This window comes from Saccharopolyspora sp. 6M, assembly GCF_020176775.1.
In the GTDB taxonomy this organism is placed as follows: domain Bacteria; phylum Actinomycetota; class Actinomycetes; order Mycobacteriales; family Pseudonocardiaceae; genus Saccharopolyspora_C; species Saccharopolyspora_C gregorii.
On the sequence record NZ_JAIUJZ010000011.1, the window covers coordinates 26,728 to 75,835 of the forward strand.

Consider the following 49,108-nt stretch of genomic DNA (forward strand, 5'->3'; position numbering starts at 1 on the left):
CCCCCCCCCGCGCCCCCGGGGGCGGCGCCCGCCCCCCGCCCCCCCCCCCCCCCCCCCCCCCCCCCCCCCCCCCCCCCCCCCCCCCCCCCCCCCCCCCGCGGCTCCGCGCCCGGCGCCGAGGACGTCGGTCCCACCGGACCGCGATCGCGCGGACCGTGCGACCACCGGCGGAGCGAGTGCACTGTGGACGGTCAGGTGTAGTCGACTTCCGCCCCGCGCAGGACCGGGCCCACCAGCAGCGAACCCCACTGCGGCATCGTGCTCGCCCGGACGCCCATCGAGGGCGCCAGCACCAGCGCCACCGCGTCCCGCTCCTGCGGCGAGTTGATCAGCCCGAGGCCGTGCGACCCCGAACCCGCGGATCCGGCGGCCGGCGGGTCTCCCGCGGCGGGTGGGGCGGAACCGTCCTGGATCGGCCCGTCCGGCGGGTACTGCGGCCGCGTGCCGTCCGGGTAGTCGTAGCAGCGCGGGCCGCGCTCGTCGGCGTAGACCGGTTCGTCCCGGCCCGCCACGTATTCGCCGCGCGGTGCCACCACTTCGAGGGTGATGTGCGCGCCCGGCTCGTCGGTGCCCACGCCGAAGACGTCGTCCACCCGCGGGACCGTGTCGGCGAGGGTGCGCAGCAGGCAGGGGTACTCCGGCGAGTACTTCGCGAGCACGTCGGCGGTGGGCCGCGCCGACTCGCCGAGCCGGATCAGGTCGTCGCCGTTGGCTTCGAGGAACCCGGTGGCGTCGTTCGACGTGGTCGTCAGCTGGGAGGTGAGTCTGCGCAGGTTCTCCTGCTGGTCCACCAACGTCCGCGAGGTCTGCGACAGATCACCCAGCGCCGCCAGCACGTCCGGCGCCGCCTGCTCGTAGGTCTCCGCCACCCCGACCAGCTGCCGCAGGTTCTCCTGCAACTGCGGCACCGACGGGTTCAACCCCGCCACGTACTCGTTCAACCGCGAGATCGTGTCCCCGATCGACTCACCACGACCGTCCAACGCCTGGCTCAACGAATTCAACGTCACCGCCAGATCATCCGGATGGATCGCCTCCAGCACCGGCATCGTGTCCGCCAGCACCGTCTCCAACTCCACCGACGCCCGCGTCCGATCCTGCGAGATCACATCACCCGAAGCCAACCGCACCGACGACGCCCGCTCCGGCACGTCCAACGACACGTACCGCTCCCCGAACAACGTCCGCGGCAACAACCGCGCCGACACGTTCGACGGCAACAACCGCGCCTTGTCCGGTTCGAGCGCCAGGTGCAGCTCGGCGCCGTCGTCGACGGGCCGCACCTCGGAGACCCGGCCGATGATCATGCCGCGGACCTTCACCTCGGAGTCGGGCCCCAGCTGGTTGCCGGTGGACGCGGCGATCAGCACCACGTCCACGCTCGGGCGGAAGACCCCCTGGTACGTCGCCACCGTCGTGCTGAGGAACAACGCGGCGCACAGCAGCAGCGCCAGCCCCAGCAACCTGCGCCGCACCGTCGCATTGGTGCTGTTTTCGCTCATCGGACCGCCGTTGACTCGAACCCGGAACAATTCGACGTGGCCCGCAGCGGTCGGGCGCGCGGGGCGCGCCGGTTCCGCGGGGCCCTCGTCGTGGCGCTCCTCTGGACGGAAGACGACCGGAGGCGCCGGACAGGGCAAGAGACTAGAGCGCGAGGGTGACGTGGGTCATGAGAACCCCGGCCATCCGATTGACCATTCCGGACAGATCATTCCGCCGGGCGGCGGTCGCGGCCCCGGAGATCACCGCGGGCAGGATCTCGACGGGGCCCTGGCAAGTTCGGCGCGGCGCACCCGGCCTGGTCGGGGCCCACCGGCGGGAGTGCGGGCGGGCTGCGCCACCGACGTCAGTCGGCGGAGTCCTCCAGCTGCCGGGACCCGACGGGTATCGAGGCGACGCAGGAGACGCAGGGCATGCAGCCGCCGGCGGGGACGTCGGCGATGGCATCCCGCCGCAACCCCAACCCGCAGGCGGTGCGGGCGACACCGGCGTCCCAGTCGACCGAGACGATCGCGTGCGCCTGCCGAAGCGACACGCGCGGGTGCCTGCGCAACACCCACACCCGCTGCTCCGCTGCAGCGTCGGGGTCGCGCCGGAGGTGTGCGGAGCTGTTGGCAACGCTGGGCATCATTGCTCCCTCCTGTGCTTGAGATTAATCCTACTCAAGGATTAATCTCGTTGTCGAGCTGAACTGAACAGTGCGGAGGGAGCGCCCAGTGCAAGCACCGGACCCGAACCTGATGACCTCGTATTTCCCCCAGCACGGCTGGACGGCCGCGCACCGCTGCGGACCCAACGGCGGCAACTGCGTCGAGGTCAACCACCCCGTGGCGGGCGGCCCCGTCGGAGTCCGCGACAGCAAGAACATCGACGACGGAGTCCTGGTCTTCGACGCGGCGCGCTGGCGCTCGTTCCTGACCAGGACCCGCACCGGTGCGTTCGACCTGCCATGATCACCATCGGTACGATCGGTGGTGTCGATTATTCCCCTTAAGGGTGAAATCATCGGTCGGTCCGGTCACCACCGGGCAGCACGCCATCGGGTGCCCGCTCGGCTAGGATGATCTGCTTGTCGAGACCCCGAACGAAGAGCGGAGATTCCGAGTGCCGAGCACGGTGACGTCGCGGCGCAGACAGCTCGGCAACGAGATCCGCCGAGCGCGGACGGCGGTCGGGATGACCCAGCAGGAGGTCGCCGATCTGCTGGGCTGCAGGCAGGGCAAGGTCAACAAGATCGAGTCCGGCGCGGTGGCGGTCAAGCAGGCCGAGCTCAAGCAGATGCTGGAGGCTTTCCAGTGCAGCGACGCCCAGGCGGAGCTGATGCTGGACCTGGCCCGATCGAGCACCGGGCAGCGCGGCCAGTGGTCCGGGTACCGGTCCGCGGTGCCGCACTGGTTCCGCACCTTCACCGACCTGGAGCCCGCGGCGGGCGAGATCCTCAGCTGGCACGGCGAGCGGATCCCCGGCCCGTTGCAGTCCGAGCACTACATGCTCACCCAGTTCAGCGAGGATCGCGCCACGGACGTGACCTCGCTGGTGCGCAACCGCCAGGACCGCAAGCAGGTCTTCGACCTGGACCGGCCGCCCTACTACCGGTTCGTGATCGGTGAGGCCGCGTTCCGCCGGATGCCCGGCGGGCCGAACCCGTCGGTGGCGCTGGACCAGGTGGAGCACCTCCTGGCGCTGGGCGAGCGCTACTCGCGGGTGTTCGTGCACGTGCTGCCGTTCGACGTGCGGCTGGCCTTCACGCCGAACGACTTCACGATCATGCGCTTTCCCGACGCCACCAAGGACTTCGTGTTCATCGAACACGCCGCCGGTGGGGTTTACCTCGACGACGAAGGGGACTTCGAGCTGTTCGTGGATGCGTGGGACCGCATCCGCGGTGCCGCGCTGGAACTGAACGAGTCGGTGGACTTCCTGCAGGAATTGGCCGCCGAATTCCGTTCCAAGCTGACCTTCTGACCCTTTTCCGACCGAACCGGATCGGGGGGGGGGGGCCCCCCCCCCCCCCCCCCCGGGGGGGCCGGGGGGGCCCCCCCCCCCCCCCCCGCTTCGTGCTGCCGTGCGAACCGAACCGCGGACCGCCCGGCCGATTCCGCGCGTCCACGTGCCCGCAGGCCGCTGACCACGGACATCGGCCGGCTTTTCACCCGATGGCCCCCGCTCACGCCGAGCGGTCGAGGGGTTACTATTCGTCGCAAGATCACCCGGTTGTGACAAAGGACCATGCGAATGAGCGATCTTGATGAGGACCCGTTCCCCCCGCAGCACGCGGATTTGACCAAGCCGAGCGTCGCCCGGGTGTACGACTGGTACCTCGGCGGTAACGCGAACTGGGCCATCGACCGGGAATTCGGCCAGCACGTCGTCGACCAATACCCGTTGTTACGCCCGATCGCGATCAGCAATCGGCTCTTCCTGCACCGAGCGGTCCGGCACCTGGTGGCCCGCGGGGTGCACCAGTTCATCGACATCGGTTCCGGCGTGCCCACGATGGGCAACACGCACTCGGTCGCCGACGAGGTCGAGCCGGGCTCCAAGGTCGTCTACGTCGACCACGAGCCGGTCGCGGTGGCGCACTCCCAGGTGCTGCTGGAGAAGCACGGCGACGGGGAGCGGCACGCCGCGATCAACGCGGACTTCCGCAACCCGGACCGGTTGTGGCAGAAGGCCATCGAGACCGGGGTGCTCGACCTGGAGCAGCCGGTCGCGGTGCTGCTGATCGCGGTGCTGCACGTCCAGCAGCCGGGTCCGGACGGCGAGGACATCTCGCCGCAGGTCATGAAGCGCTACCGGGAGCTGCTGCCGCCCGGCTCGTACCTGGCGCTGTCGCACCTCACCGACGACGGGGTCCCCGCCGAGCTGGACGACCAGCTGGTCGGCATCAAGCAGATGTACGACAACTCCTCCAGCCCGGTGATCTGGCGCAGCCAGGAGGAGATCCGCGAGCTGTTCGGCGACTTCGAGATGCTGGAGCCGGGCATGGCGTGGACGACCGACTGGCACCCGGAGGACAGCAGCCCCAACCACTCGCCGAAGCTGGACTTCAGCCAGTCCGGCGAGTCGGCGATCTGGGCCGGGGTCGGGCGCAAGCCCCTCTGATCCGGCGGACCACCTCGGCGTCGATCAGGGACGCTCGATGCCGAGGTGGTCGCGCAGGGTGCGCCCCTTGTACTCCGTGCGGAATAATCCTCTGCGCTGCAGTTCCGGCACCACCTGCTCGAAGAAGTCCGTGACCCCGCCCGGCACGTACGGCGGCATCAGCACGAACCCGTCGCAGGCGCCTGCCTCGAACCAGCGCTGGAACTCGTCGGCGATCGTGGCGGGAGATCCGGCGACCAGCGGGAACGACAGCGTCGCCGCGTACTCGGCACCCAGCTCCCCCAGCATGATCCCGCGGTCGATCGCATCGGCGATCACGTGCTGGAAGCGGCCCTTGCTGCCGCGGATCTCGTCCCGGACGTCGGGCACCGGCCCGTCGACCGGGAAGCGGGACAGGTCGAGGTTCATGCTCGCCGCCATGAAGGTGAGGCCCGCGATGGGCAGCACCAGCGCACGCAGCTCCCGCTCGACCTCCCGCGCCTGCTCGTCGGTCTCCCCGACCACGGGCATGATCCCGGGCAGCACCCGCACCTCGTGCTCGCCGCGGCCCGCCTCCCGCACCTGCCGCTTGAAGCCGCGGTAGAACTCCACCCCGCGCTCCAGCGTCGGCGCCACCGCGAAGACCAGGTCGGCGTTCGCGGCGGCGAGCCGCTGGAACACCCCCGACGCCCCGGCCTGCACGATCACCGGCCGCCCCTGCGGCACCCGGGGCACGGGGAGCGGCCCGCGGACCTGGAACCAGTCCCCCGCGTGGTCGGCGTAGCGGACCTTGCTCGCGTCGGCGAACCGGCCCGCGGCCTGGTCGGCGAGCACCGCGCCCTCGTCCCAGGTATCCCACAAGGCCCGCACCGCGGTGAGGAACTCGGCGGCCCGCTCGTAGCGTTCCTGGTGGCCGAGGTGCTCGGCGCGGCCGAAGTTGCGCGCCTCCCCGTCGCTGACCGAGGTCACCGCGTTCCACCCGGCCCGGCCACCGCTGAGGTGGTCGATGCTGGCGAACATCCGGGCCACGTGGAACGGCTCCGAGTACGTGGTGGACGCGGTCGCGGCCAGGCCGATCCGCTCGGTCACCGAGGACAGCGCCGACAGCAGCACGATCGGGTCGAGATGGGTGTTCGGCCGGTGTTCGAGGACCGCGCCGAAGTCCCCGCCGTAGATGTCGTCGACCGCGAGCTTGTCCGCGATGAACAGCAGGTCCAGCTTGGCGCGCTCGGCGGACTCGGCGAGCCGCCGATAGAGCGCCAGGCCGTGCTCGCCGGGCGGCGCCGCCCGCGGGTGGCGCCAGCCGCCGGCGTGGATGCCGTGGTCGTCGAGGTAGAGCGCGAGGTGCAGCCGCCGGGTCATCGCCACCGCCCGCTCAGTACAGGCCGCGGTCGACGTGCTCGCCGATCGCCAGGTGTTCGCGCAGCACGCCGAACTCCAGGTAGTTGTCGGCGACCTCCTGCAGCTGGGCGGTCACCTGGTCGTCGACCGGACCACCGGTGCGCTGCGAGCGGTCCGAGACGAGCCGGGCGATGTTCGGCGGCCGGTGGCTGAGGTCGCCGTAGATCCGCGCGTTCTCCTCCGGGTTGGCCCGCGCCCACTCCAGCGCCTTGTTGTAGCGGCCGATGAAGTCGCGGATGGCGGCGCGGCGGCCCGGGTCGTCGAGCGCTTCCTGGTAGGCGTTGATGAAGCTGAGCCCGTGGGCGAGGCCGTTCGCGTCGCGCAGCACGGTCGCGCCCTGGTCGAGCTGGGCGGCGGCGGTGTACGGGTCCCAGGTGGACCAGGCGTCGATGGCGCCGGAGCTGAGCGCGGCGCTCGCGTTGACCGGTTCGAGGAAGCTGATCCGCACGTCGTCCGCGGACAACCCGGCTTCGCGCAGCGCGCTCAGCAGGAGGTAGTGCCCGACGCTGCCGGGCGTGGTCGGCGAGACGGTCTTGCCGCGCAGGTCGGCGACCGTGCGGATCGGCGAGCCCTTCGGCACCACGATGGCCAGTCCGTACTGCCGCACCGCCCGGGTCGCCGAGACGATCTTGATGTCGGCGCCGGAGCCGAGCGCGTTGAGCGTCGGCGCGTCCCCGGCGAGCCCGATGTCGACGGCTCCGCTGCGGAGGGCTTCCAGCAACGGCGCGGCGGCGGCGAACTGGGACCAGTGCACCTGGTACTGCTTGCCGTCGAGCACGCCGGCGGCCTCGACCAGGGCCTGCTGGATGCCCGCCTGGTCGCCGATGGTGAGCGTGACCTTGGTGAGGTCGACGCTGCCGTCCTCGCGGACCGCGGGATTCCCGCCGCAGGCGGCCGCGGCGAGCGGGCTCAGGACGAGCGGGGCGGCGGCCAGCTTGGCCAGGAAGGAACGCCGCGTGGAGCGGGTCGGCATGGGACCTCCAGCGAGGGGCGCGGCCGCCGGGCGGCCGGGCACGAGGTGAGGGCGTCCGTCCGCGCGGGACGGGAGGACCGGTGGGACCGGTGCGGGGGAACGAGCCGGGTCAGCGCGGACAGAGCGCCGAGGCCACCCGCGACAGGTCCACGTGACCCCGGGTGGTGAGCATCGGCCGCTGCGGCATGCCCGAACGCTAGCCAGGGCGCCGCGGCGGTGTAAACCCAATCCAACAGGTTGGGAATGCGATCACCGTCACCGCGGGCGACGCCCGGCGGACGACCGATCTGCGCGGACGAACGGGCCGATCACCCCGTGCGGCCACCGGGTTCGCGGACCACCACCACGGGGCACGCCGCGTGCTGCACGCAGTGCTGACCCACCGAACCGAGCAGCGCTCCGGTGAACCCGCCGTGGCCGCGGCTGCCGACGACCAGCAGGTCCGCGTCGGCGGCCGCGTCGATGAGCGCCTTCGCCGGACCGCCCTGCACGACGACGCGCTCCACGGGTACGCGGGACTCACCGGCCACCTCGTGCACCACGTCCTGCAGCGTCCGCGCGGTGCGGTGCCCGGCGTCGTCCGGCGCCCAGCCGTAGATCGGTGAGAGGTCCCAGGCCATCAGCGCGGTGATAGCGCCCCCGGCGAGGTCGGCGTGCCACAGCGCCCAGCGCAGCGCGGCGCGCGACGACGCTGAGCCGTCCACTCCGGTCACGATCCGGTAGGTCTCGGTCATGCGCGCCCTCCCCTGCCGAGCCACCACCGTCCCGCAGCCGCGGAGTGGTCGCATCGCGGCGCGGCAGCCCGGCGACTCGGTGGCGCGGCCCGTCGGTGCGACCTGGAGGCGCGGCGGACGTTCGGCGTGGCGCGGCTCGGCAGCCCGTCGGCGCGGGACGGGCGACCCGCCGGCGCGGCTCGGCAGCCCGGCGGCTCGGGGTGGCCCGTCGGCGCGAGCGGGGGGCGCGAACAGGGCGGCGCGGGCTATCGGCCGGTGTCGAAGTCCGGGGTCTCCTTGGCGAAGAACGCCCGGACCCCTTCGCGCGCCTCGGCGGAGGTGAACGCCTCGTCGCTGGCGGCCAGCGAGCGCCGCAGCACCTCCTCGTCCGGTTCGTCCGCGGTGGCGTCGATGAGGGATTTCACCAGCCGCAGCGAGGTCCGCGGCCGCCGCAGCAGAACGTCCGCGCGCTCCCGGGCCGCGGCGAGCGCGCCGCCGCGCTCCACCACCTCGTCGAGCAGCCCCCAGGACAGCGCGGTGCTCGCGTCGACCGGGTCGCCGAAGAACATCAGCTGCTTCGCGCGCCCCCGCCCGATCCGCCGCGTCACCCGGTAGGTGCCACCGCTGCCGGGGAACAGGCCGAGCTTGATCTCCGGCAGTCCCACCCGCACCTGCGGTTCGGCGATGATCAGGTCGCAGCACGCCGCCAGTTCCAGGCCACCGCCGTAGGCGAGGCCGCCGAGCGCGGCGATCGTCGGCACCGGCAGCCGCTCCAGCCGGGTGAACACCTCGTTCTGCCTGCGCAGCTTCCGCTCCACGACCGCGCCGGGGTGCATCAGGCCGGGGAACTCGCCGATGTCGGAACCGGCGCAGAACGCCCGCTCACCCGCCCCGGTGAGGATCACGACGCGCGCGCCGTCGCGCTCCACCGCGTCCAGCGCGGCGTCGAGCGCGCGGGTCAGCTCCAGGGTCACCAGGTTCATCGGCGGGTCGTCCAAGGTCAGCAGGGCGATCCCGGAGTCGGGTTCGTACCGGAGCGGTCCAGGTGCCACCACGCGTCGTCCTCCCGTTCGGCTGCGCTGCCCGCCCATCGTGGATCATCGCGGGCGGCCACCGCCCGCCGGTTCCCCCACGAGTGCCTAGGGTGGGGGCATGGCTGAGGAGATCTCCGGGGAGTTCGTAGCGGTCGGCCGGTCCCGCGCCTACTTGGCGCGGCCGGAGGTGGACGCGGGCGGCGCGATGCTGCTGCTGCCGATGCTCACCGGCATCGGCGAGCAGGTGCGGGAGTTCGCCGCCGACCTGGCCGCCGCCGGGGTCACCGCGCTGTCCTGGGACCCGTGGGACGGGCCGAGCGCCGACGACACCGAGCGCGACGAGCTGGTGCGGCTGATGGGCGAGCTCGACGACGAGGCGGCGCTCGCCGAGCAGCAGCGGCTGCTCTCGCACCTGTTCAACGAGCTCGGCGTGCAGCGGGCCGGGGTGATCGGCTGGTGCCTCGGCGGCCGGTTCGCGCTGCTGCTGGGCGGACGGGACAAGCGGCTGGCGAACGTGATCGCCTACCACCCGACGGTGCCGATTCCGCCCGCGCCGAACCACGCGCTGGACGCCGCCGAGCACGCCGCGCGGATCGAGGCGCCGGTGATGATGCACTACCCGGGCGCCGACGACCTGGTGCCGCGGGAGAGCTTCGACGCGCTGAACGCGGCGCTCACCGGCCGCGAGCGCGGCGCCAGCATCGTGCACACCTACCCCGGCGCCGAGCACGGGTTCAGCGCCCGCGCCCGCCAGGAGAACCCGGTGAACGCCGAGGCATACCTGCACTCCTGGCCGCAGACCCTGAGCTTCGTGCGGACTACCACTTTGCGGTGATCTTCCCCCTTCTGTTGCTTCGGGGGCGGGTGGCGGAACCTCAGCGGTTCCCTCGCTGCGGGATCTTTTTCCCAAGTGGCTCCGCCACGAGGGAAAAGCTGTCCTCGCGAGGGAACCGCTGAGAACCCGCTGGTGGTCGGTCTGCGTGCCTGGTCGGCAGCTCATCGGCTTCGCCGCTGACAGGAAGACGTTGAAGAGCCACTGGGAAAGCGGGCAGCGAGGAAGCTGCTGAGGTTCCGCCACCCGACCCACCTCGCAACCGAAGTGAAAATGAAGGGGCAGTCAGCCGAGCAGCACCGCGATGAACCCGATGGCGGGTGCGGCGAGGATGGTGGACAGCAGCACGGATTCGCGGGCCAGCACCACCGAGGTCTCGTAGCGGGCCGCGTAGGTGAACAGGTTCTGCGCGGCGGGCAGCGCCGAGGTGACGACGACGGCGAACAGCTGCGGGTCGGGCAGGTCGAAGACGAACCGGCCCAACGCCCAGGCGACCAGCGGCTGCACCACGGACTTGAGGGCCACGGAGAAGAACACCACCTTCTTCTCCGGGCTCCGGCCGGGCAGGCTGGCGCCGCGCAGCGAGATCCCGAACGCCAGCAGCACGCCCGGCACCGCCATCCCGCCGAGCAGGTTGATCGGGTCGAACACGGCGTCCGGCACGTGCAGCCCGGTCGCGGCGACCGCGACGCCGCTGAGCGAACCGAGCACCACGGGGTTGCGGAACGGCGTGGTCAGCCGCGCCGTCCAGGAGGTGTGCGCTCCGGGCCGCGACAGGTCGAGCACGGCCAGCGCGATCGGGGTGACGACGAGCTGCTGCAGCAGCAGCACGGGCGCGACCAGCGACGCGTCGCCGAGCACGTACACCGCGATCGGGATGCCGAGGTTGCCGGAGTTGACGTAGCTGGAGCACAACGCGCCGATGGTGGTGCGCCCGACGTCCCAGCCGCGGACCACCCCGGCGGCGACGAACAGGCCGGCGGCGGCGAAGGTGCTCAGCGCGGTGATCAGCAGCGGCAGCGAGACGATGACGGACAGGTCGGCGCGGGCGAGCGTGGTGAACAGCAGCGCCGGGGTGCCCACCGAGAACGCGAGCCTGCTCAGCACCTCCTGGCCGTGGTCGCCGAGTGAGCCGCGCAGCGCCACCAGGTAGCCGACGGCGATGATGGCGCCGATCACGGCGAACCCGGTGAGCACTCCGGTCACGTCGGCTCCGATCGGCGGGCGGGGGCGGTTCCCCGCCGCCAGGCGCGGTGCGCGCGGCTCATCGGTGCCCACTCCGATCTTCGGCAGGACGCGTCCGGCCGCGTGCGGAAGGGGCGGGGACGCCGGTCAGGGCGCCCGCCGGTATAGCTCGCGGGCGCCGCCATGCGGATCAGACGATAGCCGACCCGACCGCGAGCGACCACGAGCGCGGGCAATGACATATGTCATGCCGCGGGACGGGGACGGCCGAAGATGACCACATGATGGGAAATCGGCGTTCCGCGATGCTCCACAGAGGACTGATCCGCACCCTCCGGCAACTGCCCGGGACCCGTCCTCGCACGCGCGCGGCGGGTCGTCGCGGGCGATCAGCGGAGTTCGGCCACGCCGCACCAGGTTTCGGACTCCTCCGGCGCCGGGGCGCCGGGCGCGGGCGGCGACCCGTGCCACTGCGGGGTCCACACCACGCCGGGCTCCACCAGCCGCCAGCCGTCGAACAGGGCGCGCACCGCCGCGCGGTCGCGGTGCGTGACCTCGGTGCCCGAGGCGGCCAGCAGCTCGCGCAGCTCCCGGGAGGCGTCGGGCTGGTTGTCCTGGGTGGTGTGCGAGATGACGAGGAAGCTGCCCCGGGTGCACTGCTCCCGGTAGGTCCGCAGCATCTCGACGATGCCGTCCGCGTCGCTGACGTAGTGCAGCACCGCGACCATGAGCACGGCCACCGGCCGGTCGAGGTCGAGCAACCGCCGGGTGGGCTCCGCGGCCAGCACGTCGCCCGGGTCGCGCACGTCGGCTTGCACCATCGCCGCGTTCTCGTTGCCGCGCAGCAGCTGGCGGGTGTGCGCGGCGGCGACGGGTTCGTCATCGACGTACACCACGCGGGCCTCGGGGTTGCGGGCCTGCGCGATCTCGTGGGTGTTGCCGCGGGTGGGGATGCCGGAGCCGAGGTCGAGGAACTGGTCGATGCCCTCGTCCACGCAGAACTCCACGGCGCGGCGCAGGAAGGCGCGGTTGGCGCGGGCGACGGCGGGGCCGCTGGGCATCACCGCGAACACCTGGTCGGCGACCTCGCGGTCGATCTTGAAGTTGTGGTCGCCGTTGAGGGCGTAGTCGTACATGCGGGCCGCGTTGGCGTGCTTCACGTCCACTCCGGGGATCGATTCGAGCGAGAATCCGGGGTCGGTCCGCGGCGCCCTGGCGGCGGGTACGCCGGGGGCGTGCGGCGGAGCAGCGGTCCAGGAAGCGCCCGGTGCGGCCTGCTGGGGCGCGGCCGGGCCCGGGTCGGTTCCGATCCGTTCCGCGTCGTGCCGCCGTCCGTCCCGCCCCATCGAACGCTCCCCTCGACGAGCCCGGTCCCCTGGTCGAGCTCCGGCTTCGAGCGTGGCGAGGGGCCCGCGGGCGCGCAAGGGCCGCCCGGCCGAACCCGGTGCGGTCCTTCGGTGGAAGCGGCGCGTGTCAGTCCACTTCGGACATCAGCGCCAGGAGACCTGGGAGGTGGGCCAGCGCAGCGCGGCGCGTTCGATCTCGTCGCGAGCGCGCAACATCCGCCGCACGGCGCGCCGCTCGAACTCCGGGGTGACCCGCGCGGTGGGCACCGAGCAGCTGATCGCGTCCTGCACCGGGTTGTCGTAGCGCAACGCGACGCCGATGCAGTGCACGCCGACGTTGCTCTCCTCCAGCTCCACGGCGTAGCCGCGATCGCGGGTGGCGGCCAGGTCCGCGTGCAGCCCGGCGCGGTCCAGGGTCGACCCGGTGAACCTCGGCAGCGGGTCCGGCAGCAGCGCCGCCACGTCGGCGTCCGCCCGTTCGGCCAGCAGCGCCTTGCCCAGCGCGGTGGCGCTGGCGGGCAACCGGCGGCCGACCCGGCTGAACGGGCGCAGGTGGTGCTTGGACTCGCGGGTCAGCAGGTACACCACGTCGGCGCCGTCGAGCCGGGCGAAGTGCACCGTCTCGCCGAGGTCGGCGACCAGTTCGTCCAGGTGCGGCCCGATCTCGGCGACGCGCAGGTCGCCGTCGATGTAGGAGGTGCCGACCAGCAGCGCCCGCACCCCGATCCCGTACAGCGAGCCGGTGACGTCGGTGCGCACCCAGCCGCGGGCGACGAGCGTCTGCAGCAGGGCGTAGAGGCTGCTGCGCGGCACCTGGGTGCGTTCGGCCAGTTCGCGGAGGTTCACCGGTTCACCGTCGAGGCCGCCCAGCACCTCCAGGACCTCCACCGTGCGGGCCGCCGACTTGACGTCCCGCACGCCCTTCTGCCCGTCCGCCATGCCGCTCATCCCGCGCTCCCCGCGACCGGAAAACCCCCGGCCACCGTGCCTTTTCCGCAAAGCAACACCGTACACACCGGGCGGTCGGCGGGCCGTCGAAGGCTCCGCGGCCCCGGGCGTCCGGCGCGGGAGCGCCCGGGGTCCGGGGTCAGCGGGCGGCGGCGGACCGGCGCCTGCCGATCAGGGTGGCGAGCCCGGCGGCGAGCAACGAGGCCGCCGACAGCCCGTAGAGCCCGTAGGTGGTGGATCCGGTGGTCTCCTCCAGGAGGCCGATCGCGGTGGGCGCCACGAAACCGCCGAGGTTGCCCAGCGAGTTCACCAGCGCGATGCCCGGCGCGACGATCTTGCCGTCCAGCCCCTGCTGCGCGATCGGCCAGAAGATCGACGCGGAGCACTTGAACCCGACCGCGGCCACGCACATCGCCCCCACTCCGAACCACGGCGAGCCGAGCGTCGCCAGGAAGGTGCCGACCGCGGCGACGACCAGCGCCACCGTGACGTACGGGCGGCGGACGCCGGTGCGGTCGGTGAACCGGCCCATCAGGTACATCGCGGCGATCGCGCACGCCCACGGCACCGCGCTCACCACTCCGACGCCGAAGTCCGGCAGCCCTGCGATGCCGGACACCAGGCTCGGCAGCCAGAACGTGATCGCGTACCCGGTCAGCGAGATGGCGAAGAAGATGAAGCACAGCAGCAGGACCTGCGGGTGCAGCAGCAGCCGGGTCTTCGACACCCGCTCCTCCGCGTCCGCCCGGTGCGCGTCGTCGGCGGCCACCGCCGCGGCCAGCGCGGCCCCCTCCTCGGCGGTGAGCCACTTCGCGTCCCCGATCCGGGAGACGAGCAGGAAGGCCGCCACGACGCCGATCAGCACCGAGATCACGCCCTGCGCCAGGAACATCCACTTCCAGCCGGCGAGCCCGGCCACCCCGTCCAGCTCCAGCAGCGCGCCGGTGACCGGCCCGGTCACCACGTAGGCGCCCGCGGAACCGCCGAGGAAGATCGCGACGGCGCGGCCCCGGTACCGGTCCGGCAGCCAACGGGTGAAGTAGTACATGACGCCGGGGAAGAACCCGGCCTCCGCGACGCCCAGCAGGAACCGCATCGCGTAGAAGGTGGTGGTGTCGGTGATGAACGCCATCGCGAACACCACCACGCCCCAGCTGATCATGATGCGGGTGAGCCAGACGCGGGCGCCGAAGCGCTCCATCAGCACGTTGCTCGGTACTTCGAACAGCGCGTAGGCCACGAAGAACAGCCCGGCCCCGAGCCCGTAGGCCGCGGCGCCGATGCCGAGGTCGGCTTCCAGGTCGTGGCGCACGAACCCGATGTTCGTGCGGTCCATCTGGTTGACGATCAGCATGACCACCAGCAGCGGGACCATGCGCCGGAAGAACTTGCCCACCGCACCGCGCAGCGCGGCATCGTCCGAAGTGGACTCCGTCGGTACCGTCGTCATCGACGCCTCCGGGAGGGGAAGGAGCGGTTCACCAGACGGGGAACGAGGGTGCCTGCCACTCCGGGCGCACCCTGCGCATCGCGGCCGCGTCGTCCCGGTCGCGCACGTCGCTGTCGAGCCAGCGCCGGTGCAACCGGGCCAGCGAGTCCCGGTCGAGCTCGATGCCCAGCCCGGGCGCGTCGGTGACCTCGACGCAGCCGTCGCGGAAGGTGTGCGGCGCGGTGATCACGTCCTCGGTCTGCCACGGCCGGTGCGTGTCGCAGGCGTGGTCGAGGTCGGGGATGGTGGCGGCCACGTGCGTCATCGCGGCGAGGCTGATGCCCAGGTGCGTGTTGGAGTGCATGGACAGCTGCTTGCCGTGGGTGCGGCAGATCGCGGCGAGGTCCTGGGTGGCGCGCAGCCCGCCCCAATAGTGGTGGTCGGAGAGCACGACCTGCACGGCGTCGGCGGCGAACGCGGCGGGCACCTCGTCGAGCGCGGTGACGCACATGTTGGTGGCCAGCGGGAGGCTGGTGCGGGCGGCGACCCGCGCCATCTGCTCGGTGCCCGCGGTGGGGTCCTCCAGGTACTCGGCGACGCCTTCGAGCTCGGCGGCGACCCGCAGGCTGGTCTCGACCGACCACGCGCCGTTGGGGTCGAGCCGCAGCGGGGCGTCCGGGAACGCCTCGTGCAGCGCGTGGACCGCGGCGACCTCCTGCTCCGGTGCGAACGCGCCGCCCTTGAGCTTGAAGGAGCGGAACCCGTACCGGTCGGCGAACCGCCGCGCCTGCGCGACGACGCCTGCCGGATCGAGCGCGGCGCCCCAGTCGTCCTCCGGCTCGCCGGGCAGCGGGTGCGCGGCCCACCGGTAGAACAGGTAGCCGCTGTACTCGACGCGGTCGCGGACCTTCCCGCCGAGCAGCGCGTGCACCGGCAACCCGGTCTCGTGGCCGAGCGCGTCGAGCAGCGCCACCTCGAACGCGGACACGACGCTGTGCACCAGCTTCACCTCGGTGCGGGCGCCGCGGAGCCCTTCGGCGACGACGGTGTTGTCGATCCGGGCGATGTCCACTTCGGCGGCCGCGGCGGCGACCCGGGCGAACAGGTCGTTGCGGGCCGTCAGCGGGCGTCCGACGAGCTCCGGACCGAAGGCCTGGGCGATCGTGAGGTAGTCGGTGTCGCCGTAGGTCTCCCCGATGCCGCTCACCCCGTTCTCGGTGACGACCTCGACGATGGTGCGCGGCGTGTACGGCTGGTGCACGCCCTGGACGTTCAGCAGCGGCGGATCGCTGATCAGGATGGGGGTGACGCGGACTTCGGCGATGCGGGTGCTCTCGGGCATGGGATCTCCCTGCTCAGTCCTGGTCGACGAGCGCCAGGCCCGTCTCGATCAGCTTCTGGAGGTCGGCGAGGTCGGCGGGCCCCGGATCGACCAGCGGGGCGCGCACCGGCCCGACGGGCAGGCCGCGCAGCCGGGCGCCCGCCTTGACCAGCGCCACGGCGTAACCGGCCCGGCGGTCGCGGAGTTCGACGAGCGGGAAGTAGAACTCGCGCAGCAGCCCTTCGACTCGCTCCCGGTCCCCGCCGCGCAGCGCGGTGAAGAAGGTCCGCGCGATCTCGGGGGCGAACGCGTGCACCGCGGAGGAGTAGGCGGGGACGCCGATCGCGGAGTAGGCGCGGGCCTGCATCTCGGCGGTGGCCGCGCCGTTGAAGAACAGGAAGTCCGCGGGGGTGCTGAGCGTGAGGCGCTGCAGCGCGTCGAGGTCGCCGTGGCCGTCCTTGAGGCCGATGACGGTGGGGAGCTCGGCGATCCGGGCGGCGGCGCCGGGGCCGAAGCGGACGTGGTCGCGCTGGTAGGCGATCAGCGGCAGCCGGGTGTGCTCGGCGACGCGGCGCACCTGCTCGACCACGCCGTCCTGCGGTGCCTTGACGAGGTAGTGCGGGAGCAGCAGTCCGGCGTCGGCGCCCGCGTCCACGGCGCGTTCGGCGAACTGCCGCGCCTGCGCCCAGCCGTAGCCGAGCCCGGCGAGCACCGGGATCCGCCCGTCCGCGACCTCGACGGCGGTCCGCACGACGGCGGCGTGCTCGTCCTGGGTGAGGGAGAAGAACTCGCCGGTGCCGCAGGCGACGAAGAACGCGGCGGGGTCGGCGTCGACCTGTCCCCGGAGGTAGGTCCGGAACGCGGCGAGGTCGAGCTCGCCGGCGGCGGTGAACGAGGTGAGGGGGAACGACAGCACGCCGGCGGCCATGCGTTCGCGGAGGTGGGCGGCGAACCTACCGGGGTCGGGTGGCGAGGTACCGAGCGGAGCCGAAGCCATGCGCATCTCGTCTTCATATGTAGACTGCGATTCCTCTTGTAGACGAGACTAGGAATCGGCCCCACCGCTGTCAACGCCCCCGGTGGACCACCGGTGAACTGTTCCCGAACGGTCGCCGCACCCGGACCCGGCCGCACCGGCCGCCCCTAGCTTCGGCCTCGGAAGCGCACTTCCCCGCGCGACGGGAGCCGACATGCCCGACTTCGACTGGTCCTGGGAGACCGCGCTGGCCGCGCTCGGCCTCGTGGTGCCGATCGTGCTCGCGCTCTACGAATTCGCCTTCGTCGGCCGCAAACGGCTCGGCTACCGGGTGCAGCTGGACACCACCGCCACCGACGCCGCGCACCCCGACCGCGGCCGGCTCGACCCCGGCGCGTTCCAAGCCCTGCAGCTGTCCACCGAAGGCGCCGCGCTCACCGCGCCCTCGTTCGTGCTGCTGCGCATCGAGAACGACGGGGCCACCAACATCGACCCCGCCGACTACGCGGTGCTCGACGGCGACAAGGTCGGCATCCGGGTGCGGTTCCCCGGCCGCACCATCGCGGGCATGGTGATCACCGAGCTCAGCAGCGAATTCCTGCGCCCGTCCTTCGGGCCGGATTCCGGGCTGCGCGTCGACCGGGACGTCATCGAACTGCCCAAGGTGCCGCTCAACCGCGGCGCGCACTACAAGGTGCTGGCGGTGCTGGACCGCGCGGCGGGATCGGACCGCGCGGCAGGATCGGACGCCGCGCCGGAGGTCGTCGGCGGCATCAAGGGCGGCGTTGGCACCGGCGCCATCCGCGAGACCCGCAGCCACAACCGGCCACCGCGGCGGATCATGGCGCTGGTGCTGTTCCTGGTGCTGGTCAGCCTCGGGCAGCTCGCGGTCTCGTTGACCCGGCCCGATCCGGTGGCGCTGGAGTGCGCGGCGGGCCGCATCACGCTCACCGGTTCCTCGGCGTTCGAGCACGCGGCCCGCGCCGCGGCCGACGCCTACCAGCGGCGCTGCCCCGGCTCGCTGATCGTCTCCGACTTCAGCGACAGCGACACCGGCCTCGCCGAGCTCGGCGAGCCCGGGCGCGCCGCCCGGGACGGAGCACCGGACCTGCTCGCGTTCTCCGACGGTGCCAAGGGGAACCGCGAGCCGAAGCTGCTGGCGCGCCCCGTGTCGCTGTCGGTGTTCAGCCTCGTCGTCAGCGAGCAGGCGCAGGTGCGGGACCTGTCGCTGGACCAGGTCCGGCGCCTGTACCGGGGCGAGATCACCGACTGGCGGCAGCTGGACGGCGCCGAGCTGCCGGTGCGGCTGGTGAGCCGCGACCGGCAGTCCGGCACCCGGAAGGTCTTCGAACGCCGCCTGCTCGGCGCGGGCGGCGAACGGGCGCCGTGGAACTCCGCCGACTGCGCGGAAGTCCGACCCGAGGAGGCGCCGGGCGTGGTGCACTGCGAACGCGGCGACACCGGCCAGGTGCTGGACGCGGTGCGCCGCACACCCGGCGCTCTCGGCTACGCGGAGGCGGGCCGGATCGAGGGCGACGACCGGGTGCTGCCGGTCCGCATCGACGGCGTGCCCGCCACCCGGGAGACCGTCGTCGACGGCGCCTATCCCTTCTGGGAGACCGAATTCGCCTACACCTACGACGAACCGCGGCCCGGCTCGCTCGTGTCGAGCTTCCTGGAGTTCCTGCGTTCTCCGGCGGGCGGCGCGATCCTGCGGCACGAGGGCGACGTCCCCTGCGCCGACCTGGACCGGCCGTCCCGCTGCACCCCCGAGCAGTGATCAGTCCATTGTGGATCGCTACCGGCGGCGGATCCGGGCCAGGTGCGCGGCGGAATCGACCACCGCGCCGTCGGCGACGTCCAGGCGGCGGGCGTTGTCCCCGGAGGCGATGCCGCGGTACGACACCCGGCGCACCTCCTCGACGTCCCAGCCGTCGGTGAACGCGGCGGCGAAGTCGTCTTGGTGCACCGTCGGCCCGATGCTCTCCGCCACGTCGGCCAGCGCCAGCACGTGCACCACCGAACCCGGTTCGGTCACCGCGCGCAGCGACCGGGCGTAGGCGCTGCGGTCCGCCGGGCCGAACACGTGGAACAGGGCGCTGTCCAGCACCACGTCGAACCGCCGGTTCTCCGGGAGCCGCAACGCGTCCGCGAGCTCGAAGCGCGCGTCCACCCCGCGCCGGGCGGCGTTCGCCCGCGCCCGCTCCAGCGCGTTCGGGGACGAATCCGCGCCCAGCACGTCGTAGCCGCGGCCGGCCAGCAGGATCGTGTGCTCCCCCGTCCCGCAGCCGAGGTCGAGCACCGCGCCCCGGAAGCCGCCGGTGCGCTCCAGCTCCACCACCGCGGGCTGCGGTTCCCCGATCACCCACGGCGGATCACCCGCCGCGTAGAACTCGTCGAACGTCGCGATCGGCACCGTGTTCTCCATCTCGAACACTTCGGTCGCAGCGGAATTCCGGTGGATCGGGCGGCGCCCGCGGCGGCGGGCAGGGCGGTGGAGCCCGCCGTGCGGTGCCGCCCGATCCGAAACGAACGCTAGGAGTTCGAGCGCGCTCGAAGTCAAGGGCGCGCCGCTATCCTGGCGGCACGCAGCCGCGCCGCACGCCCGCTGCGTTCTCCCGGCTCCGCGCGGACGGCTCCCGTCCCGGGCCGACCCCACCCGCACCGCCCAGGAGGCCCCGCATGTCCGCACCGCGCCGCGTCGTCGTCACCGTCGGCCCGGGTTCCGGGAAGAGCACGCTGCTCGACCGGCTCGGCGCCGCCGGGTGGGCCCGGTCCGAGGAGGCCGGGCGCGGCGTGATCCGCGACCAGCTCGCCGTCGGCGGCGGCGGGCTGCCGTGGGTCGACCCGGTGCTGTTCGCGGAACTGATGCTGTGCTGGGAACTGCGCGAGCACCGGGCCGCGCGGGACGGCGTCACGTTCTTCGACCGCGGGCTGCCGGACATCGCCGGTTTCCTGCGCGTCGAAGGCCTCCCGCTGCCCGCGCACGTGCACGCCGCGGCCCGGGACCTGCGGTACTCGGGCCCGGTGTTCCTCGCGCCGCCGTGGCCGACGATCTACCGGACCGACGCGGAGCGCAGGCAGTCTCCCGAGCTCGCGCGCCGCACCGGCGAGGTGCTCGCCGAGACCTACGCCGACTACGGCTACGAGCTCGTGGAACTGCCGCGGGCACCGGTCGCGGAGCGGGCGCGGTTCGTGCTGGAGGTGCTCGGCTAGCTGCGGTCGATGCCGAAGTCGGCGGCGAGCTGGCGGGTGGTGCTGGCGCCGTCCAGGGCCTCCCGGATCAGGTCCGCGTGACCGCCGTGCTGCGCGGTCTCCCGCAGCAGGTGGCCGACGACGCGGCGCGCGGTCCACTCGGCTCCCGGCGGGAACCACGGCGCCGCGGGCAGCGGCAGCGGCACGCCCAGGTCCGGGAGCTCGGCCACGGCCCGGTCGGTGTCCTCGGCGGCCTGCCGGTAGTCGTCGATGAGGTCGGCCAGCGCATCATCCGGCCCCATCCGCAGGCTGTCCGGATCGGCGCCGCCGAGCTGCTCCGGATCGGGCCGCGAGCGCAGCACCCGCGTCCACTCCCGCTCCACCGCGGCGAGGTGCTTGAGCAGCCCGCCCAAGGTGAGGTCGCTCGCGGTGGTCCGCCGCGCCGCGGCGGCGTCGCTGAGCCCGCGCACCGTGATCAGCAGCGCGTGCCGTTGTTCTCCCAGCAGACCCAGCAGATCCGTCCGCTCGTCCGTTCCCGTCATCCCGTCGCACCTTCCCCAGTCGATCGCCTCCGGAACGCTAGAGCACACCCCCGACACCCACATCGGCTGAAAGACCGGACCGCCCGGCACCAGCGGGCCGGCGATCCAGGGCGGCGGGCAGGTCGGCGGGCAGGTCAGGCGACGCTGCGGAAGGTGCGCCGGTAGCGGGCCGGGCTGGTGCCGACGAGCCGCTTGAACCGGTCCCGGAACGTCGTCGGCGAGGTGAACCCGACCTGCTCGGCGATCCGCTCCACCGGGTGCCCGGTGGTCTCCAGCAGGTGCTGCGCCCGCCGCAGCCGCGCCCGGTGCAGCCATTGCAGCGGAGTGGTGCCGGTCTGCTCGCGGAACCGCCTGCTGAGGGTGCGGCTGCTGAGCGCCGCGCGCGCGGCGATGTCCGCCAGGGTCAACGGCTGGTGCAGGTTGTCCTCCAGCCAGTGCAGCAGCGGCTGCACGCTGGCGCCGTCGGGGGCGGGCGGCTCGTGCGCGATGAACTGGGCCTGCCCGCCGTCGCGCTCCAGCGGCATCACCGCGAGCCGCGCCGAATCGGCCGCCACCGCCGAGCCGTGGTCGAGCCGGATCATGTGCAGGCACAGGTCCATCCCGGCGGCCGCTCCGGCCGAGGTGAGCACGTCGCCCTCGTCCACGTACAGCACGTCCGGATCGACCTCGACCGACGGGTGCATGCGGGCGAGCTCGGCGGTGCCGAGCCAGTGCGTGGTGGCCCGCCGCCCGTCCAGCAGCCCGGCCGCGGCGAGCGCGAACGCGCCGGTGCAGATGGAGGCGATCCGGGCTCCGCGCGCCGCCGCGTCCCGCAGCGCCGCCAGCGCCTCCTCCGGAACGGGCGCGGGCGCCCCGGCCTGCCCCGGCACGACGACGGTGTCGGCGTCGCGCAGCCCGTCCAATCCCCACGGCGCGCGGATCGAGAACGGCCCCGCGCCCACCTCGCCGTCCACCGCGCACACCCGCACCTGGTAGCCGGGCGATCCGTCGGCGAGCCGCACCCACCCGAAGGTGTCCGCCGGGATGGACAGGTCGAACGGCACGACAGGGTCGAGGGCGAGCACGGCGACGAGGTGCATGGGGTACCTGTTCACGGATCCGGGGGCGGGTCGAACTCCACTGCTACCACCGGTTCCCGCGGATGGCCAGAATTCGGTGGTCTCCGTCGTTCTCGCCACGCGCGCGGGCGCCCGGCGCGCTCCTGCCGTCGGTTCCTGCTCGTGGCCCCCGGCGGGGCGGGCGGTCCGCTGACCGAGGTGATCGACGAGGTGCTGGCGCGGGCGGCGCGTTCCCCGCTCGGCGCGCTGCTCGCGGCGGCCGTGCGGCGCCGCGGGAGCCCGGACGGATGTCGGCGGGCGGAGGACGATGGGGGCATGTGCCGAAGCATCAAGACCCTCCGCCCGCCGTACGCGGAGCAGGTGACCGAGCAGGACGTGCGTGCGGCCGCCCTGCAGTACGTGCGCAAGATCTCCGGGTTCCGCGCGCCCGCCGCGCACAACGCGGCGGCGTTCGACCGAGCCGTCGACGAGGTCGAGCGGGCCACGGCCGCGCTGCTGGAGTCGCTGGAGGTCCGCGGCTCCCGGTCCTGACCGGGTCAGAACAACCGGCCGGCGTCCTCCGCCGGGGGTTCCTCCAGCGCCAGCAGGTAGCGCTTGCGGTCGAGGCCGCCCGCGTAGCCGGTGAGGCTGCCGTCGGCGCCGATCACCCGGTGGCAGGGCACGATCACCGGCAGCGGGTTCCGCCCGTTGGCCGCGCCCACGGCCTGCGAGTGTCCGACGTCGCCGAGCCGCCGCGCGAGCGCGCCGTAGCTGGTGGTCTCGCCGTAGGGGATCTCCTGGAGCAGTTCCCACACGCGCAGCTGGAAGGGTTCGCCACGGGGCGCGAGCGGCAGCTCGAACCGGGTGCGCCGCCGGTCGAAGTACTCGGCGAACTGCCGCTCGGCCTCCGCGAACAGCTCGGTCCCGGCGGACTCGCCGATGTCCTCCTCGCGGTGCCCGCCGCCCGCGAAGCGCACCGCGGTCAGCGCGTCGTCGCGGGCGATGAGCGTCAGCTCGCCGAGGGGCGTGCCGATCACCGCGTGCGTCGTGCTCATGGCCTGCTCCCGTCTCGCGCCCGTCGGTACCACTATGCAGACGCGGCGCGGGCCTCGGACGTGCGGGCCGCGCGCAGATCGACTGGAAAATTCCTACTGGAATAATCAGGTCCATGACGACGGCACCACCCGCGCGCCCGGCCAAGCGCGGCCGACCCGGCTACGACCTGGAATCCCTGCTGGCGGTCGCGGTGGAGCTGTTCAACGACCGCGGCTACGACGGCACCAGCATGGAGGACCTCTCCCGCAAGCTCGGCATCAGCAAGTCCGCGATCTACCACCACGTGCCGAGCAAGCAGGAGCTGCTCCGGCTCGCCACCGACCACGCGCTGGACGGCCTGTTCGCCGTCGCCGACGAAGCGCGGGAGCAGGACGCGCGCGCCGTGGCGCGGCTGGAGCACCTGGTCCGCGGCAGCGTGCTGGTGCTGGTGGACCGGCTGCCGTTCGTGACCCTGCTGCTGCGGGTGCGCGGCAACACCCCCGTGGAGCGGGCGGCGCTGGACCGGCGCCGCGAGTTCGACCAGCTGGTCACCGACCTGGTCGGCGAGGCGGTCGCGGACGGCGACCTGCGCGCCGACGTCGACCCGGCGACCGCGGGGCGGCTGCTGTTCGGGATGGTCAACTCGCTGGCGGAGTGGTACCGCCCGCACGGCGGAGTGGGCGCCGCGGAACTCGCGGACACCGTGGTGGCGACGGCGTTCGACGGGTTGCGCGTGCACCCGGCCTGAAATCCGCTCGCCGGGCGGAACCGGAACACCCGAATTCGAGACGCGCGGTTCCCGTTCGGCCGCGCTTTCCCGGCCGGGACCAATTCCCGGGACGCCCCGGAGGCGGAGGCCGCACCGCGGTCGCGACCCCCGCTCTCCACCAGGTGGGTCGGCGGCGACAGCACCGTGTTCGGGGCTCGGCCGTCTGCGAGTGCCCCACCGGAGCACCGTCGCGCCACCGGAAATGCGTCCGTTTCGGGGTCGGACTGCGTTCTCCGGAATCCGCGACCACTGATCCCACAACGGGATCGTGGACCGGGCACTGTCCATTCGCAACACAAGAACACCCGGATGCTCCCCGATCGTGGGGAAATCGCTCGAAACGACGCTCGATTCCGCGCGCATCCACCCGCACACTCGAAGCGGAATGCGAAAAGGGAGGCACGTCATGAGGAATTCCCGCGGCTCGTCGTCGCGCCGGCTCACCGCCGCGTTCGCGTGCGCGCTGGTCGCCACCACCGTGCAGTGCGGGAACCCGCAACCGCCGGCGGGCGAACCGGCACCGCGCTTCACCTCCAGCGTGGAACCGGTGGACGCCGCCCGGCTCGGCGCGAGCTGGCACCCCGGCTGCCCCGTCGCCCCGGACCGGTTGCGCCTGCTGCGGCTGAGCCACGTCGGCGTGGACGGGCAGGAGCGCACCGGGGAACTCGTCGTGCACGAGGACCGGGTGCGCCAGACCGTCGACGCCTTCGCCCGGCTGCACGCGCTGCGGTTCCCCATCGAGCGGATGCGCCCCGCCGGGGACTACCCCGGGGCCGAGGACGAGACGTCGATGCGGGCGAACAACACCTCGGCGTTCAACTGCCGCGGGATCTCCGGCAGCGGCTCGTGGTCGCAGCACGCCTACGGACGGGCGGTGGACGTGAACCCGCTGCGCAACCCGTACCTGAGCTCGGAGGGCGACCTGCAGCCGGCCACCGCCGGGCCGTACCTGGACCGCACCCGCCGCGATCCGGGGATGCTGCACGACGGGGACGCGGCGGTGCGGATGTTCACCGACGCGGGCTGGACCTGGGGCGGGTCCTGGCACGATCCGAAGGACTACCAGCACTTCGAACTGCCGTGACCGCAGTGGGCTGACCCGACCTCGCGCCGCGGTTCCACGCCGGAGGTGCCGTGCTCGTTGCTCACCCGGTCCCGCCGCGCCGGCGCGGTTCGCGGCGCGCCGGACGGCTCGCCGCCAGGTCGCACCGCGCGCCGGGACACCGGTTCCAGCACCGGGTTCCGCCGACGTCCGAGCCGGCTTCCCGCACCAGCGCGGTGATTCCGCGGGACCGCAGCTCGGGCAACGCGTGCAGGCCGACGCATCCGGCGCCGACCACCACGACGTCGACCTCCGGCCCGGCTGCCGCAGTTTCCCCGCATGCACCGCGGTTTTCCGCTCCGCAGCGGGGAATCCAGCGCGGTGGCGGGGCGGTGACGAGAGGAGTCACCGAGGTGGCCGAGCGCCGGATCAGGCCGCGGACGGTCCGCCCGAGCGCGCCTGCGGCACTCCCCCGCCCCGGCCTTCGTCCGGGTCGAGACCCAGCATGTCGAGCAGTTCGGCCAGTTGCGCGGCGTCGTTCGCGTGGTGCGCGGTGGCGCGCACCGCCCGCGACCGCTCCTGCGGAGTCGGCTCGTGCGCGTCGGCCTGCTGCGGTGTGGGTCGTGCCTGCATCGTCCGTCCTCCCCCGAGTGGTTCCGTGCGGTCGCCGATACTGCCAGCCCCATCGCGCCGCGACACGGCCGAAAGTCCCGTCCCGCGCACCCCGGGACGGGGAGCGCCGGGAGTGGCGCGAGTGGGTGAGGCCGGGGCCCTGCCGCGAGATGCGTCACCCGCCCGGCGGGACCGCGTGCGGTTGAACCGGCGCCGCACCGGGCACTTCCGGGGTGCGGGATCGTCGACGAGGAGCTCACGTGCGTGTCCTGATCACGGGTTGGCCCAGCTTCCTGCACTCCGAGTTCTCCGCGGGCGACGTGGCGGCCATGCGGCGGGTGGCGGACGCGCTCGGCACCTCGGGGATCCCGCACGAGCTGGCGTGGAGCCCGGTGCTGGTCCCCGGATCGCTGACCCTCGACGACGCGGATCCGGGAGAGTTCACCGACCTCGTGTTCGTGAGCGGTCCCGCGCACGGCAGGCAGGTCGAGGAGCTGCACCAGCGGTACGCGCGGTGCAGGCGCACCGCCATCGGCGTCACGGTGATCGACGAACAGGCGCCCGCGGTGCGCGGCTTCCACCACGTGCTCGCCCGGGACAGGCCGCGGGTGCCGGCGACCCGGGACCTCGCCGCGGGCGGATCGATCAGCCCGACGCCGGTGGCGGCGATCGTGGTGTCCCACGGGCGCCGCGAGTACGGCCCGCTGCGCAGGCACGACGGCGTGCACCGGTACCTGCTGAACTGGATCGGCCGGACCGACTGCGCGCCGATGGTGGTGGACCTGCGGCTGGACCGGGTGAATGCGCGGTTGTGCTCGACGGCCGACCAGTTCGCGACGCTGCTCGGGCGGGCCGACGTGGTGGTGACCTCCCGGTTGCACGGGCTGGTGTTCGCGCTGGCGCAGGGGATCCCGGCGATCGCCGTCGACCCGGTGGGCGGCGGCGGGAAGGTCTCGGCGCAGGGCGCGGCGTGGCAGTGGCCCGCGGTGCTGTCCTCGGAGGAGCTCTACGACGGCGGTGACGGGCAGGCCGGCGCGCTGCTGGACCGCTGGTGGCAGTGGTGCCTGGGGCCGGAGGGGCGGGAGATGGCCGCCGACCGCGCCGACCAGGCCGCGGACGCGGGCAGCAGCCAGCTGTTGGACCTGGTCGAACGGCTCCGCTCCGCGACCCCCGCCGAATGAGCGGGCCCGCCCGCACCCGGCGGCGGTGGTGGCCGCCCGTCGGCGGCTGACGACCACCGAGCGACGGGAACCACCCGCGGGTGCTCAGCGGTTCCCGGACGGCGATGTCGCCGTGCTGCGCGAGGGAGCGCGGCCCGACCGGGAAGCGGGCGGCGGGGAAGCGGGCAGCGGGGAACCACCCGAGCGCTACGCGGCCCGAGTTCGCAGCCGGGCAGCGGGATTCCGCCCTGCGGCCCCGCGCGACGGGAACAGCGCGGTCACTCCAGGTCCCCCGGGCGGATCCGGTAGACGCCGAGGGGCCGGTCGTAGTACTTCGTGGTCTCGCCGACCCATTCCATGCCGAGGCGCTGCGCGGTGGCGTGCGCGCGGTCGTTGGCCGGGTCCACGACGGCGAACAGCTCGATGGCCTCGTGCTCGAACGCCCAGCGGATCAGCGCGCCGGTCGCCTCGGAGGCGTAGCCGTGGCCCCAGGCGTTCGGGCGCAGGTGCCAGGCCACCTCCACGTCCTCGAAGTGCGGGGGCAGCAGCCGCAGCTCGGCGCCGCCGATGACCTCGCCGGTGCCGCGGTGCTCGAACGCCCACCGGCCCAGCGGGGGCGGCAGCTCGCGCTGCTCCTCGATCCACTGGGTCAGCACGCGGCGCATCGCGGCCAGGTCGGCCACCCGCGGCATGGACGGGACCAGCCAGTCGGTGACGGTGGTGGTGCCGTAGACGGCGAAGGCGCCGTCAACGTCCTCGGGCCGCCACTCCCGCAGCAGCACCCGTTCGCTCACCGGCATCGCCACCATGCGGGAAACGCTACTGCTTGTGCTGCGGCTCGTCTTGCTCAGCGGCCGGGTCGCGGGACTCCGGCGAGTACCGGAACCATCTGGTACCGAAGGTCGTGGTGATCTCGGCCGGCGGGACGCGTTCGTCCACTTCGGACTCTTCCGCCCCACCGCTCCGCCGGGCGGCCCTCCGCCGGAACCGCGACGCGGTGGGTTGACATCGCGACCACCGCCGCCAACACTGCGAGCAATAACCGACTGTTCGGTCAGTACGAGGTGGTGGAGCCCGGTGAGCACGGCGGAACCCGTCGCGGACGCGGCGAGAACGATGTTCGACGAGGACACCGCGTCCCGGGAACTCGGCATCGAGCTGCACGCGGCCGCCGACGGCCGGGCGACCGCGTGGATGACGATCACCCGCTCGATGGTCAACGGCCACGGCATCGCGCACGGCGGCTACGTGTTCCTGCTCGCCGACACCGCGTTCGCCTGCGCCTGCAACAGCCACGGCCCCGTGACCGTCGCCGCCGGTGCCGAGATCGACTTCGTCGCCCCCGCGCACGAGGGCGATAGGCTGCACGCCGAAGCGACCGAACGCACCCGCTACGGCCGCAGCGGGATCTACGACATCACCGTGCGCCGCGAGCACGACGCGGCGGTGATCGCCGAGTTCCGCGGGCGCAGCAGGACGATCGACGGCCGGACGAGGACGGGCGCATGACCGGGACCACCACGACCACCGCGGCCGACGAGACCGCACCGCGCGACGAGGACGAACTCCGCGCCCGCCAGCTGGACCGGCTGCGCTGGACGCTGCGGCACGCCTACCGCAACGTTCCCTTCTACCGCGCCAAGTTCGACGCCGCCGGGGTGCACCCGGACGACTGCCGCGAATTGGCCGACCTCGCGAAGTTCCCCGTCACCACCAAGGAGGACCTGCGGGCGAACTACCCGTTCGGCATGTTCGCCGTCCCGCGCGAGCAGGTCAGCCGGGTGCACGCCTCCAGCGGCACCACCGGGCAGCCCACCGTCGTCGGCTACACCCGGCACGACCTGGACGTGTGGGCCGAGGTGGTGAGCCGCTCCATCCGCGCCGCGGGCGGGCGCCCCGGCGACCTGGTGCACATCTCCTACGGCTACGGCCTGTTCACCGGCGGGCTCGGCGCGCACTACGGCGCGGAACGCCTCGGCTGCACCGTGGTCCCCGCCTCCGGCGGGATGACCGCGCGGCAGGCCCAGCTCATCCGCGACTTCCGCCCCGACCTGATCATGGTGACGCCGACGTACATGCTCGCCCTCGTCGACGAGCTGCGCCGCCAGGGCGTCGACCCGCGGGAGACCGGGCTGCGCGCCGGGATCTTCGGCGCCGAACCGTGGACCGAGGAGATGCGCGGGGAGCTGGAGCGCTCCCTCGACATCGACGCGGTCGACATCTACGGGCTGTCCGAGGTGATGGGGCCGGGCGTCGCCGCCGAATTCGCCGAGACCAAGGACGGCCTGCACATCTGGGAGGACCACTTCTACCCCGAGGTGATCGACCCGGTGCTGGGCGACCCGCTGTCCGACGGCGAACCGGGTGAGCTGCTGTTCACCTCGCTGACCAAGGAGGCGCTGCCGATCATCCGGTACCGCACCCGCGACCTCACCCGGCTGCTGCCGGGCACCGCGAACCCGGCGATGCGCCGGATGGAGCGGATCACCGGGCGCAGCGACGACCTGATCATCCTGCGCGGCGTCAACGTCTTCCCCACCCAGGTCGAGGAACTGGTGCTGCGCGCCGAAGGGCTGTCCCCGCACTTCCAGATCACCCTGTCCCGGCAGGGCCGGATGGATCGCATGACGATCACCGTCGAAGCCGCCGAGGACTGCACCCCGGGGCAGCGCGGCGCCGCACCGGACTCGCTGGCCCGCGCCGTCAAGGACGCGATCGGCATCACCGCGGAGGTCGTGGTGGCCGACCCGGGCGCGCTGGAGCGCTCCGTCGGAAAGCTGCGCCGGGTGCTGGACCGGCGCGGCGCATGACCGGCCGTGGCCGGGGCAGGCCCGGGCACGACCTGGATTCGCTGCTGCGCATCGCGGCCGTCGTCTTCCACGAACGCGGCTACGACGGCACCAGCATGGACGTGCTCGCCCAGCGGCTCGGCATCACCAAGTCGGCGATCTACCACCACGTCTCCGGCAAGGAGGAACTGCTGCGGCGCACCGTGGACCGGGCGCTGGACGCGCTGCTGGCGGTGACCGGCGAACCCGGGTCGCAGCAGGGCCCGGCGATCGACCGGCTGCGCCACGTGGTGCGGCGCAGCGTGCACGTCCTCGTCGCCGAGCAGCCGTTCGTGACGGTGCTGCTGCGGGTGCGCGGCAACAGCGAGGTGGAGCGCGACGCGCTGGCCCGGCGCCGCGAGATCGACGCGTTCCTCGGCAAGCTGGTCGCCGAGGCCGAGCGGGACGGGAGCCTGCGCCCCGACCTCGATCCGGCGCTGACCAGCAGGCTGCTGTTCGGCACCGTGAACTCGATCATCGAGTGGTACCGGCCGCAGCCGGGCCTAGACGCCGAGCAGCTCGCCGAGGCCGTCACCCGGCTCACCTTCGACGGGCTGCGGAACCCGTCCGCTCAGCCCTGATCGACGGGCCGCCCGTCGAACAGCCGCATCGCGAAGTGCAGCTCGTAGCGCACCGACGGGCCGTGCAGCAGGGAACGCTCCAGCACCCGTTCGATGCGCACGATCCGCTTGCGCACCGCGGGGACCGACAACCCGAGCTCCGGGGCCGCCGCCTCCAGCCGGGCACCGCCGTCCAGCCACGCGCGCAGGGTCGGCAGCAGGTGCGGTTCGGCGTCGCGCAGCGGAGCCAGCAGGCGGGCCGCCCAGGACCGCACCTCGGGCGGTTCCAGCAGGTCCGGCAGCCGCGTCGGGCCCGGTTCCGCCGCCGTCGCCCCGGATCGGACGGCGAGGTGCAGCGCCAGGTGCAGCCGCGCCTGGGTGGGAAGGTCGCGCACGTCGCAGTCCAGCAGCCGCTCCAGCTGCGCGAGCCGCGACCCCAGCGTGTTGCGGTGGATCTTGAGCTGGCGGGCGCCGCCGGTGCCGAAGTTCAGCCACGCCCCCAGGGTCAGCTCCAGCGCCGCCGCGTCCGGATCCTGCGCTCGGGCGGGCTCGAAGGCGCGCAGCGGGGCCAGCACCCGCTCGGCCCAGCGCTCCCCCGCCGCGCCGACCACGGCGGCCTGGCTCTCCTGGAAGGCGAACATCTCGAACGAGCCCGCCCCGCCGCGGGCGGCCGCCAGGGCGTGGAACGCCTGCTCGTAGCCGACGGCGACCTCGCGCAGCGCCACCACCCGGCTCGCGCCGACCCGGATCCGGTCCGGGCCGGACACCAGGTCCCGCACCAGCTCCGCCACCGAGTTCGCGGGCCGGTGGTGCTGGTGCTCACCGGACGGCACCAGCACGATCAGGTGCTTGACGTACACCGGGCAGTGCACGATCCACGCCCGGTGCCCGGTGACCCCGGAGATCCGCGCCGCCAGCGCGTCCCGGTCGACCTTGCCCGCTTCGATGACGTACACGGTGAGGAACGCGGGCAACCGCGGGCTGAGCGCGCTCGCGACCCGCTGCGCGCTGTCCGGGTGCCCCAGCATCAGCAGGTGCAGCACCGATTCGCGGACCGCGGTCGCCGCCGCGAGCACCCGCCGGGACTGCTGCCGGGCGAGGTCGGTCTGCCACCGCAGGGCCAGCAGCCGGGAGGCGTCGGCGAGGTAGCGGTCCACTCCGGCGGTTCCGGCGGCGGGCAGCGACACCACCAGCACGGGCGCGTCCGGTCCCGCGTCGAGCCGCTGGGCGCAGATCATCCGGTCGTCGCGGTGCACGGCGGCCGAGTGCGCCTGCCCGGACCGGATGCGGTCGAGGTCGTCGGCGATCGCGGCGAGCGCGTCCGGGGGCGGCACCGGCGCGGGCACGACGGGCTCTCCGGCGGCGTCGAGCAGCGCCGCCCGGCCGCGCACGGTGTCGGCGACGCGGCGCACCAGCAGCCGGAGCCCGTCCGGCAGCAGCGCGTCCTGGTGCAGGCGGCGCAGCCGGTCGGCGTCGAGATCGGGCTCGGTGGACGGGGTCCGCGGCGGCACGGGCGCCGAGCCTATCGGGCACGGGTGCCGGAGCGGGGCCGGTCGGCGGATCCCGGCACCGGACGCCCGCGCCGCCGGCACGCGCCACGTCGCCGCCCGCCGACCGAGGTGGCAAATTCTTACTGTTCGGCCGCACGACTGGGCGAAGTGAAACTTCCCCGCCGAGTCGATCAAGCTCTACTGTTGGTGCCTTCCAAGGGGGCATCGGGGGTGGGGGGGGCGGGGGGGGGCGCCCCCCGGGGAACCCCCCCCCCCCCCCCCCCCCACCCCCGCCCCGCCCCCCCCCCCCGGGCGCCCCCCGGTGCGGCCCCGGGGGGCCCCCCCCCACTCGGTAAACGATCGGCCGCGCCACGCTCGGCGGCGCGGTGGCGGATCCCGCGCGGCAGCAGGGCTCCTCCCCGGAACCGACTGCCGCGCGGAGGTCCACCGGTGGCGACCGGCGCGTCAGTGGATCGCGATGAGCCCCAAGGCGAAGCCCGCGGCGATCACCACGAGCGACACCAGCAACGCCCACTTGATCGCGAACCGGTGCTGGTCGCCCAAGTCCACCTTCGCCAACCCGATCAGCACGTACATCGCGGGCACCAGCGGGCTCAACATGTGGATCGGCTGGCCCAGCAGCGACGCCCGCGCCACCTCCATCGCCGAGATGCCGTGCTGCGCGGCCGTCTCCGCCAGGATCGGCACCACGCCGAAGTAGAACGCGTCGTTGCTCATGAAGAACGTGAACGGGATGCTCAGCACCGCGATCACCACGCTGAAGTACGGGAACAGCGCGTCCGGCATGCCGTGCAGCAGGTACTGCGCCATCTGCTCGATCATCCCGCTGCCCGAGAGCACCCCGGTGAACACGGCCGCCGCGAACACCATCGACACCACCGCGACCACGCTGTCCGCGTGCGAGGCGATGCGCGCCGCCTGCTCCTTGATGCTCGGGTAGTTCACGATCAGCGCGATCCCGGTCCCGATCATGAACAGCACCGCGATCGGCAGCACCCCGGAGATCAACGCGACCAGCAGCGCCACCGTCAGCGCCGCGTTGAACCAGAGCAGCCGCGGACGCAGGCTCTCCCGGTCCGGGTGCAGCACGTCGAAGTCGCCGCCGTCCTCGGCACCGGTGCCACCGGACTCCGCCGACCCTCCGCCGCCCGCGCCGACCCCGGCCAGGACCGGCTCCGCGGTGCGCGCCCGCAGCTTCGCCCGCTCCCGCAGCCCCAGCACGTAGGCGATGACGAACACCGTCACCAGGCCGGCACCGAGCGCCGGGATCATCGGCACGAACATCTCCTGCGGATCCAGCCGCAGCACGCTCGCCGCCCGCGCGGCCGGACCACCCCACGGCACCACGTTCAGCACCGCGTTCGTCATGCACGCCAACCCCGTCATCAGCACCGGGCTCACCCCGAGCTTGCGGTAGATCGGCAGCAGCGCCGACACCGTGATCATGAAGGTGGTCGTGCCGTCGCCGTCCAGCGAGACCACGGCGACCAGCACCACCGTCCCCACGATCAGCTTCAGCGGGTCGTCCCCGGTGAGCCGGACGACCGCCCGCGCCACCGGGTCGAACAACCCCGCGTCGATCATGATGCCGAAGTAGAGGATGGCGAACATCAGCATCGCCGCGGTCGGCGCCAGCGACGTGATGCCGTCGGTGACCATCTCACCCAGGTCCGGCGCGAAACCCGCGATCACCGCGAAGATCGCCGGGATCACGATCAGCGCCACCATCGGCGCCAACCGCTTGCTCATGACCAGGTAGAGGAAGACCGACACCATCGCCAAACCGAGCAACGCGATCACCGCACTACCCCCCTTCGAACCACGACGTGGCCCACGTAACACCGTTGTTCCATTTCGCGGAACCGTAGGTGCCGCACGCCCGTGACGGGAGGGTTAACGACCTTGTACGCCTAGCCCGCGTTGCGCGCGTTCTGCGCGTTCTGCTCACCCGCACCCGCGCCGCGGCCCGGGCCGGGCGAAACGGCTGGGTAGGGTCGCGCCATGTCCCGCCGCCCCATGCGGTTCGCCCGGCAGGTGCTCGCGTTGCAGATCGGGCTCGTCGTCCTGATCACCGGCGTGGGTTTCGCGGTCGCCGCGACCCTGCTCGACCGCAGCCTCGTCGACCAGTACGGGCAGCGCGCCCTCGGCGTGGCCCGCTCCGTCGCCGCCGACGACGACCTCGCCGCCGCCGTCGCCGACCCGGCCCGGCACCCCCGGGTCGCCACCAAGGCCGAACGCGTCCGCGACGCCACCGGGGCGCTGTTCATCGTCGTCACCGACGACCGCGGCGTGCGGCTCGCCCACCCCGACCCCGAGCAGATCGGCGACCCGGTCAGCACCGACCCGCAAGCCCTCGCCGGCCGGGAAGTGGTGGACGTGCAGCGCGGCACCCTCGGCTGGTCCGCGCGCGGCAAGGTCCCGCTGCGCACCACCGACGGCCGCATCGTCGGGCAGGTCAGCGTCGGCTTCGACGCCCGGCAGATCCACACCACCTTCCTGCGGCTGCTCGGCACCTCCGCCGCGGTCGCCGCCGGCGCGCTGCTGCTCGGCGTCGCCGGCTCCGCGCTGCTCACCAGGCTGCTCAAGCGGCGCACGCTCGGCCTCGAACCGCACGAGCTCACCGAACTCGTCCGGCAGCGCGAAGCGGTGCTCTACGGCATCGGCGAAGGGGTGCTCGCCGTCGACGCCGACGACCGGGTCACGTTCCGCAACGCCGAGACCGAACGGCTGCTCGGCCACGCCGTCGAACCCGGCACCCCGGTCGGTGAACTCGACCTGCCGCCGCGGCTGCGGGCCGCGCTGCTCGACCACCGGGCCGTGGACAACCTCATCACCGTCACCGCCGACCGGGTGCTCGTCGCCCACCACCGCCCGGTGCGCCGCGACGGCACCGACCTCGGCGGCGTCGTCACCCTGCGGGACCGCACCGACCTGGACAAGCTCACCCGCGAGCTCGAATCGGTCCGCGGCACCGCCGACGTGCTGCGCGCCCAGCGCCACGAGTTCACCAACCGGCTGCACGCGCTGTCCGGACTGCTGCAGACCGGGCACCGGCAGGAAGCGGAGGACTACCTGCACGCCCTGTTCCAGGGCTCCATCGCGGGGCTCGGGCCCGCCGCCGACGCCGTGCGGGACTCGCACCTGGTGTCGTTCCTCGGCGCGAAGAAGGCCGCCGCCGCCGAGAAGGAGGTGGCCCTGGAGCTCGGCGAGACCAGCTGGGTCGCCACCGCCGTCACCGCGCCCGTCGAAGTCACCACCGTGCTCGGCAACCTCGTCGACAACGCCTGCGACGCGGCCCGCGCGGGCGCCGCCCGGCCCGCCCGGGTCGACGTGGACCTGCTCTCCGACGGCAGCACCCTGCACCTGTCCGTGCTCGACACCGGGGACGGCGTGCCCGCCGCGCGGCGCGCCGAGGTGTTCACCGAGGGCAGCACCAGCAAGGACGGCGAGGGGCACGGCATCGGGCTGGCCCTCGCCCGGCAAGCGGCCCGCGCCCTCGGCGGCGAGGTCCGGCTCGCCGACCCCGGCGGCGGTGCGCACGGCGCGCTGTTCGTCGCCCGGCTGCCCGGCGCCCTCGCCGATCCCGCCGATCCCGCCGAGTCCGCCGAGTCCGCCGAGTCCGCCGAGTCCGCCGAAACCACCGAACAGGAGGCGAACCGATGATCCGGGTCCTCGTCGTCGAAGACGACTTCCGCGTCGCGCAGGTGCACGCCGAGTTCACCGACCGGGTGCGCGGCTTCCGCACCGTCGGCATCGCGCACTCCGCCGCCGAAGCCCGCGACCTCATCGCCGAGCACCGGCCCGAGCTCGTACTGCTGGACAACTACCTGCCGGACGGTCCCGGCGTGGGCCTGCTCGCCGAACTGGACGTCGACGCGATCATGCTCACCGCCGCCTCGGACCCGGCCACGGTGCGCGCCGCGCTGTCCGCCGGAGCGCTGAACTACCTGGTGAAACCGTTCACCGCACACCAGCTCAAGGACCGGCTCACCGCGTACGCGCACTACCGGTCCCGGCTCCCGGCGGGCGACGAGCCGGTGGACCAGGCCGAGATCGACCGGGCCATGCGCTCGCTGCGCGACGGGGACCGGCCGAGCACCCCGAAGGGGCAGTCCTCCATCACCACCAAGCTGATCACGGACGCGTTGCGCGCGGCCGACGGGCCGCGGTCGGCCTCCGAGATCGCCGACGAGCTCGGCATCGCCCGCGCCACCGCGCAGCGCTACCTCGCCGGACTCGCGCAGGAGGGGAAGGCGACGATGACGTTGCGGTACGGAGCGAGCGGCAGGCCGGAGCACCAGTACGAACCCTGCTGAGCCGAACCCCGGACGGTCAGCGCCGAGGTGCCGGCGGGTGCATGTGGTGGGCGCGGACGGCGCGCAGTACGTCTTGCAGGGTGAAGTGGGCGGGATCGCCCGGGCGGGCGCGGTCGCAGGCGCGGACGGCGGCGGCCTGCTCCACGCCGAGCGCGCGCAGCCAGCGGAGGAGGTCGTGGCGCGGCAGCGTCCCGGACGCCGCACCGGGCCCCGCGGCGAGCAGCGCGCGCAGCACCGGGGTGAGCATCCGGTCGAACGCGGCCTCGCCCTGCTCGAACAGCACAGCCTCGCACGCCTGGTGGAACCGTTCGCGACCGATGGCCGTTCCAGATCCCGCGGCGCCCGCCACGTGCTCGAACAACCAGCATAAAGATTTCCGGAGCTCCCCCGGATCCGCGGTCGCACCGGCCTGGAATTCACGCACCACTCGGTCGGCTTCCGCCGCCCAGTCCGATCGTGGCGACACCGCCCGGCTCGAATTCCGCGAACCGGAACGCGATCCTCGTCGACGGTTCAGCACGACATGCACCATGACCCCCATCATTCTCCTGTGACCGGACTCGCGCGGTGCGCGCGGCTCATTCGGCCGGACTCGAACCGGCGGGCAATGATTCGAGGAACGTGCGGAATGCATCCGCATCAACCCCGAATGGGCCGTGCAATGGATGCATCAGTTGCACCGAGAGGTAGAGGGTGAATCCGAGGGTCAAGGTGAGCAGCACCATCGTCGCGACGTTGGCGGGTCGGGCGCTCAACCCCACCAGCAGCGGGAACGCGATCATCAGCACCGCGCCGAGCACGCTGCCCGCCAGCAGCACCAGGTTGAACCGCTGGTCGTCGGTGGAGATGTCGACCCGCTCCCGGTGGGCCTCGTCGATCTGGCGCAGGTCGGTGAGCACCTGCTCGCGGGCGGACTTCAGCACCTCGGTGTCCGCGGGCAGCGCGATCGCCTCCGCCCGCATCCCGTCGATCAGCCGGTCCACCTGCGCATCGGGCCGCCCCTGGTCCAGGGACGGCCACTCGTGCTCGGCGACCCGGGCGGCGTACTGCTCGGCCAGCGAGCGCAGCGCGGTGGCCTGCTCCGCGGGCACCGCGGCGACCTGCCAGTGCACGTCGCTGAGCGCGTTGACCTCCTGCTGCGCCGCCTTCTCCACGTCGTCGCCGTTCTGCCAGGCGAACACGATGTAGAACGCGAGGACCACGGTGAACAGCGCGTTCAGCACGCCGCCGACGAACGACTGCGAATCCGAGTCGGAGTCACCGGCCGCGACGGCTGCGCGACGGGCGCCGAGCAGCGTCACCGCGCCCACGGCCGCGGTGAGCAGCACGAGGGCCAGAAATCCGAGGTAGATCACGAGGTATCCGTTCTGACTGCGCGGACGGGCGCGGACACGCCCGCGGAATGTTCGGAATGGGGCGAATTCGGTCGCGCGGTGCCATCGGTGAACCGCGCGCGACGTCGGACCCGGGATCGAGGCGGGAAGCAGGCCGCCCCCTCGGTCCGCCGCGAAGAACCCTACCCGCCGAACCCCGTTGAAAGGAGGAAGTTTCCAGCGCCGGGGCGGAAAATCACCGAATGGGGTGATCTTGAACGATCACCCGGATCGGCAATGGCGGTTTCCAATTCCGAACCCTTCGCGAGCGAATGCGCGTAGCCGCTGGTCAACCCGCCACATCGACCATTGTGGACTTTCCGCGGATCGGCCGGGACCGCGAATTCCGAGTGCTACGGTTTTCCGCGACCACCGATAAGGCCCCGCGTTCCCGCTGGTCGAATTCACGCATTCCACGAAGCACGAGGAGGTGAGATGTCGCGTCCGCGTTCCGTCCCGAACCGGTTCCGCGCCCGCACGGCGGGCGGGAGCCGGCCGCCGCGCTCCGCGGTGCTGTCCTGCTGCGGGCTGGTGCTGCTCGCCCCGCTGCTCACGTCCGCGTACGTCCCGCCTCGGCAGGACGCGGCTGCGGTCCCGGGCGGGGTGGACGTCCCCCGGGTCCCGGACGACGGGGAAGCCGGCGGGACCATCCCCGGCTGGCCCGTCGAGCACCCGGCGCTGTCGCTGAGCACCCGCACCGATCCGCGCAGCGCGCACCCGGGCGACCCGCTCACCCAGAGCGCCGTCGTCGCCAACACCGGCGACGCCGCGCTGTTCGGCATCGTGGTCAGCCTCGGTTCGGGGCCCTGCCACGACGTCCTCGGGCGGCTCCGCCCCGGCGACTCCCGCACCGTCACCTGCGCCGGAACCGCGCCGACGAGCGGCCGGGTCGCGGCCAGGGCGGTCGGCATGACGCACACCGGGTTCGCCGCCACCGCCCGCGCCACCGCGGAGGTGGTGCGACCGGCGCCGCCCCCGGCACCACCCGCACCGGCCAGGCCCTCGGTCGCGCTGGACATCCTCCCCGCCCGGAACGGCTCGGTGCCGGTGCGGGTGCGCAACACCTCCGCCGTCCGGTTGCTGGACGTGGCGGTCACCGGCGAACCACCGGCCTGCCGCCGCTCGTTCGACGCGCTCGAACCGGGCGAGGAGGTCACCTACACCTGCCCGGCGCGGCCCGGCGAGGTCGTGCGCCTGGCCGTCACCGCTCGGTCGCTGGCCGGTGAGGTCACCGCGGCCGACGCGACGCTGGTGCTGCCAACACCGGCGGCACCACCGGCCGCACCGGCGCCCGCCGCGGAACCACCGCGGCCCGCCGCGCGCCCGGAACCACCCCCGCTCGACCCGCCCGTCCGGGAGCTCGCCGATTCCGCCGGGCCGCGCGAATCCCCCGCTCCGACCGCCGGATTCATCGCCGTGCTCGGCGTGCTGGTGATGATGGTCAGCATCGGCGCGCTGTCCTCCGCCACCCGCCCGAGCAAGTGATCCCGGGGCACGAACCAGCTCTCCCCCGCTCCCGGCCCCGCCGGAGGCACCACGTCGACTGCGAACAGGAACGAACGGATGCACAGGAACGCACGACTGCTGCTCACGGCCGCCGCGGTGCTCGCCACCGCGCTCCCCGCGGGCACCGCCACCGCCGCCACCTCCGGGCGGGTGCTGGTGTTCAGCACCGAGGTCGAGCCGGTCCAGACCTACGAAGCGCCCAGCGGCTGCACCAAAGCACCGCCGACGGCGCACGTCCTGATCAACGACACCGACGGCCCGGTGCGCGTGCACGGCGACCCGTTCTGCCTGTCGCCGAGCCTCGTCGTCCCACCGGGGCACGGCGCGCACGTCCCGCCCGGCACCGGCAGCTTCTCGGCGTGACCGGCGGGTTCGCCGCGGGCGCCGGGCACGACCGGGGGACCGGGAGCCCGTCCGCGGATCTCGTCGTGGTCGGGCTCGGCTACGTCGGCCTGCCGCTGGCCGCCGCCGCCTGCGCGGCCGGGTTGCGCACCGTCGGCCTGGACGTGTCGGCGGAGGTGGTGGCGGGGCTCGGCGCCGGCCGCTCCCACGTCGGGGACGTGCCGGACGCGACCATCGCCGAGATGATCGCCGCCGGGTTCACCGCGACCACCGCTGCGGACGTGCTGGCCACCGCGGACACGATCGTGCTCTGCGTGCCGACCGGGTTGTCCGAGGCCGGGGAACCGGACCTGAGCGCGGTGCGGGCCGCGGCGCACACCGCCGCACCGCGGCTGCGTCCGGGAGCGCTGGTGGTGCTGGAGTCCACCAGCCACCCCGGCACCACCGAAGAGGTCGTCCGCCCCATCCTGGAACGCGGCAGCGGGCTGCGGGTCGGCGAGGACTTCCACCTCGTCTACTCCCCGGAGCGGATCGACCCGGGCAACGAGCGGTTCGCCATGCAGAACACCCCGAAGATCATCAGCGGTTGCACGCCGCTGTGCGCCAAGTACGGCGTCGCGTTCTACGGCCGTTTCGTGGACTCCCTCGTCATCTCCCGCGGGACCAGGGAGGCCGAGATGGCGAAGCTGCTGGAGAACAGCTACCGGTACGTGAACATCGCGCTCGTCAACGAGGTCGCGCTGTTCTGCGACCGGATGGGCATCGACGTGTGGGACGTGCTGCACTGCGCGGGCACCAAGCCGTTCGGGTTCGCCCCGTTCCAGCCCGGTCCGGGCGTCGGCGGGCACTGCATTCCGGTGGACCCGCGCTACCTGGAGAGCAAGGCCCGCAGCGCCGGGTTCACCTTCGGCACGCTGTCCGCGGCGCGCGCGGTCAACGAGCGGATGCCGTCGCACGTGGTGCTGCGCGCCGCGGAACTGCTCGGCGGGCGCGGGCGGATGCTGTCCGGGTCGCGGGTGCTGCTGCTGGGCGTCGCCTACAAGCGGGACGTCGCCGACACCCGCGAGTCCCCGGCCTACCCGATCACCCGGGGACTGCTCGCCCAGGCCGCCGAGGTGTCCTACCACGACCCGGGGGTCGCCGAGTTCCGGGTGGACGGACATCCGATCCCGCGGACGCTGCGGCTCGCGGAGGCGCTGACCAGCGCGGACCTGGTGATCCTGCTGCAAGACCACTCCTGCTACGACCTCGTCGAGCTCTCCTCGTCGGGCTGCCTGCTGCTGGACACCCGGGGGAAGTCCGCCGGGACCGCGGTGACGCTGCTCTGACGCACGACCGGTTCCACCGGTCGGACACCGAGAAGACTTGCGCGGCGCTGCGGCTCCGCGCGGGCCGTCCACCCCGGTTCCACGGGGCGGGCGGAACACCGAATCACCCACACACATCGAGGAGGATGGCCATGACCACGGCTATCGCGAACGACCGCCTGCGCAAGCGCTTCGCCAAGTGGGACCTGGACGGCAGCGGCAGCCTGGAGCGCTCCGACTTCGTCCAGGAAGCCGAGAACGTCGTGCGCGCGTTCGGGGCGGACGCCCAGAGCCCCCAGGCCGAGGAGCTGCGCGCGGCGTTCACCACCCTGTTCGACCACTTGGCGACCCGCGCCGGGCAGACCCCGGCCGGCTCGCTGTCGGAGGAGCAGTTCCTCCAGGTGGCCGAAGGGATGGTCACCGAAGGCGGCGAGGCCGACTTCGACCGCGTCCTCGGCCCGGTGGTGCAGGGCATCGTCGGCCTCTGCGACCGGAACAACGACGGCGTCATCGACGCGGGCGAGTTCGCGTCCTGGCTGACCGCGGTCGGCGTGGACCGCTCGCAGGCGGCCGCCGCGTTCGTCGACATCGACACCAACGGCGACGGCGAGCTCTCGGTGGCCGAGCTGCTCAGCGCCGTGCGGGACTTCCACTTCGGACGGTCGGACGTCGAGCTGCTGGGCTGACCCGCCCACGCGGAAGCGGCCGGTGACCACCCTCCCCTCGCGGAATGGTCACCGGCCGCTGTTCGCCCGATCCTCGCCGGATGTCTTCCGCCGACGGTGCGGACCTGCGCGGGTACTACCCGACGGCACTTCCCAGGCGGGCGGTCAGCGCCGCCTGCTCGAAGGTGAGCAGCTGTTCCGGGAACAGGTCCAGCTCCTCGCCGGTCCACGGCGCCTCGGTGCGCACCAGCACGTTGTAGTGGTTGGGGTGGTGGCAGGCGTCGAAGCCGAGCACGGTGCCGATCACCCGGCCGCCGATGCGCAGCTCGTCCCCGCGGTCGAGGACGCCGGCGCAGCCGAACTCGGCGAAGCCGAGGAACCCGACCCGGTCCACGCGGGCGCCCGGCGCGGTCTCGACGTGGTCGGTGGTGACGAGCTCGTGCACCTCGCCCGCCCGGATGCACCGGCTGGCGTGCGGTTCCAGGGACATGCCCCGTTCGGTCCGGCGGTGCCGCAGCACCTTCACCACGGTGGCGTGCAGGCCGCGCTTGCGGCCGTCCTCGTGCGGGTTCACGGCGAGCCCTCCTCGTTCGCGGCGGTGTCCAGGAATTCCACGCGGTAGACCGCGTCGACCAGCTCCAGCGCGGGCAGCCCGCCGTCGGGGCGCCGGTCCGCGGCGGTGTTGCCCGCATCGAGCACGGCGGCGAAGTCGGTGAGGACGCCTTCGTACTCGTGCCACAGCGAGGACTTGAACCCGTGGTGGCCGTGCAGCATGTCGGCGCGGTGCGTGGTGCCGTCCGCGCAGCGGATCTCGACGTCCTTGGTCTCACCGGGATGCGACCAGTCGAGTTCGACGACGGCGGGCACCCCGGTGGCGGAGCGCAGTTCGACCACCGCCTGCCGGTCGAGGCCCGCGCCGTCGCGGTGCACGGTGACCGCGGCCGGTTCGACGTCGCCGAGGAAGAGCCGCACCAGGTCGAACGCGTTCGGGCCGTTGTCGGCGACGCAACCGCCACCGCAGCGCTCCGGGTCGAGGTACCAGGTGTCGCCGCCGATGTGCTCCTCGATGCGTTCGAGGTAGCGCACGGTCAACCCTTCGATGGGCCCGTGCCCGGCGAGCTCGTCGCGCAGGCGCAGCACGTTGTCGTTGTAGCGGCGGTGGAACGCGGTGAACAGCGGCGCGGTGACCGAGGCGAGCCCGGTGAGCGCCCGCGCGTCGACGAGGTCCACGGCGAGCGGTTTCTCCACGCACACCGGCACGCCGGCCCGCAGCGCGTCGCGGCTGATCTCCGCGTGCACGTCGTTGGGGACCACCACGACGACCGCGTCCGGCGCGCTCGCGGCCAGCAGCTCGCGGTGGTCGTGGAACACGGGTATCCGCCCGCGGTGCGGTGCCAGTGCGGCCTCGTCCACGTCGCAGACTGCGACGAGTTCCCAGCCGGGCAGCGCGTCCAGCGCGGCGAGGTAGAACCGGGCGATGGTGCCGAGGCCGATCACGGCGGCGCGGCGCGGTTCCGCGGCCATCAGCGCGCACCTCCGTCCACATCGGACTCGTCGAGGCCCAGCTCGACGAGTTCGCGGTGCACCGAGGCGCGCAGCGGTACTCCGTCCCGGCGGCGCCGCGCGGCGCGTTCCGCCTCGTGCCAACCGGGGTAGCGCACCGGTTCGCCCGCCGCGGCCGGGCAGTCCAGCAGCGTGCCGAACAGGCTCCGCGCGTCCGCGGCGAACGCCCCGCCGGGGCGCAGCAGGTCGGGGGCCAGCACGAGCACGAAGTAGCCGATGTCGTCGTCGCGCCCGTGCGGTCCGCCGTCACCGTCCAGCGCCGCCGGGGCGGGCCCGACGCCGGCGCCGGACAGCAGCGCGGAGAGCACTTCCACGACGAGCCCGAGGCCGAAGCCCTTGTGCGCACCGGTGGCCGGTTCGCCGCCGAGCCAGCGCAGGTGTGCCTCGCCGCGGTCGAACGCGGCCGGGTCGGTGACGGGGTTCCCGGTGTCGTCGGCGAGCCAACCGGGCGGGACGCGTTCCCCGTCCGAGGCGGCTACCCGGACCTTGCCGGTGGGAACGGTGGTGGTGCTCATGTCCAGCACGAACGGGTGGCCTTCGAGGGCGGGGGCGGCGACGCTGATCGGGTTGGTGCCGAGCATGGCGAGCGCGCCCAGCGGCGGGCGGGCGATCCGCTGCGAACCGCAGTTGCTGGCGACGATGCCCACGAGCCCGCGTTCGGCGGCGCGCGCGGCGTGGAACCCGGCGCAACCGAAGTGCGTGCCGCCGCGCACCGGCACGAGCCCGACGCCGTGCTCCAGCGCGCGGTGCGCGGCCGCGTCGACGGCCTCCGCCGCGGCCCACAGGCCGAGGGCGCGGCGGGCGTCGAGCACGGCGCAGGCGCCGAGGTCGATCCGCGTGGTGGGTTCCGCGGTGGGGTCGACCCGGCCGGACCGCAGCAGCGGCAGGTAGAGCCGGGTGAGGTTGAACAGGCCGTGCGAGTCGAATCCGCACAGATCCCCGTGGCACAGCGCTTCCGCGGCCAGGTGCGCCCGGTGATCCGGTATCCCGTGCTCGGCGAACAGCCGGGCGGTGAACGCGTGCAGTCGCGCGTAGGACACCGTGGTTCGTTCCCCGGAGTGCGCGATCTCCGGCAGCAGCGTCATCAGGTGATCTCCTTCCCGGCACCGCCGTGGTGCCGCCTGGTGAACTCGGTGAGCACCGCCGCGACCGCTCGGGCGAAGCCGCGGAGTTCGGCGACGTCGGCGTACTCGCCTTCGGCGTGCGCGTGGTTCGCCTCCAGCGATCCGGGGCCGAGCACGGCGGTGCGGGTGTCGGGGATGCCGTGCATCCAGATGGCGTCGCAGGTGAACGCGGGCAGCTCGTCGGGCCACCGCCGGATCCCCGCTGCGGCGAACAGCTCGCCGGCGTCCCCCTGCTCGTGCAGGCAGGGCAGTCCGCGCTTGAGCCAGTCGACGCGCGTGATGGCGGCGGCCTGCGCCGCGGTGCGGGCGAACTCCCTGGTGGACGCGAACGTCCCGGTGAATTCGCGGATGCCGTCGCGCACCGCGTCCTCCAGCGCGCGCTCGGCGGCGGCACCTTCGGGCGCGGTGGCGTAGGACAGGTTGAGCAGCAGGCCCCCGCTGCCGTAGACGCGGTTGTGCCGGTCGCCGGTGCGCAGGCCCGCGATGCAGCAGCGACCCGGCCGGTCCCGCGGGTCGAGGGTGCGGGCGAGGTGCTGGGCGAGGAACCCGAGCAGGACCGTCGCGTTGTGCCCCGCGGCGGGTTCGTCGTCGATGGCGCCGTGCCCGTCGACCCGGATCCGCGCCGTCATCGAGGCGGTGGACCGGGGCAGGTAGCGCAGCCCGGTGGGTTCGCAGAACACGTTGAGCGCCCCGAAGTGGCCGGCTTCGACCAGCGGCCGGGTGCCGTAGGTGCCCATCGCGCCGCCCTCCTCGCCGGAGACGGCGTGCACGAGGACCCCGACGTCGCGCCCCAGCTCGGGGTTCGCGACGCGGGCGGCGCGGATCCCGGCCAGCAGCGCCACGGCCGGGCCCTTCGCGTCGATGGCGCCGCGCCCGGTGATCCGGTCCGCGGTGCGGGTGACGGGTTCGAGCCCGGCGACGGTGTCCAGGTGCACGTTGAACATGGCGGTGCGCTCCGGCGGCAGCTCCGGGCCGAGCCGCAGCACCAGGCTGGGCTGGTCGGCGAGGAAGTCCGGGTCGCGGGCGGCGTCGCGCACGGTGCGCGGCACGTCGTCCCGGTCCAGCACCGAGGGTTCGGGGGCGGCGTGGTGCGCGGTGCGGAACCCGATGCGCTCGGCGGCCGCGGCGTAGGCCCGCTGCGCCTGCCACATCCGGGAGGGTGGCGCGGCACCTTCCAGCGGGTTGACGGTGGGCAGCCGCAGCAGGTCCACCAGCAGGTCGAGGTCGCCGGGTTCGAGCGGTTCGGCGCCCATCAGGCCCGGCCGGGCGCGGCCGCCGCCGTGTAGGGCGCGCGCAGCCGCCCCAGCAACCGTTCGAGGGCGCGGCCCGCGTCGACGAACCGGTCCGCGGCGGTCTCGTCGGCGCGCACCCCGTCGTGCGGGCGGGCGACCAGGTGCGGTTCGAGGGAGTACGCGCCCTCGTAGCCGGAGTTCAGCAGCAGCCGCAGGCAGTCGGCGACCCGCGAACCGCCCTCCCCCGGTGGCACGTACATCACGGCGCCGGGCGAGCCGGTGGCGTCCTTGACGTGCACGTGCGCCACGTGGCCGATGAGCGGGCGCAGCAGGTCCGGGGCGTGGTAGCCGTGCTCGACGCCGTTGCCGGTGTCGAACAGCAGCCGTAGCGACGGGACTTCGGCGAGCAGCCGCAGGGCGCGGTCGGCGTCGGTGGCGGCCCACCCGGCGCAGTTCTCGTGCAGCAGCACGACGTCGTGCTCGGCGGCGCGTTCGGCGAGCTTGGCGACGCGTTCGCGGGCGCGGGCGCCCCACTCGGGTTCGGGGAGCCCGTCGTTCGGGTAGGACATGATGCGCACGTAGCGGCTGCCGAGTTCGCGGCACTGCTCGGCGAGCACGTCGAGTTCGCGCAGGTCGTCCTCGAACGGGGCGGTGATGGGGCGGGCCCAGTTGCCGATGCGCGAGGCGAGGCACACCACGTCGAGCTCGGCGGCGCGGAGCTGCCGCGCGGTGCGGCGCCGGTCGGGTTCGTCGAGGTCGGCGAGCGGGACGCCGTCGACGGTGCGCAGTTCGATCGACCGCCAGCCGAGCCTGCGGACGGCGGCGAGCTGCCCGGTCAGGTCCGCGGCGGCTTCGTCGCCGATGCCGGCGAGCCGGGGGCGCGGGTCATCCTGCATGATCTGCGGTCCTCCTCCGCTGTCGAGCGGGACCGGTCCGGTCCCGGCAGTGCTGCTTCGCCGCCCACAGCAGGCGGACCACGTCGCGGTGGATCGCGAAGTGCCCGGTGGCGGCGGGTTCGGGGTCCGGTCCGATGGCTTTGAACCGGCGGTAGGCGCGCAGCGTGAACTCGGTGAGCGCGTCGTCGGGGAAGACCGACCACTGCTCCTCGGGGCCGTGCACGGTCAGCTGCGCGTGGTGGTCCTGGTCGCTGAGCGGGTAGTGCCCGACGGCGCTGCCGTGCTCGAACGCCAGCTCCACCCGGCGTTCCCGCACCGGGGCGGTGAGGTCGGAGTCGATGGCGGTGCGGACGCCGCCGACGTGGCGCAGCGCGAGCCGCGCGCCGCCCATGCCGGGGAGCACCACGCCACCGCAGCGCATGTCGGCGCAGTCGGCGTCGACGAGCTCGGCGGGCCCGGCCAGCCGCAGCGCCACGCCGAGCGAGTGCGGCACTTCCACGTCGAACGCGGTCGGGTGGCCGCCGGTGGCGGTGGAGTGGGTGAACCGGGGTTTGTGCTGGCGGAAGGAGATCTCCCGCAGCCGCCCCAGCGGCCCCCGCTGCACGAGGTCGGCGAGCCTGCGGGTGAGTTCGGCGTCCAGCCAGTGCGCGACGACGGCGAGCCGCAGGTCGTGCGCGGTGCGCAGCCGCTCGACCTCGGCGAGCGAGGTGAGGTCGGGTGCGACGGGCTTCTCCACGATGATGCGGCGGAAGCCGAGTTCGGCGAGCTCGCGCAGCAGTTCGGTGCGTCCGGTGGGCGGGGTGCACAGGTGGACGACGGTGCGGCCGGGCGGGACGAGTTCGGCGGCGGCGCGGACGGACTCGGCGGCGGTGACGCCCGGCGGGACGCGGCGGGCCGCGGGTGCCGGGTCGCAGGCGATGATCGCGCCGGGGTGGAACGGGTCGCGGTCGAGTTCCCTGGCCCGTGCCAGGACGCGCAGGTGCAGGCCGGCGCCCGCGCGCCCGAGCCCGACCACGAGTGAGTGCAGCATCGTGCTCCGTTGCTCCAGAGGGGTTCGAGGTTGTTCCGGGATCCCGCCGCGTTCCGGCGGTTCCGCCCGGCGGCCCGGTGGCTCCCGCCCGGGTTCCGCCGTTCTCGCGAATTCGGCACCCGCTTCCGCGGCGGCGCGGGGTAGGGCCATTCCCGGAACCGTCCTGTTCGGACCGTTCCGGTGCGCATTCGGCGATCGCGGCGGAATGCGCTTCGGCGACCGGATGCGGGCGCCGAGCGGCAAGACTAACGATTTCCCCGAACAGTCCAGGAACCGGGTCCGCGAGGCCCGAACAGATGATCACCGGAAAGGATGAAAAACGCGAATGGCGTTCCCGCGGACTTCCGGCGGCGCGCGGCGCTCCGCTACTTTGTCCAGCCGAAGATCCCTCCCCATTCCCAGGAGTTGACGTCGTGTCCCGCGGTGCGAATGACACCGGGGCGCGAGAATTATCGAGCCCGCCGGATCCGTCCGCGCCCGTGCCGTTCTTCTCGCAGGCCCGCACCTTCGACCGGCTTTGGCCGGCCATCAGCGCTCGCGTCGAAGCGGTCTTCGACAACGGCAAGTTCTCCCACGGCAAGCAGGTCGCCGAACTGGAACGGCAGCTCTGCGAGCACACCGGCGCGCGGTACGCGGTGGGCGTGAACAGCGGCACGGACGCGCTGGTCCTGCTGCTGCGCGCCCTGGGCCTGCGCCCCGGCGACGAGGTGGTGGTCCCGGCCTACTCGTTCGTGGCCACCGCGAGCTCGGTGGTGCTGGCCGGGGGCCGCCCGGTGTTCGCCGACGTCGATCCGGTGACCTACGCGCTGGACCCGGCCGAGGTCGAGCGGGTCGCAGGCCCGCGCACCCGGTTCGTCATGCCCGCGCACCTGTTCTGCCAGATGGCGGACATGAGCGCGCTGTCCCGGGTCGCGGCGCGGCGGGGCCTGGTGCTGCTGGAGGACAGCGCGGAGGCGATCGGGATGCGGCAGCTGGGAGTGCACGCCGGTCTGCACGGCGCGGGCGGCGTGCTCTCCTTCTTCCCGAGCAAGACCCTCGGCGCGATCGGCGACGCGGGCGCGGTGATCACCGACGACGTGCGGGTCGCGGAGCTGGTCGCGGGGTTGCGCCACCACGGGCGGTTCGGGCACACCCTGGACCACTTCCCCGGCATCTCCACCGAGACGGCGCGGCCGGGCACGAACAGCAAGATGGACGACATCCAGGCCGCGGTGCTGCTGGCGAAGCTGCCGGAGCTGGAGCGGGAGATCGCCCGCCGCGGTGAGCTGGCCGCGGCCTACCGGGAACGGCTCGCGGACGTGCCGGGGATCCTCCGCCTGCCGGAGGTGGTCGACCGGGGCCCGGGTTCGGCGAGCGCGTTCTACGTCCACCTGATCGAGGTGGAGCGCCGGGACGAGCTGGTGGAGTGGCTGGCCCGCGCGGAAATCGGCACCGAAACCTACTACCCCATTCCGCTGCACCGGCAACCCTGCTTTCAATCGGATTATTCCACGGAGGTTCCGCTGCCGAACGCGGAAGCGGCGGCGCGGCGCGCGGTGGCCCTTCCGCTCTACCCGGACCTCACCCTCGGACAGCTCGACCGGGTGTGCTCGGTGATCCGCTCCTTCTATTCCGGGAGGCGTGCGTGATGCGTTCCGAAATTCCGTTCTTCCCGCCTGATCTGTTCGAAGGGGATCGCAAGGTGATGCTCGACATCATCGGCGAGATCGGCCGGGATCCCCGACAGAAGTTCATCCTCGGTGAGCAAACCCGGGAATTCGAGGAGTTGCTGCGCGACGATCTCGGCGCCGCCGACGTCATCGCCTGCGGCAGCGGCACCACCGCGCTCGGACTGGTGCTGCGCGCCGTGGACATCGGCCCCGGCGACGAGGTGGTGGTGCCCGCGTTCGGCTGCGCACCGCTGGCCGCCGCCGTGCTGGAGACCGGCGCGGCCCCGGTGTTCGCCGACGTCGACCCGCGCACCATGGTGCTCGACCCGGAATCGGCGCGGCGCCATATCACCCACCGCACCAAGGCGCTGCTGCCCGCCCACATGTTCTCGATCATGGCCGACATGCCCCGGTTCACCGAACTGGCCGCGGCGCACGACCTGCGGCTGGTGGAGGACTCCGCGGTCGCGCAGGGCGCCGTGCTGCGCGGCACCCCGGCCGGGCTGTGGGGCGAAGCCGGCGTCTACTCCTTCGTCCAGGTCAAGTCCTTCGGCATGCCCGGAGAAGGCGGCGCCGTCGTCACCCGCGATCCCGCGCTCGGGCGGCGGATCCGGATGCTGCGCAACCACGGGCAGCAGGAGCGCTTCGTGCACCGGGTCATCGGCACCAACAGCCGGTTCGACGAGATCCAGGCCGCGTTCCAGCGCTACCGGTACGCGGGTTTCCCCGCCCGGCTCCGGCGGCGCGCCGAGATCGCCGAGCACTACACCGAGCGCTTCGCGCCGCTCGCCGGGCAGGGCGTGCTCGCCCCGCCGCCGGGCCGGGACGGCCGCTGCCACTACGTGTACTGCCTGCTCGCCGAGGAACGCGACGTGCTGCGGGAATACCTCGCCGAGCACGGCATCGGCTCGCACGTGTACTACCCGCTGGCGCTGCCGCACCAAGCCGCGTTCCTGCCCTGGGCTCCCGCGGACGAGGGCGGGGCGCCCCCCCCCGGGGGCCCCGCGGGGGGGGGCGGCCCCCCCCCCCGCCCCCCCCCCCCCCCCCCGGGGGGGGGCCGGGGGGGCGCGCC

The 49,108-nt window shown here is 73.3% G+C and carries 50 protein-coding genes; 21 read left to right on the plus strand and 29 right to left on the minus strand.

The genetic code is table 11. From position 1 onward, the window contains the following. Positions 1-191: 191 nt before the first annotated feature. Together LCD31_RS01885 and LCD31_RS01890 are read right to left on the minus strand one after the other, a co-directional pair. Positions 192-1,502, minus strand: a complete 1,311-nt coding sequence (locus LCD31_RS01885) for an MCE family protein (protein ID WP_224955653.1) — start codon at positions 1,500-1,502, stop codon at positions 192-194. A gap of 344 nt (positions 1,503-1,846) precedes the next feature. After that, positions 1,847-2,128: a hypothetical protein gene (locus LCD31_RS01890; protein WP_224955654.1), complete on the minus strand. Its 282-nt coding sequence runs from the start codon at positions 2,126-2,128 to the stop codon at positions 1,847-1,849. A gap of 88 nt (positions 2,129-2,216) precedes the next feature. Between LCD31_RS01890 and LCD31_RS01895 the strand changes: the two genes are divergently transcribed. The 3 genes from LCD31_RS01895 to LCD31_RS01905 all read left to right on the plus strand — a co-directional run bounded on the left by LCD31_RS01895 (position 2,217) and on the right by LCD31_RS01905 (position 4,605). Continuing rightward, entirely contained in the window at positions 2,217-2,453 is a 237-nt protein-coding gene (locus tag LCD31_RS01895) for a DUF397 domain-containing protein (RefSeq protein WP_224955655.1), read from the plus strand. Positions 2,454-2,604: 151 nt separating this feature from the next. After that, positions 2,605-3,465 (plus strand): helix-turn-helix transcriptional regulator, encoded by an 861-nt coding sequence (locus tag LCD31_RS01900; RefSeq protein ID WP_224955656.1) that lies wholly within the window; start codon positions 2,605-2,607, stop codon positions 3,463-3,465. 270 nt (positions 3,466-3,735) lie between these two features. Beyond that, positions 3,736-4,605: an SAM-dependent methyltransferase gene (locus tag LCD31_RS01905; RefSeq protein WP_224955657.1), complete on the plus strand. Its 870-nt coding sequence runs from the start codon at positions 3,736-3,738 to the stop codon at positions 4,603-4,605. 24 nt (positions 4,606-4,629) lie between these two features. Here the strand turns inward: LCD31_RS01905 and LCD31_RS01910 are convergent, their stop codons facing one another. From LCD31_RS01910 to LCD31_RS01925, 5 genes are all read right to left on the minus strand, one after another. Then, positions 4,630-5,946 (minus strand): LLM class flavin-dependent oxidoreductase, encoded by a 1,317-nt coding sequence (locus tag LCD31_RS01910; protein WP_224955701.1) that lies wholly within the window; start codon positions 5,944-5,946, stop codon positions 4,630-4,632. 13 nt (positions 5,947-5,959) lie between these two features. After that, positions 5,960-6,958, minus strand: coding sequence for an ABC transporter substrate-binding protein (locus LCD31_RS01915; protein ID WP_224955658.1), 999 nt, complete (start codon positions 6,956-6,958; stop codon positions 5,960-5,962). A gap of 109 nt (positions 6,959-7,067) precedes the next feature. Then, positions 7,068-7,145 carry a putative leader peptide gene (locus LCD31_RS29720; protein WP_358444385.1) on the minus strand — a complete coding sequence of 26 codons (78 nt, stop codon included), beginning with the start codon at positions 7,143-7,145 and terminating at the stop codon, positions 7,068-7,070. Positions 7,146-7,266: 121 nt separating this feature from the next. After that, on the minus strand, positions 7,267-7,692 hold the full coding sequence (locus LCD31_RS01920) for a universal stress protein (protein ID WP_224955659.1): 426 nt from the start codon (positions 7,690-7,692) through the stop codon (positions 7,267-7,269). Positions 7,693-7,937: 245 nt separating this feature from the next. After that, positions 7,938-8,723, minus strand: coding sequence for an enoyl-CoA hydratase/isomerase family protein (locus tag LCD31_RS01925; protein WP_224955660.1), 786 nt, complete (start codon positions 8,721-8,723; stop codon positions 7,938-7,940). Between the two features lie 100 nt (positions 8,724-8,823). Here LCD31_RS01925 and LCD31_RS01930 point away from each other — a divergent pair, with 100 nt between their 5' ends. Beyond that, a complete protein-coding gene (locus LCD31_RS01930; protein WP_224955661.1) occupies positions 8,824-9,540 on the plus strand; it encodes a dienelactone hydrolase family protein in 717 nt (238 codons plus the stop codon). A 282-nt stretch (positions 9,541-9,822) separates the two neighbouring features. Here LCD31_RS01930 and LCD31_RS01935 read toward each other — a convergent pair whose 3' ends face one another. From LCD31_RS01935 to LCD31_RS01960, 6 genes are all read right to left on the minus strand, one after another. After that, positions 9,823-10,743, minus strand: a complete 921-nt coding sequence (locus LCD31_RS01935; protein WP_224955662.1) for an AEC family transporter — start codon at positions 10,741-10,743, stop codon at positions 9,823-9,825. A gap of 368 nt (positions 10,744-11,111) precedes the next feature. Next, a complete protein-coding gene (locus tag LCD31_RS01940) occupies positions 11,112-12,068 on the minus strand; it encodes an SAM-dependent methyltransferase (RefSeq protein ID WP_224955663.1) in 957 nt (318 codons plus the stop codon). Between the two features lie 144 nt (positions 12,069-12,212). Next, positions 12,213-13,016, minus strand: coding sequence for an IclR family transcriptional regulator (locus LCD31_RS01945; protein ID WP_224955664.1), 804 nt, complete (start codon positions 13,014-13,016; stop codon positions 12,213-12,215). A 139-nt stretch (positions 13,017-13,155) separates the two neighbouring features. Then, entirely contained in the window at positions 13,156-14,466 is a 1,311-nt protein-coding gene (locus tag LCD31_RS01950; protein ID WP_224955665.1) for an MFS transporter, read from the minus strand. A 28-nt stretch (positions 14,467-14,494) separates the two neighbouring features. Then, entirely contained in the window at positions 14,495-15,787 is a 1,293-nt protein-coding gene (locus LCD31_RS01955; protein ID WP_224955666.1) for a glucarate dehydratase family protein, read from the minus strand. A gap of 13 nt (positions 15,788-15,800) precedes the next feature. After that, positions 15,801-16,763 carry a 5-dehydro-4-deoxyglucarate dehydratase gene (locus tag LCD31_RS01960; RefSeq protein ID WP_255614470.1) on the minus strand — a complete coding sequence of 321 codons (963 nt, stop codon included), beginning with the start codon at positions 16,761-16,763 and terminating at the stop codon, positions 15,801-15,803. Between the two features lie 193 nt (positions 16,764-16,956). On the opposite strand from LCD31_RS01960, the gene LCD31_RS01965 reads away from it, so the two are divergent. Then, positions 16,957-18,522, plus strand: coding sequence for a substrate-binding domain-containing protein (locus LCD31_RS01965; protein WP_224955667.1), 1,566 nt, complete (start codon positions 16,957-16,959; stop codon positions 18,520-18,522). Between the two features lie 18 nt (positions 18,523-18,540). Here the strand turns inward: LCD31_RS01965 and LCD31_RS01970 are convergent, their stop codons facing one another. Then, positions 18,541-19,158 carry a class I SAM-dependent methyltransferase gene (locus tag LCD31_RS01970; RefSeq protein WP_308012520.1) on the minus strand — a complete coding sequence of 206 codons (618 nt, stop codon included), beginning with the start codon at positions 19,156-19,158 and terminating at the stop codon, positions 18,541-18,543. Positions 19,159-19,424: 266 nt separating this feature from the next. Between LCD31_RS01970 and LCD31_RS01975 the strand changes: the two genes are divergently transcribed. Continuing rightward, positions 19,425-19,958 carry an AAA family ATPase gene (locus LCD31_RS01975; RefSeq protein ID WP_224955669.1) on the plus strand — a complete coding sequence of 178 codons (534 nt, stop codon included), beginning with the start codon at positions 19,425-19,427 and terminating at the stop codon, positions 19,956-19,958. Here LCD31_RS01975 and LCD31_RS01980 read toward each other — a convergent pair. After that, positions 19,955-20,479: a DUF664 domain-containing protein gene (locus LCD31_RS01980; RefSeq protein ID WP_224955670.1), complete on the minus strand. Its 525-nt coding sequence runs from the start codon at positions 20,477-20,479 to the stop codon at positions 19,955-19,957. The genes LCD31_RS01975 and LCD31_RS01980 overlap by 4 nt on opposite strands. A 134-nt stretch (positions 20,480-20,613) precedes the next feature. Continuing rightward, entirely contained in the window at positions 20,614-21,558 is a 945-nt protein-coding gene (locus LCD31_RS01985) for a GlxA family transcriptional regulator (RefSeq protein ID WP_224955671.1), read from the minus strand. 294 nt (positions 21,559-21,852) lie between these two features. Between LCD31_RS01985 and LCD31_RS28855 the strand changes: the two genes are divergently transcribed. Further along, a complete protein-coding gene (locus LCD31_RS28855) occupies positions 21,853-22,068 on the plus strand; it encodes a DUF2277 domain-containing protein (RefSeq protein WP_255614474.1) in 216 nt (71 codons plus the stop codon). A gap of 5 nt (positions 22,069-22,073) precedes the next feature. Here LCD31_RS28855 and LCD31_RS01995 read toward each other — a convergent pair whose 3' ends face one another. Beyond that, positions 22,074-22,571, minus strand: coding sequence for a methylated-DNA--[protein]-cysteine S-methyltransferase (locus tag LCD31_RS01995; protein ID WP_224955673.1), 498 nt, complete (start codon positions 22,569-22,571; stop codon positions 22,074-22,076). A 113-nt stretch (positions 22,572-22,684) separates the two neighbouring features. Between LCD31_RS01995 and LCD31_RS02000 the strand changes: the two genes are divergently transcribed. Further along, positions 22,685-23,299: a TetR/AcrR family transcriptional regulator gene (locus tag LCD31_RS02000; RefSeq protein ID WP_224955674.1), complete on the plus strand. Its 615-nt coding sequence runs from the start codon at positions 22,685-22,687 to the stop codon at positions 23,297-23,299. A 427-nt stretch (positions 23,300-23,726) separates the two neighbouring features. After that, entirely contained in the window at positions 23,727-24,404 is a 678-nt protein-coding gene (locus LCD31_RS02005) for a M15 family metallopeptidase (RefSeq protein WP_224955675.1), read from the plus strand. Between the two features lie 387 nt (positions 24,405-24,791). Here the strand turns inward: LCD31_RS02005 and LCD31_RS02010 are convergent, their stop codons facing one another. Next, positions 24,792-24,995 (minus strand): hypothetical protein, encoded by a 204-nt coding sequence (locus tag LCD31_RS02010; RefSeq protein ID WP_224955676.1) that lies wholly within the window; start codon positions 24,993-24,995, stop codon positions 24,792-24,794. 239 nt (positions 24,996-25,234) lie between these two features. Between LCD31_RS02010 and LCD31_RS02015 the strand changes: the two genes are divergently transcribed. Continuing rightward, positions 25,235-26,155, plus strand: a complete 921-nt coding sequence (locus tag LCD31_RS02015) for a polysaccharide pyruvyl transferase family protein (protein WP_224955677.1) — start codon at positions 25,235-25,237, stop codon at positions 26,153-26,155. A gap of 257 nt (positions 26,156-26,412) precedes the next feature. Here the strand turns inward: LCD31_RS02015 and LCD31_RS02020 are convergent, their stop codons facing one another. Then, positions 26,413-26,943 carry a GNAT family N-acetyltransferase gene (locus tag LCD31_RS02020; protein WP_224955678.1) on the minus strand — a complete coding sequence of 177 codons (531 nt, stop codon included), beginning with the start codon at positions 26,941-26,943 and terminating at the stop codon, positions 26,413-26,415. Between the two features lie 307 nt (positions 26,944-27,250). On the opposite strand from LCD31_RS02020, the gene paaI reads away from it, so the two are divergent. Genes paaI through LCD31_RS02035 form a run of 3 tightly spaced genes read left to right on the plus strand, consistent with a single transcriptional unit; the run spans position 27,251 to position 29,543 of the window. Continuing rightward, entirely contained in the window at positions 27,251-27,643 is a 393-nt protein-coding gene (paaI, locus tag LCD31_RS02025) for a hydroxyphenylacetyl-CoA thioesterase PaaI (protein WP_224955703.1), read from the plus strand. Beyond that, a complete protein-coding gene (gene paaK / locus LCD31_RS02030) occupies positions 27,640-28,944 on the plus strand; it encodes a phenylacetate--CoA ligase PaaK (RefSeq protein ID WP_224955679.1) in 1,305 nt (434 codons plus the stop codon). Before paaI ends, paaK begins: the two co-directional genes overlap by 4 nt. Continuing rightward, positions 28,941-29,543, plus strand: coding sequence for a TetR/AcrR family transcriptional regulator (locus LCD31_RS02035; RefSeq protein WP_224955680.1), 603 nt, complete (start codon positions 28,941-28,943; stop codon positions 29,541-29,543). Before paaK ends, LCD31_RS02035 begins: the two co-directional genes overlap by 4 nt. Here the strand turns inward: LCD31_RS02035 and LCD31_RS29450 are convergent. Together LCD31_RS29450 and LCD31_RS02045 are read right to left on the minus strand one after the other, a co-directional pair. Then, positions 29,534-31,033, minus strand: coding sequence for a helix-turn-helix domain-containing protein (locus LCD31_RS29450; protein ID WP_224955681.1), 1,500 nt, complete (start codon positions 31,031-31,033; stop codon positions 29,534-29,536). The two genes, LCD31_RS02035 and LCD31_RS29450, sit on opposite strands and share 10 nt — an antisense overlap. 444 nt (positions 31,034-31,477) lie before the next feature. Beyond that, positions 31,478-32,833 (minus strand): CitMHS family transporter, encoded by a 1,356-nt coding sequence (locus tag LCD31_RS02045; RefSeq protein ID WP_224955682.1) that lies wholly within the window; start codon positions 32,831-32,833, stop codon positions 31,478-31,480. A gap of 201 nt (positions 32,834-33,034) precedes the next feature. Here LCD31_RS02045 and LCD31_RS02050 point away from each other — a divergent pair, with 201 nt between their 5' ends. Beyond that, on the plus strand, positions 33,035-34,696 hold the full coding sequence (locus LCD31_RS02050; protein WP_224955683.1) for an ATP-binding protein: 1,662 nt from the start codon (positions 33,035-33,037) through the stop codon (positions 34,694-34,696). Continuing rightward, entirely contained in the window at positions 34,693-35,349 is a 657-nt protein-coding gene (locus LCD31_RS02055) for a response regulator (RefSeq protein ID WP_224955684.1), read from the plus strand. The genes LCD31_RS02050 and LCD31_RS02055 overlap by 4 nt, the downstream gene beginning before the upstream one ends. A gap of 16 nt (positions 35,350-35,365) precedes the next feature. On the opposite strand, the gene LCD31_RS02060 is transcribed toward LCD31_RS02055, so the two are convergent. Then, complete coding sequence (locus tag LCD31_RS02060) at positions 35,366-35,776, minus strand: hypothetical protein (RefSeq protein ID WP_224955685.1); 411 nt, start codon at positions 35,774-35,776, stop codon at positions 35,366-35,368. A gap of 151 nt (positions 35,777-35,927) precedes the next feature. Then, positions 35,928-36,704, minus strand: coding sequence for a DUF4239 domain-containing protein (locus tag LCD31_RS02065; RefSeq protein WP_224955686.1), 777 nt, complete (start codon positions 36,702-36,704; stop codon positions 35,928-35,930). A 453-nt stretch (positions 36,705-37,157) separates the two neighbouring features. On the opposite strand from LCD31_RS02065, the gene LCD31_RS02070 reads away from it, so the two are divergent. The 4 genes from LCD31_RS02070 to LCD31_RS02085 all read left to right on the plus strand — a co-directional run bounded on the left by LCD31_RS02070 (position 37,158) and on the right by LCD31_RS02085 (position 40,563). Then, on the plus strand, positions 37,158-38,207 hold the full coding sequence (locus tag LCD31_RS02070; protein ID WP_224955687.1) for a hypothetical protein: 1,050 nt from the start codon (positions 37,158-37,160) through the stop codon (positions 38,205-38,207). A gap of 78 nt (positions 38,208-38,285) precedes the next feature. After that, entirely contained in the window at positions 38,286-38,591 is a 306-nt protein-coding gene (locus LCD31_RS02075; protein WP_224955688.1) for a hypothetical protein, read from the plus strand. Continuing rightward, the gene (locus LCD31_RS02080; RefSeq protein WP_224955689.1) at positions 38,588-39,898 is read left to right on the plus strand and encodes a nucleotide sugar dehydrogenase; all 1,311 of its coding nucleotides are present in this window, start codon (positions 38,588-38,590) and stop codon (positions 39,896-39,898) included. Before LCD31_RS02075 ends, LCD31_RS02080 begins: the two co-directional genes overlap by 4 nt. 131 nt (positions 39,899-40,029) lie before the next feature. Further along, complete coding sequence (locus LCD31_RS02085) at positions 40,030-40,563, plus strand: EF-hand domain-containing protein (RefSeq protein WP_224955690.1); 534 nt, start codon at positions 40,030-40,032, stop codon at positions 40,561-40,563. A 115-nt stretch (positions 40,564-40,678) separates the two neighbouring features. Here LCD31_RS02085 and LCD31_RS02090 read toward each other — a convergent pair whose 3' ends face one another. Genes LCD31_RS02090 through LCD31_RS02115 form a run of 6 tightly spaced genes read right to left on the minus strand, consistent with a single transcriptional unit; the run spans position 40,679 to position 46,387 of the window. Then, the gene (locus LCD31_RS02090) at positions 40,679-41,116 is read right to left on the minus strand and encodes a hypothetical protein (RefSeq protein ID WP_224955691.1); all 438 of its coding nucleotides are present in this window, start codon (positions 41,114-41,116) and stop codon (positions 40,679-40,681) included. Beyond that, a complete protein-coding gene (locus tag LCD31_RS02095) occupies positions 41,113-42,066 on the minus strand; it encodes a Gfo/Idh/MocA family protein (RefSeq protein WP_224955692.1) in 954 nt (317 codons plus the stop codon). Before LCD31_RS02095 ends, LCD31_RS02090 begins: the two co-directional genes overlap by 4 nt. Next, positions 42,066-43,190, minus strand: coding sequence for an Ldh family oxidoreductase (locus LCD31_RS02100; protein ID WP_224955693.1), 1,125 nt, complete (start codon positions 43,188-43,190; stop codon positions 42,066-42,068). Before LCD31_RS02100 ends, LCD31_RS02095 begins: the two co-directional genes overlap by 1 nt. Then, entirely contained in the window at positions 43,190-44,482 is a 1,293-nt protein-coding gene (locus LCD31_RS02105) for a M20/M25/M40 family metallo-hydrolase (RefSeq protein WP_224955694.1), read from the minus strand. The genes LCD31_RS02100 and LCD31_RS02105 overlap by 1 nt, the downstream gene beginning before the upstream one ends. Continuing rightward, on the minus strand, positions 44,482-45,357 hold the full coding sequence (locus tag LCD31_RS02110) for a sugar phosphate isomerase/epimerase (RefSeq protein ID WP_224955695.1): 876 nt from the start codon (positions 45,355-45,357) through the stop codon (positions 44,482-44,484). Before LCD31_RS02110 ends, LCD31_RS02105 begins: the two co-directional genes overlap by 1 nt. After that, on the minus strand, positions 45,347-46,387 hold the full coding sequence (locus tag LCD31_RS02115; protein ID WP_224955696.1) for a Gfo/Idh/MocA family oxidoreductase: 1,041 nt from the start codon (positions 46,385-46,387) through the stop codon (positions 45,347-45,349). Before LCD31_RS02115 ends, LCD31_RS02110 begins: the two co-directional genes overlap by 11 nt. 479 nt (positions 46,388-46,866) lie before the next feature. Here LCD31_RS02115 and LCD31_RS02120 point away from each other — a divergent pair, with 479 nt between their 5' ends. Further along, a complete protein-coding gene (locus tag LCD31_RS02120) occupies positions 46,867-48,015 on the plus strand; it encodes a DegT/DnrJ/EryC1/StrS aminotransferase family protein (protein ID WP_224955697.1) in 1,149 nt (382 codons plus the stop codon). Then, positions 48,015-49,108, plus strand: a 1,094-nt coding sequence (locus LCD31_RS02125; RefSeq protein ID WP_224955698.1) for a DegT/DnrJ/EryC1/StrS aminotransferase family protein, incomplete at its 3' end; no start/stop codon positions are given. The genes LCD31_RS02120 and LCD31_RS02125, both read left to right, overlap by 1 nt.

Excerpts from the sequence above, each read along its gene's own strand:
- LCD31_RS01885 (WP_224955653.1), bottom strand. The coding sequence starts at position 1,502 with ATGAGCGAAAACAGCACCAATGCGACGGTGCGGCGCAGGTTGCTGGGG.
- LCD31_RS01890 (WP_224955654.1), bottom strand. The coding sequence starts at position 2,128 with ATGCCCAGCGTTGCCAACAGCTCCGCACACCTCCGGCGCGACCCCGAC.
- LCD31_RS01905 (WP_224955657.1), top strand. The coding sequence starts at position 3,736 with ATGAGCGATCTTGATGAGGACCCGTTCCCCCCGCAGCACGCGGATTTG.
- LCD31_RS01910 (WP_224955701.1), bottom strand. The coding sequence starts at position 5,946 with ATGACCCGGCGGCTGCACCTCGCGCTCTACCTCGACGACCACGGCATC.
- LCD31_RS01915 (WP_224955658.1), bottom strand. The coding sequence starts at position 6,958 with ATGCCGACCCGCTCCACGCGGCGTTCCTTCCTGGCCAAGCTGGCCGCC.
- LCD31_RS29720 (WP_358444385.1), bottom strand. The coding sequence starts at position 7,145 with ATGCCGCAGCGGCCGATGCTCACCACCCGGGGTCACGTGGACCTGTCG.
- LCD31_RS01920 (WP_224955659.1), bottom strand. The coding sequence starts at position 7,692 with ATGACCGAGACCTACCGGATCGTGACCGGAGTGGACGGCTCAGCGTCG.
- LCD31_RS01930 (WP_224955661.1), top strand. The coding sequence starts at position 8,824 with ATGGCTGAGGAGATCTCCGGGGAGTTCGTAGCGGTCGGCCGGTCCCGC.
- LCD31_RS01940 (WP_224955663.1), bottom strand. The coding sequence starts at position 12,068 with ATGGGGCGGGACGGACGGCGGCACGACGCGGAACGGATCGGAACCGAC.
- LCD31_RS01945 (WP_224955664.1), bottom strand. The coding sequence starts at position 13,016 with ATGAGCGGCATGGCGGACGGGCAGAAGGGCGTGCGGGACGTCAAGTCG.
- LCD31_RS01950 (WP_224955665.1), bottom strand. The coding sequence starts at position 14,466 with ATGACGACGGTACCGACGGAGTCCACTTCGGACGATGCCGCGCTGCGC.
- LCD31_RS01955 (WP_224955666.1), bottom strand. The coding sequence starts at position 15,787 with ATGCCCGAGAGCACCCGCATCGCCGAAGTCCGCGTCACCCCCATCCTG.
- LCD31_RS01960 (WP_255614470.1), bottom strand. The coding sequence starts at position 16,763 with ATGGCTTCGGCTCCGCTCGGTACCTCGCCACCCGACCCCGGTAGGTTC.
- LCD31_RS01965 (WP_224955667.1), top strand. The coding sequence starts at position 16,957 with ATGCCCGACTTCGACTGGTCCTGGGAGACCGCGCTGGCCGCGCTCGGC.
- LCD31_RS01975 (WP_224955669.1), top strand. The coding sequence starts at position 19,425 with ATGTCCGCACCGCGCCGCGTCGTCGTCACCGTCGGCCCGGGTTCCGGG.
- LCD31_RS01980 (WP_224955670.1), bottom strand. The coding sequence starts at position 20,479 with ATGACGGGAACGGACGAGCGGACGGATCTGCTGGGTCTGCTGGGAGAA.
- LCD31_RS01985 (WP_224955671.1), bottom strand. The coding sequence starts at position 21,558 with ATGCACCTCGTCGCCGTGCTCGCCCTCGACCCTGTCGTGCCGTTCGAC.
- LCD31_RS28855 (WP_255614474.1), top strand. The coding sequence starts at position 21,853 with ATGTGCCGAAGCATCAAGACCCTCCGCCCGCCGTACGCGGAGCAGGTG.
- LCD31_RS01995 (WP_224955673.1), bottom strand. The coding sequence starts at position 22,571 with ATGAGCACGACGCACGCGGTGATCGGCACGCCCCTCGGCGAGCTGACG.
- LCD31_RS02000 (WP_224955674.1), top strand. The coding sequence starts at position 22,685 with ATGACGACGGCACCACCCGCGCGCCCGGCCAAGCGCGGCCGACCCGGC.
- LCD31_RS02005 (WP_224955675.1), top strand. The coding sequence starts at position 23,727 with ATGAGGAATTCCCGCGGCTCGTCGTCGCGCCGGCTCACCGCCGCGTTC.
- LCD31_RS02010 (WP_224955676.1), bottom strand. The coding sequence starts at position 24,995 with ATGCAGGCACGACCCACACCGCAGCAGGCCGACGCGCACGAGCCGACT.
- LCD31_RS02020 (WP_224955678.1), bottom strand. The coding sequence starts at position 26,943 with ATGGTGGCGATGCCGGTGAGCGAACGGGTGCTGCTGCGGGAGTGGCGG.
- paaI (WP_224955703.1), top strand. The coding sequence starts at position 27,251 with ATGTTCGACGAGGACACCGCGTCCCGGGAACTCGGCATCGAGCTGCAC.
- paaK (WP_224955679.1), top strand. The coding sequence starts at position 27,640 with ATGACCGGGACCACCACGACCACCGCGGCCGACGAGACCGCACCGCGC.
- LCD31_RS02035 (WP_224955680.1), top strand. The coding sequence starts at position 28,941 with ATGACCGGCCGTGGCCGGGGCAGGCCCGGGCACGACCTGGATTCGCTG.
- LCD31_RS02050 (WP_224955683.1), top strand. The coding sequence starts at position 33,035 with ATGTCCCGCCGCCCCATGCGGTTCGCCCGGCAGGTGCTCGCGTTGCAG.
- LCD31_RS02055 (WP_224955684.1), top strand. The coding sequence starts at position 34,693 with ATGATCCGGGTCCTCGTCGTCGAAGACGACTTCCGCGTCGCGCAGGTG.
- LCD31_RS02070 (WP_224955687.1), top strand. The coding sequence starts at position 37,158 with ATGTCGCGTCCGCGTTCCGTCCCGAACCGGTTCCGCGCCCGCACGGCG.
- LCD31_RS02075 (WP_224955688.1), top strand. The coding sequence starts at position 38,286 with ATGCACAGGAACGCACGACTGCTGCTCACGGCCGCCGCGGTGCTCGCC.
- LCD31_RS02085 (WP_224955690.1), top strand. The coding sequence starts at position 40,030 with ATGACCACGGCTATCGCGAACGACCGCCTGCGCAAGCGCTTCGCCAAG.
- LCD31_RS02095 (WP_224955692.1), bottom strand. The coding sequence starts at position 42,066 with ATGGCCGCGGAACCGCGCCGCGCCGCCGTGATCGGCCTCGGCACCATC.
- LCD31_RS02100 (WP_224955693.1), bottom strand. The coding sequence starts at position 43,190 with ATGACGCTGCTGCCGGAGATCGCGCACTCCGGGGAACGAACCACGGTG.
- LCD31_RS02105 (WP_224955694.1), bottom strand. The coding sequence starts at position 44,482 with ATGGGCGCCGAACCGCTCGAACCCGGCGACCTCGACCTGCTGGTGGAC.
- LCD31_RS02110 (WP_224955695.1), bottom strand. The coding sequence starts at position 45,357 with ATGCAGGATGACCCGCGCCCCCGGCTCGCCGGCATCGGCGACGAAGCC.
- LCD31_RS02115 (WP_224955696.1), bottom strand. The coding sequence starts at position 46,387 with ATGCTGCACTCACTCGTGGTCGGGCTCGGGCGCGCGGGCGCCGGCCTG.